The sequence below is a fragment of the Amycolatopsis circi genome (genome assembly GCF_003385235.1).
GTDB classification, from domain to species: Bacteria; Actinomycetota; Actinomycetes; order Mycobacteriales; family Pseudonocardiaceae; genus Amycolatopsis; species Amycolatopsis circi.
Window position 1 is genome coordinate 1 of the sequence record NZ_PQIA01000052.1, and the last position, 56,667, is coordinate 56,667.

The following is a 56,667-nucleotide window of genomic DNA, read 5'->3' on the forward strand; positions in this document are numbered from 1 at the left end:
CCGGGTGGGGTGCTCGAGCGGGCGGGCCACACCGAGGCGACTGTCGACCTCTGCCGGCTCGCCGGCACAGCGCCGACCGGTGTCCTGTGCGAACTCCTGGCGGAAGACGGCTCGATGGCCCGACGGCCGGAACTGCTCGCATTCGCCCGGACACACGGACTGCCGATCATCACTGTCCGCGCGCTCGTCGCTTATCGCCGTCGGCACGAGCTGGCGGCGGCCGCTACGGCTCAACTGCCCACCGCACACGGCACTTTCACCGCACACGCATATCGGAACGCGACCGGAACCGAGCATCTCGCACTGGTGATGGGCGATCTGTCGGACGGCTCCGCACCTCTCGTGCGGCTTCACAGCGAGTGCCTCACCGGCGATGTGTTCGGTTCTCGCCGGTGCGACTGCGGATCCCAGCTCGATCAAGCTCTTCGCACTGTCGCCGCGCACGGGAGCGGCGCGATCGTCTACCTCGGCGGGCACGAGGGACGGGGAATCGGTCTCACCGCGAAGATCGCCGCGTATGCTTTGCAGGAAGACGGTTACGACACCGTGGACGCGAACCACCAGCTCGGGTTGCCCGCGGACCAGCGGGACTACACCGACGCAGCGGCGGTTCTCGACCACCTCGGCGTGCGCCGGTTGCGGCTCCTGACCAACAACCCGGCCAAGCGTGACGCGCTGGTTTCCGAAGGAATCGACGTCGTCGAGTGCGTCGCGATGCCTGCCGCAGTGACCCCGGAGAACATCGACTACCTTCTCGCCAAGAACAGCCGGATGGGCCACCGGATTCCCGGGATCGCCGCGCCTCGCGCCTACGGGACCACGGTCGGCTGAACCTTCAACGCGGGACAGACCGCGTCAGCGGAAGCGTCTCGACCCCGTTCATCGCGGAGAGACCGGCAGCCACCTGAGGTTCGCCTGCGAGAGCCAACAACGGAAACCGTTCGAGGAACACCTGCAATGCTTCAGCCATCTCGGTCCGTGCCAGCAGGTGTCCGAGGCACATCCGCCCGCCCGATCCGAACGTCAGATGCTTGCCCGGGCTTGTTCGCGCAGGGTCGAAAGCATTCGGCTCCGGGAACATCGCCGGATCCCGGTTCGCCGCGAAGGTATTGAGGACCAGCAAGGTTCCGGCGGGAAAGACAAGCCCCCGGTACACGAAATCCTCTCGCACCTGGCGCAGCAGAATGTGCAGCGACGGCTCCAGCCTCAGCGCTTCATCGACCGCACCCGGAATCGCGTCCGCGTCCGCGCGGATCCGTTGCCACCACCCGTGCCGGACCAGCAGGTGCACCACTGTCCCGAACTGGTAGCGAGTGGTGTCGTGACCGGCGAACAGGAGGTTCAGCAGAGCTCCGCACAGCTCGTCGTGGGTCAGCGAACCTGTTTCCCGCTGTGCGGCAACGACCGTCGCGACGAAGTCCTCCCCAGGACGGTCCTCGCTCCGGCCGATGAGTTCGGCGAAATAGCCGCGGAGGCCGCGGATCGCAGCGTCGATCCGCGGCAAATGCGGCTCAAGCGGGAACTTCGCGAGCAGTCCGAGATCGACGGTCCAGCTCCCGAACCGGTCGATGTCCTCGCCCGGCACTCCCATCAGAGCGCACAACACCTCGATGGGATAACGATCGGTGAAGTCCCCGACTACGTCGAACGGGTCCCGGTCCGCCATCTGTTCCACCAGCCGCCGCGCGGCCCGGCGCATGAGCGGGCGCAGCCGTTCCACGCGGGGGCGCGTGAATCCGTACTGCAGCGCCTTGCGAATCCGCGCATGCCGCGGCTCTTCGATCATCGGCAGTGACGCTTGGGTGGCGTACCACATGACCTGCTCGGACGCACCGAGCCGGCGGTAATAGTCGGGTCCGACTCCATCAAGACGCCGGTCCACGCTCAGCTCTCGGCACGCGGCATACTCGATCACCTCGTAGCCGCGCGTTGTGCGAACAAGCCATGGCTGTTGCCGCGCGGCATCGAACGCGGCACCCGTGCCTCCGTTGTCTTGCTGTGGCGGCAGATCGACGAACGGGACCGCATCCTCCGTCAAGAACCGATCTGCCGCCGCGGTCACGACGAAACCTCCCGCGATGCCTCGTAGCGTTGTTGCGCACGGCGGTTGGCCGCTGACAGCGCCTTCTGGAAGTCGCCTTCGGAACCGGAGAAACTTGCCCAGTTCTCCAGTCGCCGTGTCGCGGAGTCCTGGAAATGCGGTGCGACTTCACGGGCGAACAGCTCGTACGAGTCGAGCGTGTCCCGCGGGTGGGCCCAGTCCAGCACCCGGATCAAGTGAGTTCCGTATCCGCCGGACAGTTCCTGCATGTACTCGATGTGCTCGATGACGTCTTCCGGGGTGCCGACGACGCCGAGCTGGGAAGCGCGGAAAACGTCGAGCCACGGCGCGTCCGCCGGAAGCCCTGAGGTTTCGTAGACGGCCTTCAGGAAGGAGGCGTCGCGCAGCGCGTAGCGGGCGGCATGGTCGATCCCATAGGCGACCTGACGCTCCGCCTCTTTCCGGGTCGGCGCCACGTGGACACAGCTGACGAGCCGCCAATCAGCCCGGTCGGGTTCGGCGTATCCGTGCCGGTCCAGCTGCTCGGAGTACATCTCCCAGTGCTTCGCGAGCACCTTGCTCCCGGCGGGGCTCGCTGCTGCCAGCGCGAGCATGGGAAGCCCGAACCGGCCAGCGAGGTTCGCGCCCGCCGGCGACACCACGGCGGTCACCGCCATCGGCGGGTGCGGCCGGGTGTAGGGCAGCAGCTGCAGCTGAGCCTGCCGCAGTTCGAACCAGTCGGTCTTCCGGTCTACTGGACCGGATTCGGTGAACAGCGCGAGAATCGCCTCCAGCGACTCCTCCATCCGCTCGCGGAGCTGGGTGTAGTCCAGTCCCATCATGGCCGCGTCCGACGGCAGCGCACCGGGCCCGGTCCCGACGATCAGCCTGCCCCGCGTGAGGTGATCGAGCAGAGTGATGCGCTCCGCCACCATCAGCGGATGGTGATACGGCAGCGAAATCACCCCGGTGCCGAGCTTGATGTCACGCGTGCGTTGCGCCGCGGCCGCGATGAACACCTCCGGGCTGGAGATGATCTCCCAGCCGCTCGAGTGGTGTTCCCCGATGAACGCCTCGTCGAACCCGAGCCGGTCCAGGTGCTCCACGAGCTGCAGGTCGCGTTCCAGATCCCAAGTCGGGTTGTTCCCCGGCCGGTGCTCCGGCCCGAGGAAAACCCCGAACTTCATCCGGTTCGGCACAATGCTGGTCATCAGATTCCGCTCCCTCAACCCATTACTCGCTTGCGTTCGGACGCGCCCGCGGCGGTGTCCGCGCCGGTTCGCACCTGAAGTACGTCTTTGCGCCGGCCGTGCGGCAGCACGCTCGCCAGCAGGACACTCACGAGCCCGCATCCGGCCGCCACCGCGAAGGCGACCCGGTATCCGCTCTCGCGGTAGAACACTCCGGCACCCGCCTGGACCGCGTTCGCCGTCAACGCCGCGAAAGCGACCTGGATGAGCACCACCGTGCCGATGTTCTGCCCTTCCAGCGCCATGATCGACGCGATCCCCTGCTGCTCGGGCGGGCTTGCCTGCATCACAAGATTCGGCAACCCGCCGTAGGTCGCGCCCATCCCTGCCCCGAACACCACGAGCAGCACCGCGACCTGCCAGGCTTGCGCATGCCACATAGCCAGTCCGGCCGACCCCAGCGTGAGCAGAACCGCGCCGGCGATCATCGGCGTGCGGATACCCCATCGCGACGCTCGGGCGCCGCAGAGGAACCCGGCCACCACCATCGCGGCGCCGAGCGGCGACAGGAAGTACGCGACTCCGATCGCATCGCTGCCGAAACCGTAGCCGCCGCCCACTTCTCGCGGAGTCTGCAGCATGCTGGGCACGATCGACGAAACAATACCTGTCGTGGCATACACGGACGCGCCGAGCAACAGCGTGGTCCACATTGGACGGCTCCGCAACAGAGGCAGGTTGATCAGCGGGTCCGGGAAACTGCGGTCCCACCACAGCCAAGCGCCGAAGCACAGGACGCCGCCCGCGAGAAGACCAAGCACCGCGCCGGATCCCCAGCCCCACTCCGAGCCTTCTCCGAGCCCGAAGACAAGGGCCGCACCGCCGAGCCCGAGCAGTACCGCTCCCGGCCAGTCCAGCCGGGCACGCACCCGCAGCGGCGATTCCGGCAGCAGCGCCCACACCGCCACAATGCACACTGCCTCGTAGATCGCCACGAACCAGAAAATCGACAGCGCGCCGAACGAGTCGATCAGCCATCCCGCCAGGAAGGGCGCGAGGATGAACGTTACGCCGGAACCGGTCAAGGTCACGGCGACCGCGAACGCGATGATGCGTTTCGGGAACACGTCCCGGATCAACGAGTAGGCCAGCGCCGGCGTGATGTAGAGCAGGCCTTGAAGCGCTCTGCCGACGAGGAAAAGCTCGTAGGACGGCGCGACCGCGGACAGGATCGCGCCCGCTGCCGCGATCGCGGTCGCGACCAGCAGCAACAGCCGTTTGCCGCGCAGGTCCGCGAGTTTGCCGATGATCGCCATCACCACCGCCGCGGCGAGGTTGGCGATCGTGATCGTCCACCCCACCTGATCGGTGCGGTAATGCGCCGCGATCCCCGGCAGCGCGGTGGCCACCAGGTTGTAGGAAAACGCGGCGAGTTCGGCGAGAAGGACGATGACGAGCAGGCCGAACACCCGCCGCGCGGTCCAATCACGACCGGACGGGTCGGTGCCGGAAGAGGAAAACGATTCGGTGGCCACTGGACCTCCTGGAGTGCGGCATTGCACGCAGAGACTGCCGTCACAGTACGGAACCAAGCGCTCGCTTGGCAAGGGCTGTTAAGCTCCCGGCTCGACGTTTTCCGTTTCCTGAAGGGTATTCACGATGTCGGACTTCTCCACGAAATCCGGTGCCGCGCTCGTCGCCGGCGGAACCGGCGGGATCGGCGCGGCCATCACCCGGCTCCTCGCCCGCAGGGGCAGCGACGTCGCTTTCACCTACCGAGCCAACGAGGTCGCTGCGAAAGAACTGGGGCGCGAAGTCGAATCCATGGGCCAGCGCCAGAGCGCGTACCAGCTCGATCTTGCGGACGCCGACGCCACCGCGACCGCGGTTTCCCAGGCATCCGAGTCATTCGGCGGTATCCACTCGCTGGTGTACGCCGCCGGCCCGCACGTGCCGATGGTGCACCTGAGCAAGGTTTCCCCGGCCCAGTACCGCGCGCAGCTGGACGCGGACGCTGCGGCGTTCTTCAACCTGGCCCACGCCGCGCTGCCGGAATTGCGCCAGAGCAAGGGAACCGTGACGGTGGTGACGACCGCAGCCACTCGCCGCTTCCCGGTTCGGGACGGGCTGTCTTCCGGCACGAAGGGCGCTGTCGAGGCAGTCGCGCGGGCGTTCGCCGCCGAAGAGGGCCGGTTCGGCGTCCGGGTCAATTGCGTCGGCCCCGGCATGCTCACCGACGGCATGGCGGACCGGCTCATCTCGTCCGGCGAACTCGACGACACGGCGCTCGAGATCACCCGGCGGAACATTCCGCTGCGCCGCTTCGGCAATGCTTTGGACATCGCCGAAGCGGTCGCGTTCCTCGCGTCGGACCGGGCAGGCTTCATCACCGGCCAATGTCTCGACGTCGACGGGGGCTATGGAGTCTGACCGCCGCCTCCGGCGGTGAACCGGCCGAAAACCCCTTCGACTTCCCTGCGGATCCTCCGGCTGATCGCCGCACCGGGCTGCAGCGCGGTGAACGCGTGCGGCACGCCGGGGACCACGTGGAGTTCGACCGGCACGCCTGCAGCCTGCAGCTGCCGCGCGTACTCCACCGCCTCGTCGCGCAGGCAGTCCTCGCCCGCCGCCAAGACGTAAGCGGGCGGCAGCCGACCGAAGTCCCGCGCCGCCGCAGGCGAACCCGTTGCTGGCGGCGCGTCGACGAGGGATCCCAAGTAGTGCTGCCAGCAACGCCGCGCGTCCGCCGCACTGAAGACCGCAGCTGTCGGCAACTCCGTGAGCGAAGCGCCCCGCATAGTCGCGTCCAGGAACGGGCACAGCAGCACCTGGCCGTCGATGGCCGGTCCCCCGTCGTCCCGGGCGCGGATCGCGACCGCCGCCGCCAATCCGGCACCTGCCGACATCCCCGCGACCACCAACGGCACTTCCGCCGCGACATGCTGCAAGGCGGCGTAGCAATCGTCCAAGGCCGCCGGGTAAGGATCTTCCGGAGCGAGCCGGTAGTCGACCGAGACGACCACGACTCCGACATCGGCCGCCAGGCGCGCGCAGAACACCTCGTCCTCGTCCGGGTGGCCGATGCAATATCCGCCGCCGTGCATCCACAGCACGACTGGCGTCGACTCGTCTGCATCGTCCGGCACGTACCGGCGGATCGGCACCGACCGGTCCAGTGCCGCCGGAACCTCGTCGCCGATCCGGGATACTCCAGCCGGCCAGGGCACGAGCGGCCACTCCGCCCGCGCCTTGGCGCTCAGCTCCCGCTGCGCCGCGGGATCGTCGAACTGCAAGGGCGGCATCGCCGCAAGGAATTCCGCGAATTCCGGATCCATGTGTTCCTCCTGTCATCCCGTGCCGGTTGCTCCACCGTCCACGACAAGCTCGGTCCCGGTGAGGTAACTGGAGTCTTCGGACGCCAGGAAGAGCGCCGCTCGCGCGACTTCGTCCGGGCGGCCGGCCCGGCCGATCGGGGTGCCTGCCCAGTGCGCCGGGTCGGCGAGCAGTTCCGGCGGGATGCTTTGCTCAAGCATCGGTCCCTCGATCGCGCCCGGGATGAGGCAGTTGACCCGGATCCCCTGCGGCGCGAGCTCAGCCGCAGCGACCTTGGTCAGCCCCCGCAGCGCCCATTTGCTCATGCCGTAGGCACCGTGCCCGGGGTAGCCGGTCATTCCCGCCGTCGAGGACACATTGATGATCGAGCCACCGTGTTCCATGCGTTTCGCGGCGGCGCGAATCCCGAGAAACGGCCCGCGCAGGTTCACCGCGAGGATGCCGTCCAACGCGGCCACCGATTCCTCCGCGAGGGGCTTGGTCCGATAGCGGGCCGCATTGTTCACGAGCACGTCGAGCCGGCCGTACCGCACGACAACGCCGTCGAGTGCGGCCTCCCAGCCGTCTTCGGCACTGACGTCGAGCCGGACGAAGGTGCCTCCGAACCCGGCCGCTACGGCGCGACCGGCCTCTTCGTCCACATCTGCGACGATCACGCGGGCGCCCTCCCGGGCAAAGAGCGCTCCCTCCGCCGCGCCCTGACCACGGGCGCCGCCGGTGATCACCGCGACCTTTCCCTCGAGCCGCATCAGAACCGTGCTTCTTTGGCCCGGAAATGCGGGATGACGTGCTCGCCCCAGTTCCGGATGGTCTCCAGGCACACCTCGTGCGGCACCGTGCCCATCTGGATCAGGCAGAGCACCTCGTCGACACCGACCCGCTCGAGCTCGGTGACATAGTCGATCGCGGTCTCCACGGTGCCGTAAGCGTGGTCGATGTTGTAGTTCGCCGATGCGAGCGAGCGCTCGGAATACTGCGGCAGTTCGCCCCGGTCGTAAGCCGCAGCACGCGACTCAGCCCGGTCCCGCATGAAGGCGACATTATCCTCGGTGACGGTGTCGCCCGTGGGTGGTTCGGCTCCGCCGAGATGCCAATAGCCGATCGATTCCCCGAAGAACCGCTGGCCGCGGGCACCGATCTCCTTCGCCTGCTTCGCGTCGTCGAGCACGATAGTCGGGCACAGTGCGACGAACTGGTCGTTCGTCACGTCCGAGACCAAGTTCTCCCCACTGCGCGTCTCGCAGCGTTCCCGGTACAGCTTGTGCTGGTGCGCCACGCTGTCGAGACCCGCGAAGCCGAAGATCAGTGCGCCCACCCCGAGATCGGCGGAGTGCACCACGGTGTCGGGCTTGGTGCTCGCCAGGTACAACGGCGGATGCGGACGCTGCACCGGACGCGGCAAGATGCGCAACGGTGCGTTCCCCTTCGGTGCTTCGAGGTCGAGTAGCTTGCCATGCCAGGAGAAGTCTTCCGAGCGCCAAGCGGAACTCACGATCCGCAGCGCTTCCTCCACTTCCGCGGCGGTTCGCTCTGGGTCCACATTGCACAGTGCGGCTTCCTGCAACGTCCCGCCCCGGGCGGCACCAAGGTTCAACCTGCCGTTCGACAGCACGTCCAGGAACGCAGCCTTCTCCGCGACGCGCGTCGGGAAGTTGTAGTTGAACGGCATGCACACCGCGCCGTGCCCGATCCTGATTCGGGATGTTTTCGCGGCCACGGTCGCGAGGAACAGCTCCGGCGCCGACATGTGCGAGTAGTGCTCGAGACCGTGGTGTTCGACTGCCCAGATGCCGTCGAAGCCCATCTGCTCCGCGAACACAGCCTGCTCGACCGAATCGAAGATGAGCTGCCGCTCGGTCTCCGGCGTCGGATCGGCCAGCTGCGCCTCGAAGATCATCGAGAATTTCACACGCTCTCCTTGTCTTGCTCTATCGCTTGCTTGGCTGCTCGAGGCATGCGGGGTCCCCGGCCCGGCAGGTGCGGGAAAGATCAGTGACCGCGGAGGAGCCGCCTGTTCCGGGCGAGCGCTCGCACGCGCCGACCCAGCTGCACCAGCCGGGAGGCGTCAGTGACATCGGCGAAGACGACGTCGTCCTCTCCCGCAATGAGGCCAGCGGCATCGAGGCATATCCCCGCCCCGACCGGGACTCCGCCGCACACTCGCACGGCCTGATGGAGTTCCGCGAGCATGGCGGCGCCGCAGCCGACTTCTTGTGCCACGACGATCAGTCCGACTGCGTTGCCGGACAACCGGAACTCATTCAGGTGAGCCTCGATTCGAGTCGAGACATCCATGCCGGGGCGGCATTCGCAGACGATCAGGACAGCGCCCTGCTCGCCTGAGCCGCGTTCCGGCGCAGGCGACGCAACGGAAAGAACCTGGCGCAGGACAGGCGAATCCCCGAGACAGAGCGAAGCTGTCTCGGGCTGCGCGGGCGCGGTGTTCGCCGGGATATCCATGGTGACGGTCATGGCCATCTCCCACGTCGATGTAGGGGGGCACACCGATGTAACCCCGCTCACGCGCAGAGCGTCAAGAGACTCAGAGTCTCTTTCTTTACTTAACCGATTCAGTCAAGGTCGAGCGCCGCACTCCACATCCGCGCCAGCACGACGGCCGTTTCGTCCCGGTCGAGATCCCACCCGTGCGACGACCAGCGAAGGAACATCTGCTGCAGCTGCCCGAAGAGCAAGGCCGCCCGGACTTTCGCCTGCGGCTCAGTCCAGCGTCCGCCCTTCTGCAAGGCGGCCGCGAGCAGTTCGATGTCGCGCTCGAAGCTCGTCTGCTGGCGTTCGCGGACCGTGTCGTCCAGCAGAGCGGCCTCGGTGACGGCCGCGGACGCCACCCGGGTTCGTTCCCACACCCGCAACGTGTCGTCGAGCCAGCGGGAGATGCGTTCGCGGCTCGGACGCTCCGCGAGCTCGAACAAGGCGAGATAGACCGGCTCGTACTCTTCGTCCAGGTGGCGCAGAACTTCCATCAGCACATCCGCTTTGGACCGGAAATGCCGGTAGAACGTCGCCCGGGTGGTGCCCGCGGCGGCGGTGATGTCTTCGATCGACGTCGCCACGTACCCGGTCAGGGAGAAGCAGTCGACAGCGGCGTCCGCCAAACGAGACCTGGTCTGGTCTCGGCGGTTCTGCCGGGCGGCAGCCCGTGCGTCCTCGGCCATCGAGCCCCCTCGCGTGCGGATGGTTGGTCTGCCGTCCAGGAAACCAAGCGCACGGAGCGAGGCACAAGCCGGGGTGCTCAGCCGTGCTCGATCCAGACGCTCTTGTGCTCGAGCCACTCGTCGAGCGCACGCGGCCCGTTCGAAACCCGGTTGCCGCTTTCCTTCTGCCCGCCGAACGGCAAGGCCCAATGCAGCCTTCGGTAGGTGTTGACCCACACCGTTCCCGCACGCAGGCCGTCCGCCAGCCGGTGGACTCGTGACACGTCGCTGGTCCACACCCCGGCCGCGAGCCCGTAGACGGTGTCGTTCGCCAACTCGAGCGCGTGGGTTTCCGAACTGAACGGAATCGCGACCGCGACCGGGCCGAAGATCTCCTCCTGGCAGACCCGCAGCCGGTTGTCCGGGGTGGCGAACAGCGTCGGCTCCACGAAGTAGCCGCCGGACAGCCGATGCCCCGGTTCGAAGAGATCCTTGCCGCTCCGCCCGCCGAACACCCGCCGCGCACCTTCCGCTTCGGCAAGCTCCAGATAGCCCCGCACCTTGTCGAACTGCGCGTCGAACGCGACCGGCCCCATCGTGGTCTCCGGGTCGAGCGGATCTCCCAGCCGGATCGCCGCGGCGTGTGCCCGCACGCGCTCCAGGAACTCGTCGAAGATCGTGTCTTCGACCAGGATCCGCGATCCCGCGATGCACGCTTGCCCGGCGCTGCCGGTGAAGATTCCGGCCGCCGCACCGGCCGCCGCGGCGTCGAGATCCGCGTCCGCGAACACGACATTCGGCGATTTGCCCCCGAGCTCCAGCCCCAGGACTTTCAGGTTGCTCACCGATCGCTGGGTGATCCGCCGTCCCGTCGCGGTCGACCCAGTGAAACTGATCTTGGCGATGTCTCGGTGGTCTACCAGTGCTTCGCCCGCCGTCGCGCCCTCGCCGCAGACGACGTTCACCGCCCCGGGCGGAATTCCTGCCTCTTCCAAGCGGCGCGCCGCGGCGAGAATCGACACCGATGCGCGCTCCGGCGGTTTCACGACCACCGTGTTGCCAGCGGCCAAGGCTGCGGACGTCTTCGCCAGAAACATGGCCAGCGGCGCGTTCCACGGAATGATGATGCCGACGACGCCGAACGGCTCTCGCACTGAGTACGTATGCGCTGCCGGAGTGATCGCGACGGTTTCCGAGGTGATCGTCTCCGCCAGGCCTGCATGAAACTCGATCTGCGCAGCACCGCCGAGAACCGCGGGGCGCGCCTCGGTGCTGGCGCGACCGTTGTCGGTCGCGTCGAGCCGCCACAGCTCATCGGCGTCTTCGCGGACCAGGTTTGCCCAAGCGCGGAGGATAGCCGCCCGTTCCATCGGCAATTTCCCGCGCCAAGCGGGAAACGCGGCCAGCGCCGCGGCTACCGCGTCGTCCACATCGGACGCCTCGCCGGCCGGGATCCTCGCCCACACCTCCCCGGTCGCCGGGTTGACGCTCTCGAGCCACTTCCCGCTCCGCGCAGGCCTGAACTCGCCGCCGACGTAATGCGGAACATCGGCCGGGCGCGCCTCTGCCATGGTGATTCCCTCCTCTGGTTCACGACGCGACAAGCGCCGCGATCCGATCGAGCTTGTGCAACGTGGCCGGCCCACCGGCCGTGGGCATCCAGAACACGACGCGGGCGATCCCCAGCTCCGCATACCGGGCAAGCGCGTCGGCATGAGGAAAAGCGTTGAAAAGCGTCACCGGCGCCTCGGTCCGCCCGGCATCCGCGGCACGCTTCGCGAGCTCACGAACCCGCCGCCCGAGCCGAGCGCTGAACACTTCCTCCGCGCCGGACGGTTCGTCGCCGATCTGTTCAGTTCCGTCGCGGTAGGGAATCCAGCCGTCCGCCAGTTCCACTACCCGATCTAGCACGCGAGGGCCGCCGCCGCCGAGCAGGACGGGCGGCCTCGGACGCTGGACTGGCTTCGGCCACGACCAAGCCGGGCCGAACTCCACGAAGTCGCCGTGGTACTCCGCTTCGTCCTCGGTCCAGAGCGCCGTCATCGCGGCCAACCGCTCCCGCAGTACCGCGAAGCGGCGCTCGGGGTCGGTTCCGTGGTTGCGGAGCTCCGTTTCGTCCGAGCCGGCACCGACGCCGAAGACGAATCTGCCGCCGGAAAGCTCGTCGATCGTCGCCACCTGCTTGGCGAGAACGAGAGGCTCGCGCTGAGGCACCAGGCAGACCGCGGTGCCGAGTCGGATGCGGCTGGTCGACACGGCAACAGCGGCGAGCGCCACCAGCGGGTCGAGCAAGCGCCGGTAGAACGGCGGGCTGGCGCTGCCCACCGGGACGTGCGTGTGGTCGGGAAAAAAGACCGACTCGAACCCGCGCTCCTCGGCCGCGCGAGCGAACGCGACCGGCGAAATCGACTCCGCGGACGGGAAGAACTGCACGCCCGCGTCCATCAGAGCCGTTCCCAGCTCTGGAGCCGGTTGGAGTCGCCGATTTCCATGGGTTCCAGCAAGTGCTCGCTCAAATCGCCGAAGAGATCGTTGCCGATCCTCCGTTCGGCGAATCGCCATCCGGCATCGGTCTTCGTGAACCGGTCGAGGTAATCGCCCGCGATGATGGGCTGCAACGGAAACGACGCGGCGTGCTGCACCACCAGGATGTACGAATGAGCGCGCGCCCGCCCCGGGCCGTCGTCTTCGACCACCAAGTTGGTCGAGAGGTGGTGGGTTCGCGGCGTCCCGTTCGCATGGATCCGGACGTAGCGGCGCCACAGTGCGGTCACCGCGACCGGGTCACGGCGCGCCACCAGCGCGTCGCCGACGTAAAGGTCCGTGTCCGCGAACAACCGGCCGAGGTCGTCGAACCGGCCGTCGTCGAGGTAGTAGCCGTAGAGGTGGACCAGCCGCTCGATCTCCCGATGGTCCTCTGCGCCGATCATGCGGTGTACCTCGCGGCCGACCCGGCATTGACGTCGATCACCGAGCCCGTCACGTGAGGAGTGCCCGGGCCGATCAGAAACAGCACCGCGGCCGTGATCTCCGCGGCGTCCAGCAGCGTCACCGGCTGCGCGTGGTGCTCGCGCAGCAGCGGCTCGACGTCCTCCCACTCAGGCGCGTCGAGATCAGGACGCAACGCCCGGTACAGCGCGTCGTTGTGCACCATCGGAGTCGACGTGTTCCCTGGCGCGACCGCATTCACCGTAATGCCGAACGCCGCGAGATCGAGCGCCGCTGCCTTCACCAGGCCGACCACGCCCCACTTCGATGCGACGTACGGGACCGAGCCAGGTACAGCCATCCGGCCCTGGTTGGAGGCGGTCGCGACGATGCGGCCGTATCCGCGTTCGATCATGTGCGGCGTCACCGCGCGCATGGACTGGAAAACACCAGTCAGGTTCACGCCAAGGACTTCGTCCCATATCCCCCGGTCAGCGTCTTGGATCGATCCGCCGCCGTGTACTCCGGCGTTGGCGATCAGCGCGTCGATGCGCCCGAATCGGCGCACCGCTTCCGCGACAGCCGAATCCACCTCGGCCGGGTCGCGCACGTCGCCGGTGAGCGCCAAGACCTCGCGCCCATGCGCGCGCACCAGCTCAGCCGTCTGCGCCAGATCCGCTTCGGTGGCAAGAGGGTAAGCGACCGCTGCGGAGTCTTGGCAACGGTCGAAGAGGACGACGTCGGCTCCCTCGCGTGCTGCCGCCTCGGCGTGAGACCGCCCCTGCCCCCGCGCTCCGCCCGTGACGAAGACGACCTGCCCGGCAAGCTGCCCGCTCACGGGCGAGCCGCTTCCAGGAGATGCCCCCAGCGTTCCCGTACCTCGCGACGCAGGAGCTTTCCCTGTCCGCCGGACCCGTCGTTCGCGTGCGGCAGCTCGTCCGCGACCGCTACGAGGTCCGGTCGCGACTCCGGCGGCAGCTTTTCCGCAACCGCCGCCCGAACGACCTCGGGATCCAGCGTGCGGTCCTGCTCCGGCCGGACGACCAGCAGGATCTTCGGTTCCGCACCGCCATCGACACCGACCGCAGCGGCTTCCGCGACCCCGTCCACTGCGGACGCGACGTCTTCGACCTGCGCCGGCAGGGTGAACACTCCGCCGCGCACAATCGCGTCTGCTCGCCGCCCCAGCACGGACACTCGGCCCGCGCCGTCGACTTTTCCGAGGTCTCCCCCGGTGAACCAGCCATCCCGCAGCGCTTGCTCGGTAGCTTCCGGCTGACCGTCGTATCCGGCGGCGACGTGCGGACCCGCGAGCTGGATCTCTCCGATCTCACCGGTGATCCGCCGCCCGGTGCCGTTCACCACCCGCACCGCGCCACCGGTTCGGGCCCAGCCCACGACGTCGTCCGGGACCTGGTCGCGCCGGCCGATTACGCTGTACGGCGCTTCGGTCTGCCCGTAGTAGCCATAAAGCGCCAGCTTCGGCAAACGCTGGTGGATGCGCTGCTGCAGTGAGAACAACAGCGGCTCCCCGCCGAGCATCGCCACCCGGAGCGAGGAGAGGTCCACCGTTTCGTGTGCACGGTCGGACAGCAACTCCACGAAGAAGCTCGGCGTGACGCTCAGGTGGGTGATCCGTTCCCGCGGCACCGCTCCGAGAAAATGGCCGGGCCCGAACCCCTCCTCCAGGACCAGTCGCGCTCCGCCCGCGAGGGCGGGCGCCGCGACCGCCAGGAAACCGATGCCCCAGACGATCGGTCCAGTGCCGACGACGGCGTCCCGGCCGAGCGGCACGTCCAGCCACAGCTTCTCGGCGATCGCCAGGCCGCTGAGGTGCGTGTGAACGACCGCTTTCGGCAGCCCTGTCGTGCCGGACGTGAAGAACAGCGCCAACGGAGCGTCGCTGCCTGCCCGGATGTCCGGCTCGGCGTCGTCCGCCGTCTCGGTGAGCGCGTCGAAATCGAGCGCGTCGTCCGCCGCTCCGCCGAGACGCAACCATTGCCGCACTCCGGGCAGCTCGGGCCGCAGCTGCGCCACGAGATCGTCGAACCGCGCATCGTAGACGAAGGCGGTGACCTGGCTCCGCGTGAGCACTGGCACGAAGACATCCGGTGACCAGAATGGGTTCAGCGCCGCGAGCACAGTCCCGAGCTTGGCCTGTGCCAGGTATACCTCCAGCACGGACAGAGGAGAGTCGAGCAAGGTCGCGACGCGGTCGCCGGGGCTCACCTCTGCCGCGGCCAAGGCGTTCGCCCGGCGGTTGACCCGACGGTTCAGCTCTTCAAAAGTCAGGTGGTCACGACCCGCGAAGGTCACCGCCACCGCGTCCGGGGTCCGATCGCGTTGCGCGGTCAGCACTGCGTGCCCGAAGTTGGCATAGCGCGTCATTGCGTTTCTCCTGCCGGGTAAGCGGTTCAGGCTCCTGGGTAGCCGCCGCCGTCGTAGCGGTCGTCCAGCTCGTCGTAGTCCGGCACGAAGCCGCGACGCGGAATCTCCTCGGCGAGGATCACTTCCTTGGGCTTCTTGTACGAAGCCACCACAGTCCGCACGTGCTCGATGAGCTCGGCTTCGGTGATCTCGGCACACTCAGCGGGCACGACAATCGCAACCACGTTCTGTCCCCATTCCGGATCGGGCCTGCCGATGACGGCGGCCGCCGAAACCCCCGGATGGGAGTTCAGCGCCCGCTCGACTTCGGCCGGGTAGATGTTCTCTCCCCCGGACTTGATCATGCGCAGCTTCGGTCCGAGGAAGCTGATGGTGCCGTCCTTTTCCCGCCGGCCGAGATCTCCGGTGTGGTGCCAGCCGCCGCGCAGCTTCGCCGCTGTCAGCTCCGGACGGTTGAAATAGCCGCTGAACACGTGCGGCCCTCGCGCGACGATTTCCCCGACCTCCCCGTCGGGCAGTTCGCCGTCCACCGGATCGACGATCCGCACCTGCGCGAACAGGCTCGGCCGCCCGCTGGTCCCGGTCCCTTCGAGACCGAGCGCGTGGTAGGTGAGCATGCCGGCGACTTCCGTCTGGCCGTATCCGGCGAAGGAACGTCCCCACGGGCTCTCGTCAATCGTGATCATCGAGTTCCACGGTTCGTCGCCAGCGGCGAACCGAAGACTCGAAAGGTCGAATCGGCCGTCGGCGTTGGCTTCCACCAACTGCGCGATCATCGCCGGGAACAACATCGCCGCTTGGCAGCGCTCCCGCTCGATGAGTCGGCACGCCAACTCCGGTTCAAATGTCGGCAGCACGACGTTGGTTCCCCCGAAAGTCAACGTCGCGAGCGCGAACATCATCGTGCCGACGTGGAACAACGGCCCGGAATCGAGGCACACGAAGCCTTCCTCGATCTGCCGCACGACGCCGAGCATCATGCTGTGCGCGATGAGCGCCCGCTGGGCGAGCATCGCCCCGTGCGGGCGCCCGTCGAAGGCAGCGGTGTAGAGCACGAGGACCGGCGATTCCTCGGAAACCTCGCAGCCTGGATCCGAGTCCGGGTGCGAGGACAGCCAATCCTCGTAGCCGTCGTCCGCGTTGTGGCATACCCATTTCCCGGTTGTCGCATCGCGGAGTGGCTCGAGCGCGGCGTCCAGCGGCCCGGCCTCCCAGACGACCACCGCCGGCCGGAGATCGTCGAGCACGAAACGCAACTCGTCGCTGCTCTGCCGCCAGTTGGCCGGGCACAGCATCGCGCCGACCTTCGCGCAGGCGACGAGAAGCTCGATGATCCGGAAAGAATTGACGCCCAGCCATAGAACTCGCTCCCCAGGGCCAGCGCCCGCGTCGAGAAGCGCATGCGCGAGCCGGTTGGTTCGCTGATCCAGTTCGGCGTACGTCAGCCGGCGGTCCCCGTCGACAAGTGCGGTGACATGTCCCCGGCTGCGCCGGTGCTCTCGGACCACGTCCCCGATCGTGAACTCGTGCATGCTGCGCCTCTCAGCGGAAAGCCGGGATGACTTCCTTGGCAAAGAACGTGATCGCCCGCTTCATGTCCTCGAACGGCAGGTGCCGGGTGCTGCCGAAGTCGCACATGAGGTGTCCGAAGCCGAACTCCTGCAGCATCGCGACCTGCCCGATGACGCGCTCCGGGTCGCCGATCACTTCGAGCTGTTCCCACCGGAAGTCGGTGCCCACGCTCCCGCCCTTGAGGTAGCGGCCTTCCCAGAACTCGAAGCCCTTGGCGATCTCGCCGGTCTTCGAGTCGATCGGTGCGCTCTTCTCATTGAAGATGCGCGCCCGGTCGAAGGCTTTCTCGAAAGACTCTTGGTCGGCACGCGCCTGTTCGACGGTCGGAGCGAGCCAGACCGAGCGCGAAACGACGAGTTCGGCTTCGTCAGCGGCGTGACCAGCTTCGGCCGCGACCGTCCGCCAGGTCTCGGCTGCCTTGTGCACCTTGCGGAAAGGAGCAGCCGGATCGGCGAGGATCGGCAGGCCGCGCTGGGCATAGCGTTCGACTGTTTCCGGGCTCACCGCGGCCACATACACGGGCGGGTGCGGCCGCTGCAACGGCCTCGGCGTCAGGTCGACCTCACCCGTGCGGTAGAACCGCCCCTCGTGGCGGAACGTGTCCTGCGTCCACAGCCCGGTGATCACTTCCAACGCCTCGTCGAACCGGTCGCGCGCCTCGGCCAGGTCCAGGCCGAAGCCGTCGAACTCGATGCTCTGGTAGCCGCGGCCGACGCCGAGGTCGAGCCTGCCGTTCGACAGCAGGTCCACCTGCGCTGCTTCTTCGGCTACGTGCACGGGGTTGTGCAGCGGCAGCACAACGACGCCCGTGCCGAGGCGGATCCGCTCGGTCCGGGCCGCGAGGTGGCTGAGCATAGTGAACGTGTTCGGCACGGTTCCGTAATCGCGGAAGTGGTGCTCGGACGCCCACAGGCCGTCGAAGCCGAGTTCTTCGAGCAACTCGGCGACCCTGATGTTGTAGTCGTAGACCTCCTTCATGCTGCGCTGCCGGTCGGGCCGGTGGAACAGCAGGAACGCGGAGAACTTCATCGGACGGTGCACGGAGTCGGGCACAGCATCCACCTTTCCGTTGTCAGGACTGCGCCGGTGCCAGCACCGAGCCGGGGAACGGGGCGAGCAGGGTTTCCCGCCAGGGCCCGTCGAGGTACTGCCGCGCCGACTTGCGCCAGTCGAGCAACCGTGGGTCAGCTTGCGCCTCGGCGTCGAGACCGACCGCGGCGTCGTAAGCACGCTGCGTGCGCAGGTGCGAATCCCTGTCGGTGCCCCAGAACGTCACGACCTCCGAATCGGACATCAGCACCTCGTACAACCCGACGAGACGGTGACCGTGATCGGCGAGAATGGGTGCGCGTTCCTCCCGGACGGCAGCGAGGTAGTCGAGTGCCGCACCGGGACGGACGTGCGCGACCTCGTGCAGGAAGAACGGCGCGGTGTAGTGCTCGGCACGCAGCGCCTGCAAGTCCGGAGTCCCCTGGACGCCGCCCATCGGGCGCGAGAACGCCTTGTGGCGCAAGTCGTCGATGGACGACAGGAACAGCTCGGGCTTGACGTTGTCGTAGATGTCGAGCATCTGCCGCCAGCCGCCCTCCCAGCCGCCGTGACAGTCCCACAGCGTCACCGCCTTGAACTGCTCGTGGCCGGTGATGCCGATCGCGTAGAAGGCGCCGACCAAGTCGATCGCCCGCGAGCGCACGGACAGGCCACTGGTCAGTTCGGCACCGGAGTCGTCCCGCTGCTCGTCTTCCTTCTTGTAGTTCACCAGCCACTGCAGGTATTCGCGCGGGTTGCGCGAGTTCATCGGGTGGAAGTACACCTCTTCGAGCAGATAGATCCCGCGCGCCACAGTTTCTCCTCTTCGAGCCGACTTGAGCAATCGCTTGGTTAAGAACCGTACGACGCGCTCGGCCCGCCGTCAACTTCCCTTCGTTGACACGATCTCGGCAGCGTTCGTAGTATTTGAGCAAGTGCTCGCTTGGGATGAGGAGGTGTCGTGAGTCCGCTCCGCGATCGCGCCGCTGTCGCCGGCCTGGGATGGACGCCGTATTCGAAGAACTCCGGCGTGAGCACTCTCGAACTCGCTCTCCGCGCCATCTCCTCCGCACTCGACGACTGCGGCCTCTCTCCCGGCGACGTCGACGGCTTGGTGACGCATTCGGTCGGCGACGCGACCCCCGCCGCCGTCGTCGCCGCGTCGCTCGGGGTCTCCGACCCGCACGTCTTGCTTGACTTTTGGGGCGGTGGCAGCGTTTCCGCGGCGACGATCGGAACAGCCGCGATGGCGGTCGCGAGCGGGCAAGCGTCGACGGTCGTCTGCTGGCGCGCGCTCAACGCCCGCTCGGAGTTCCGTATGGGCGGCACGGGACGGGCAGCGCCCACTCTCGTCGAGTTCCAGTACCAGGTGCCGTACGGCCTCCTTGCCCCGCCGCAGCAGTACGCCTTGGTCGGCCAGGCTTACCTGGCCGCCTCAGGCGCCTCCGAAGAGGACCTCGGCCGGGTGGCGATCACCCAGCGACAGAACGCCATGCGCAACCCGCGGGCGATGATGCGCAAGCCACTGTCCATGGAGGACTACCTGGCAGCGCCCTGGATCGCCGAACCGTTGCGGCTCTTCGACTGCTGCCTGGAGACCGACGCGGCGATCGCCGTGGTCGTCACGTCCGCGGAACGCGCGCGCGATCTGAGGCAACCGCCGGTTCTGATCAGCGCCGCCGCATCAGGCGGCGGGCACAGCCTGTTCTCCGCCGCGCGGCCCGATCTGTCGATCAGCGCGGCTGCGGATCTCGCCCCTCGCCTCTACCGGGCCGCCGGCATCGGCCCGGAGGAAATCCAGATCGCCGAACTCTACGACGCTTTCACCCCGCTGGTCCTGATGCAATTGGAGGATTACGGTTTGACGCCCCGGCATACGGCCGCGGAGTTCGTCGCATCCGGCGCGACCGCGCTGGACGGACGGCTCCCCGTCAACACTCACGGCGGGCACCTCTCCGAGGGCTACCTGCACGGCCTCAACCACGTCGGCGAAGCTGTGCAGCAGCTGCGCGGACAGGCCGGCGAACGGCAGGTCCCCGGAGTCGAGGTAGCGCTGACGACCGGCCAGCCGGGCTACGTGTCCGGCACGACCTCCGCGCTGATCCTGCGAGCAGACCGATGACCCGCCCGCTCGCCGACCGCGACTCCGCCGAGTGGTGGGCCGCTCTCGCCGACCACCGCCTGCAAATCCAGACGTGCCAGTCCTGTCGCACTCATCGGCTGGTGGCCAGGGCGATGTGCGCTGCGTGCCGGTCGTTCGACTGGGAATGGACTGAAGCCAGCGGCGAAGGCACCATCGTCAGCTGGACGGTGTCCCACCGGGCCTACCAACCGGAGCGCACCGCTCCGTACACCGTGGTTTTCGTTCGGCTGGCGGAAGGTGAAGGACTCCTGCTGCCGGGAGGATGGAGCAGCGACGCCGCGCCGTCGGTGGGCATGCCAGTCCGGGCGGAGTTCGAGGATGTGCCCGGAGAACCACCGGCGGCGCTGCTGCGGTGGGAGCCGGTCACCGATTGACGAACCGCCGGATCAGCTCCTGCGCTTCGTCGGTGGTCACCGCTGAAGCAATGGTGCGCGCTTCGTCAGCCGCGCTTTGTTCGCGGGTCGCCGAGAACGACGACCGGATCAGCCGCTTCGCCTGGCCGAACGCAGCCGCCGATCCGTTCGCCAGCGCAGCGGCTATGTCAGCCGCAGCAGCAGACAGCGCATCGTCCTCGACCACCTGCGTGACAAGACCCCAATCGCGCGCTTCGTCCGCGGTCAGCGTGCGCCCGGCGAGTGCCAGCTCGAGCGCTCGCTGTATGCCGACTGCACGGGGCAAGAGGTACGACACTCCGCAATCCGGGGTAAGGCCGATGCCGGAATAGGCCATCCGGAACTTCGTAGAGTGCGCCGCCACCACGATGTCCGCGTTCAGAACGAAGGCGAGGCCAGCACCCGCGACCGCACCCTGCACCGCAGCCACGACCGGCTTGGGCAGCTCCGAAAGCCGCCGCAGCGCGGCTTCCAGTTCGGTGGCGAGCTGGTGGAGGTACTTCGGAGGTTCTGCTGCCGCGACGAACGACTGCACGTCTCCGCCCGCGCAGAACCGGGCACCCTCGCCGGTGAGCAGAACAGCCCGCACCGCAGTTGCCTCGGCCGCCTCCACCGCCTCGGCGAGGCCCCGTGCAGCAGCCAGGTCGACCGCGTTCGACACCTGAGGCCGGTCGAGGACGATCCGGCAAACACCCTCGTGCACTTCCCTCCGCACACCAGTCATTACGCGACCCTCCGCAGCAGGGCGGCGAGCGCCTGTCCCCCGCCGATGCACATTGTCACGATGCCGAGTTCTTTGTCGGTGCGCGCGAGGTGTTTAGCTGCGCGGAGCGTGAGAATCGCTCCAGTCGCACCGACCGGGTGTCCCAGCGCGATCGCGCCGCCGTAAGGATTAGTGCGCTCCGGATCGAGGCCGGCGTCGCGAACGACCGCGACAGCCTGCGCCGCGAACGCCTCATTCAGCTCGACAATGTCGATGTCGCTCGGCGTGGTACCGGTCTTCTCGAACAGCTTCCGAAGCGCGGGAACGGGTGCGTAGCCCATCAATTCCGGCTCCAACGCAGCCGTGGCGACCGCCTCGATCCGCACCAAGCCGGACAGCCCGCGCTCGGCCGCCGCAGATTCGCGGGCGAGAACCACCGCAGCCGCACCGTCGTTGATGCCAGACGAATTGCCCGCGGTGACAGTGCCGCCTTCTTGGAAGGCCGGCCGCAAGCCAGACAGCGCTTCGACAGTCGTGCCCGGCTTCGGGTGCTCGTCGTCAGTGACCGTCACCGATCGGCGACCGCCCGTCTCGACTGGAGTGATCTCTTCGGCGAACGCCGCCTTCGCACCCGGCGAGGCAGCGCGCCGCTGCGATTCCGCAGCGAACTCGTCCTGTTCCTGCCGCGAGACGCCGTACTTCTGGGCGACGTTCTCCGCGGTCACTCCCATGTGGACACCGTGGAACGGGTCGGTCAACATCATGACCGTCCCGTCTGCGAGCGTGCGGTCGCCGAGCCGGTATCCGGAACGTGCCCCGAAGTCGTAGAACGGCATCCGGCTCATCGACTCGTCGCCGCCTGCGAGCGCGAAGTCGAGACCGTCCCAGCGCATTTGCGATGCTGCGGACCAAATCGCCTGAAGTCCCGAGCCGCAAAGGCGGTTCACGGTGTACGCAGGGGTGGTAACCGGAAGTCCGGCCGCAAGCGCGACGCGGCGGGCGTTGTAGGCGTCCGGGCCGACCTGCCCGATGCAGCCCATCACCACTTCGCCGATGTCCTCTGGCGCGACCCGCGCCCGGTCGAGCGCGGTCCGCGCCGCGGCTGCGCCCAGTTCGAACCCCGGCACCTCCCGGAATGCCCCGCCGAAGCTCCCGACCGGGGTCCGCGCCCCGTCCAGCACCAGAATCCCGTCGTCGCCCATGGTCCACCTCACCCGTCGTCAGCCTGCCTGAATAGTAGGACGTCCTACTATCTTGTGCGGTGATAACTGGGTCACAGCAAGGTCAGGCACCGTACTTCTGGGTCGCCTGCTCGATTGCCTGCGTCATCCGCCCGACGAACCGTTGGCTGTTGTCTCCCGCCCAGGCGATGCTGGCCTCCCGGTTTCGGTTCGCCTGCCGGAAATGCGGAATCACGTACTCCGCGAACAGTTCGTAGCTGCGTTTGGTCGCGTGCCATGGCGCGCAGCTGTGGACGTTGAGCAGGTACGTTCCGAAGCCGCCGGTTTCCCGTTGGAGACTTTCGATGGCGGCGATCGCGTCGTCCGGCGTACCGACGATGCCGACTCCCCAGCTCGGCAAGCCTTCGGTCGTCCATTGGTCCACTGCCGTCCCGGGCGACGATCGCCACGGCATTTTCTCGCCTGTCAATCCCTCGAAATACGCCGTCGAGCCCAGCACTCCCCACTCGACTTCACGCCGCGCCTGCTCGCGGGATTCCGCGAGGTGCATCATCCCCACCACCCGCCACCGGCCGCGCCGGGCGGTTCGGCCGTGATCGGCCGAGACTTGTTCGTGCACCGCCCAGTTCCCGGCCAGCCGGCCGCGTGCCCGCAGATCCGACGCCGCCACCGACAACACGCTGAGCCCATGACGCCCGGCGAGGGTCACCCCGGTCGGGGAATACACGGACGCGATCGCGACCTCGATATCCCGTCCTCCGTAAGGCAGCAGCTGCACGGCTGCTTCACGCAAGTCGAACCATTCCGTCTGCTTGGTGACCTTCTCGCCCCGCAGCAGCGGCAGGAGGGCTTCGACGGCTTCGGCCATCATGTCGCGTTGGCGCAGCGGGTCGATCCCGAGCATGAACGCGTCGGAAGGCAACTGCCCTGGACCGATGCCCATCATGACCCGCCCCCGGGTGAGATGGTCCAACTGCACGATCCGGTCGGCGAGAATCAGCGGATTGTGGTAACTGACCGAGTTCACCCCGGTGCCCAGCATGATCCGGCTGGTCCGCTCCCCCGCCGCGGCGATCATGAGCTCGGGCGAACCGATCGTCTCGAAGCCGGCGGAATGGTGTTCGCCGAACCAGACCTCGTCGAAGCCGAGTTCGTCGGCGAGCACAGCCAGCTCCAGGTCCCGCCGGAGCTGCAGAGTCGGGTCTCCGTCCAGCGGATGGAACGGAGCGATGAACAGGCCGAATCGGTTGTCGGGCAAGGCGACTGCATCATCCACTGTGGATCCTTTCGCCGTGTTGCCGCCTCAGCGCCGGGATTCGAGGAAGGCGGAGCGCAGACGGGAGATCGCCTGCGGGGTCAGGCCGAGCCCGCGGGTGGCGTACTCGTACATGGTTCCGAATCGGGCGGTCACCTCGTCGAACCCGGCTTGGAGGTAGCTGGGGTCGGCGCGGACAAAAGCCTCGGTGACCGCCCGGTCGCCGGGGCTCAGCGTCGCCAGGTATGCCTGCGTGCCAGGACTTTCGAGGACGTATCGATCGGATAGCCGGTAGTCCTGCATGACTGTGTCCTGGTCGACGCCGAGCAGAGTCAGCACCACCGCAGCCGCCCAACCGGTCCGGTCCTTGCCGCCGGTGCAGTGGAACAGCTGCGCGCCATCGCGCGTCGCGAGGTCTGCGAGCACGGCGCCGAACTCGGCCCGCGAGGCAGGATCGTCCACGAAGACCCGTTCCATCGCACGCATGGTGTCGGCAGCCTGCAAGGGTGTCGTGGGCGCAGGGCCCTGAACTCCGGCACCCATGACGTCATGGAGTTCACGAGTCGCGCCAGCAGGCACCACGTCCGGTGCCTGGCCCGCTTCAGCTGCCGTACGAAGGTCGTAGACGTACCGGAGCCCGAGAGAATCAGCGGTCGTCTTGTCCGCGGCCGACAAGGTCAGCGCGTTCGACCGGTAGAGCAGCCCCATCCGGACCCACTCGCCCGTCGCTGTCCGGTAGCCGCCCAGATCGCGCAGGTTCGGAACGCTGGGCAAGGCGAGCGATCGGGCCGCCACGACCACCGTGCTGCCGCCGGACCGCAGTCGAAACCACGGACGCGGCACCGCGGGGTCGGCGGGGACTGCAAGGTGGTGCCCGGCGACCTGCGCGACGCGGTCCCAGGTCCGTCCGCGATCAGAGGAAACGGCGACCGACACTGGCCCCCGGTTCCGGACTTCCCAATCGAGAGACCACGCGTCTCCCTCGCCGACGACCTGCGCAGCGAGAAACCGCGAACCCGCGGAAAAGCCGCGATCGAGAACCGGGTGCGGGTCGCCGCCAGCCGCAGCCATCGCCGCGCTCGGGCCGAGCAAGAGCGCGCAGCAAGCGACCGCACCGGCTCCGATTCCGCGCAGACCTCGGGACATTGCCGCCTCCGACCGGTTGGGCTACCGTTCAGCCTCACGCCATTCGATCGAGTGATCCAATCACATGATTTGTAATCTGAGAACCCTACGGTCCCGGGACGTCGCTCCCTTCACCCGGATGGCCCGCGTCGCTCCAGACGCACGCCGCCGATCCGCAGCGACGTCCACCGTCGACCGGGCAGCAGCGCCCCGGCCAGAGGAAGGCAACCATGAACCTCAAGCGCCGATCGTTCATTTCCGGCAGTGCGGCCGTCGGGCTCACCGGCGCGTTCGCCGGAAAGGCACAAGCAACGCCGCCCGCCGCCGGGACCGCAGACGGCGACGGGAAGGACTCGGCAATGCTCTGGAAGCGCTCATCCGCCGCAGGCGCACCGACTGTGACGGGGCTGCACCTGCAGTTCGGCGCCGACGCCTCGCGCGAAGTGGTGGTCTCGTGGTTCACCCCGCAGCCGGTCGCCCGGCCGCTGGTGCGGTTCGGCCCTGTGACGCAAGGAATCGGCCGCACGGTCGAGGCTGAAACGAAGTACTACAAGGACGGACTTTCCGGGAGAGCGGTGTATGCCCACCACGCGAGGCTGACGGACCTTCGACCGGACGAGGAGTACGGCTACTTCGCCGGCCACGAGGGCGCACCGCCGGACAGCGGGGTCTTCCGGACCGCGCCGAGTGGCCGGTTCCCGTTCACCTTCACGAGCTTCGGCGACCAGGGCACCTCCAATCTGCGCAAGGTCGTGCACCTCCCGCCGGGCACCGCCTCGCCGACCGGCCCGTACCCGCTCTACAGCAGCGATCAGGTCGGCAGCCCGGCGTCGTCGGACATCGCGATAGCCGTCGAACGCGTGGCGCCGCTGTTCAACCTGGTCAACGGCGATCTCTGCTACGCCGCGATCACCGCCTACAGCGGCGGCGAACGCACCGACACGTGGACCGACTGGTTCGTGAGCAACAGCCGATCAGCGCGGTTCCGGCCGTGGATGCCCTGCGTCGGAAACCATGAGAACGAAAAGGACAACGGTCCGCTCGGTTACGCGGCTTACCAGACTTACTTCCAGACGCCAGCGTCGGACGCCGACGAAAACCCCGACACGCGGGGACTTTGGTATTCGTTCACCGCCGGGTCGGTCCGCGTCATCAGTCTCAGCAACGATGACGTGGCGTTCCAGGACGGCGCCGACAGCTACGTGCGGGGCTACTCCGCGGGCGCACAACAGCGCTGGCTCGAGAAGGAACTGCGGAATGCGCGCGCCGACCGGCGCATCGACTGGATCGTCGTGACCATGCACCAGCCCTACATCTCCAGCGCGGCGCACGGCAACGGCAGCGACCTCGGAGTGCGCGAGGCGTGGGGCCCGCTCTTCGACAAGTACGGCGTCGACCTCGTTGTCAGCGGCCATGACCACCACTACGAACGCTCGCACCCGCTCCGCGGCTGGCTGCCGAACGACACTCGCACCCCCACGCCGGCCTCCACCCGGAAAGACGTCATCGACACCTCGCGCGGAACGATGCACATGGTGATCGGCGGCGGCGGAAACTTCGCCACCAGCAACGGCGACCTGTTCGAGCGGCCGCAAGGCCGGGTGATCATCGCCAAGAGCGACAAGCCGAGCCCGGTTCTGCCGGGCCACTACGACTCGGTCTGGCTGACCGAGGACGCGCCGTGGGCGTCGGTGCAGGACCGCGCCAACACCCACGGTTTCGCGGCCTTCGACGTCGACCCGGGCCGCGGTCCTGGCGACAAGACGCGGATGAAGGTCACCTACTACACATTCGGCAGCGCCGCCGCGGACCTGGTCCCGGTCGATCGATTCGTGCTCGAGCGCCCACGCCGAGACGCTCCGCCAAAGTAGCGTCAACCCCGCGTTTCCGCTGCCCAGGGCCTGTTTATCCCGCTAAGCACCTTCACCGGTCCGCCCGTCGCGCGTATACTGAGCAACCGCTTGGTACAGGCGGGCGGGGTCCCTCCGCCTCCTGCGCCTCGGCGGGTCTACCGAGCGCTTGCCCAAGGACAGGGGATACTGGTGCACATGGCAGCCACGAAACGCCAAGCAGGCAGCTCCGCGACCCGAACCGAAGCGCGAGCGACCGAATCGAAGCAGAGCAGCTCGCAACGCCGTCAGGCGCTCGTCGAGGTCGCGGCGGAACTTTTCGCCGAAAGCGGGTTCAGGGCCACGACAGTCCGCCAGATCGGCGAGGCAGCGGGCGTCTTCTCCGGCAGCCTCTACCACCACTTCGATTCGAAGGAGGCGATCGCCGACGAGATCCTCTCCACCTACCTCGACGGCATCGTCAGGGAATACAAGTCGATCGTGAAAGAGCACACCGATCCGGGCGCCGCGCTCCGCGAACTGGTCCGCGCCGCGTTCGCCTCGCTCGAGCCGCACCGCGCGGCGATCACGATCCTGCAGAACGAGCGGAGCTATCTCGCCGAACTGCCGCGGTTCGCGTACCTCACCAAAGTGGAGAACGAAGTCCGCCGAATCTGGGTGAAGGTGCTCGACACCGGCATCGCGCAGGGATCCTTCCACAAAGATCTCGACACGAAACTGACGTATCAATTCCTTCGCGACGCCATCTGGGTCGCCGTCCGATGGTTCGCACCCTCCGGGCGGCTCAGCGTTGACCAGCTCGCCGACCAGTACCTGAAACTGGTCATGCGAGGCATCGAACTCGAGTCAGACGAAGCTCCGAGGCTGTGGTGAAGCAGGGCTTCAGCCCGCTTCAGCGGGCTCCGCGGGCCCGTCGCCTTCGGGCGCACCAGTCATGTTCTTTTCCAGTAAAAGTCCCGAAATGGTCGATGCCGCCTGCTTGACGGCGAGCACTGCGTGCTCAACGTCGACGTCGCGCCGCCAGCCACAACCGGTCTGCGGGCTCATCACGGACCGGACCGTTAACCTGTCGCCGCAGCACCGCGTTCTGGTGTCGGAGAACGAGCAGCTCGGCGTCCTCGCCGGCATTTCGGCTCAGCAGGATCGCCGGCACGGACAGCAACGCACGAGTTGTCCGGTACAGCAACGAAATGATCATCCGGGCAGCATCTCAGCCGCCGAAGAGAAGCTGCGGACAAGGGCTCCCACCAGCGGCGACGACTTCCCGAGCCCCACAGGCGCGAACTAGCTCCGTAGCCGACACCGTCGCAGGCTTGCGAGGATCCGTAAATCTGTCACCGTGGCCGGGTAGCCCTTACCCGGTATGGCGGCATAGGCCAGCCAGGCAGGGCGCTGTAGCGGACCTGGCTGCGCAGCCGCAGCGACTCCTACGTCTGCCGCCACGCGCCGCCCGGATCGGGCTGCGCGTCCAGGACGATGAAGCCCGGTCCGGCGCGGTTGTTCGCCCCTGACTTTGTCGACGCGGTCGACGAGCGCTACAAGGACCGCCGCACCGTCGAACGCCGCATCGACAAGCTCAGGTTGCGGCCCGGTACGACAAGCTCGACATCATCTACCAGAGCACTGTCGATGTCGCCTCGATCAAGTTCTGGCTCCGCGACCCCGTCCCATGATCGAAGAAACACGCCCTAGTACTTCCACTGGATGAGCTCGCCGCACTCGGTGAAACCGCTCTTGCTCGCCGCCTCGTTGAGTGCGCCCTTCGCCTCGTCCGCGCTCTTCTTGGCATCCCCCAGCCGCAACATGAAGTACATGTCGCTAGCCCCGGGCCGGCTCTTGTTGTCCCACCCCTTCCAGGCCGTGACGCTCTCCTGGAGGGCCTTGATCATGCGCTCCCATGAGCCTCGGAAGTCGGCGTCGGCGTCCTCGAACGCCCGCTGAGCTGTCTGGGCGGCCTCGATCTGCTTGGTGAGCGCGGGAACGGTGACCCCGGCGTGGGTCGGGTCGCCGAACTTCGGCACGGCATTCACCACGTCCTTGACGTCCGAGCACGCGTCATTGACCGTGTCCTGCGCGGAAGAGCAGCCGCTGAGCAGCAGCAACACGGCACCGGCGACGATCATTCTGCGCATGTGAACGCCCTTCCGTTCGCGGTCTGACCCGTCGCCGCAAGCTAGCCGCGAGGCTCGGGACCGGTCCCCGGTTCGACGGCCGCACCGGCGAGACCGCGGTCTGCCGCTGCTAAAGCCCCTGCCGCGCCGCGCTGGCGCGGGTCGCCGCACGGCTCCGGACCATCGAGGAATCCTCCAGGCAGGCAAGGAACTCACCGGCCTGGACCAGCACCAGGTCCGCACCTGGACCTCCTGGTATCGCTGGACCACGCTGGCAATGCTCGCCCACGCCTTCTTCGCCGACGCTCGCAGCCAGGCCACGCCAGCGCCCGAGTACCTGATCCCTTTGAATGCAACGAAATCAAGCACCTCTACGTCGCCCTCGCCTTTGAAACCAGTGTCACCTCTTCAGAGTTGCCAGGCAGCCATTCGCTCCTCGAACTCAGGTCGAACTATCCTGACGAGTCGACGAGACCGAGCGGTGCCTACACCGAGCCGGACCCGCAATGCGTCAGCGGATATCGGCTTCTGGCGAACCGCGCGATGAGTCGCGTCTTCTCTCCGCGCCTGGATCAAGAGCGCATCGAACGTGTGATTATCAACTGCCTGCTCGTTCGGCGGCACGGGCGACGGCGATGTCCTGCGCGCGGCGGGCAATGCCCAGCCACCGCGTGCAGTGCGTCATCCGCGCCGGGCCGAGCCGCGCCTGCGCATACCGGAATCCCGCGTCCACCTCGCCGAGCACCGCGTCGTCACCGACCACGCAATCGTCGAAGACGACCTCGGCGTGTCCGCCGTAGAGGCTCTCGTCCAGCGTCTCGATGTGCCGGACTGTCGACATGCCGGGGTTGTCGGCGTCCACCAGGAACATCGTTGCCCCGGCGGTCTCGCCGGGAGCCCCGGAGGTGCGGGCCATGCAGATCGTGAAACCCGCACTGTCGGCACCGGTGATGAACCACTTCCGCCCCTCGATCCGCCAGCCGCCGCGCACCCGGACCGCGCGGGTGGTCAGCGCCGCAGGATCCGATCCGGCTCCCGGAGCGGGTTCGGTCATCGCGAAACACGACCGGATCTCCCCGGCGGCCAGCGGACGGAGATAACGCTCCCGTTGGGCAGGGGTGGCCGCGGCCTCGAGCAGATGCATGTTCCCCTCGTCCGGCGCGGCGATGTTCAGCGCCAGCGGCCCCAGCAGCGAATACCCGGCCTCCTCGAACACGACTGCGCGGCCGAGCATGCGCAGGCCGTGGCCGCCGTACTCGGCGCCGACGTGCGGCGCGAACAACCCCCGCTCTTTCGCCGCACGCTGCAGCCCGGACCGGACCGACTCGGAAGAGACGACACCTCCGTGTTCGGCTTCGACAGGCACGACGACGTCGCGAACGAATGCAGCGGTGCGCTGCGCCAGGTCCGCCGCGAGCGGGTCTGGTGTGAGATCGACAGGCACGGCGACTCCCAAAGATGGCTGATGACTGGGCCGCGAGGCGCAGATCGGAGTGGTTCGCGTTTCCGCGGCAATCGGCAAAGGGGTTTTCGGTTTGTGGCGAGCGGCGGGGCTGTCCGAAACACGGGGCCGCTGCAGGCCGGGAAGCTCGTGGGGATTTACGCTGGCGCGGCCGGGTCGTGCTCGTTGTGCGATCCGGTGGCGTCGTTGGGTGTGTCCTGTTCGTGGACCAGCGATGTGCGGTGGGTTTCGGGGAGCCTGATCGCGACGGCGCAGACGATCGCCGCGAGCGCTGTCATGTACCACGCCGGGGCGAGAAGGCTGCCGGTGGCGTCGACCAGCCAGGTGCTGAACAACGGCGCTGTGCCGCCGAACACGACGAACGCCATGTTGTAGGCCAACGATGATCCGGAGTACCGCACCCTTGTCGGGAACAGTTCGAGGTACACGGTGCCCACGGTCCCGAAGAACACGCCGAATGCCAGGGACAACATGCATTGCCCGGCCACCGCCGTGGCGAGGCTGCCGGCGCTGGCCAGCAGGTAGGCCGGCAGCGACAGGAGCGCGGTCGCCGCCGCGGACGCGATCACCACGGGCCGGCGGCCCCAGCGGTCGGACGCCCGTCCCGCGAGGGGCATGACGACGAACGCGAGCGTGAGCGCGACGCAGTTCGAGATCAACGAGGCCCTGCCGGTCAGGCCTACCGATTCGGCAAGATAGGTGGTGAAGTAGCCGGTGAGAGTGTAGAAGCCGAGCCCGGACAGCGAAGCCAACGCGAACGCGTACCCGAGGGCGCGGCGGTGCTCGCGCAGCACGACGAGGATCGGCGCCTTCGCGGTGCGCCGGGTGGTTTTGAGAGCACGGAATGCCGGGGATTCGTCCACGCGGGAGCGAATGTAGAGCCCGACCAGGCACAGCACGCCGCCGACCAGGAACGGGATCCGCCAACCCCAGGTTTGCCAAGCCTGGCTGGGCATTACGGTCGTCAGCAGCAGCACGAACAGCGCGGCGAACACCCCGGGCAGGATCGCGAACGCGTAGGTGAACGCCACGTACCGGCCGCGGTCCCGGGACGGGGCGTGCTCGGCCACCAGCGCGTTGGAGCCCATCGCTTCGCCGCCGGCGGACAACCCTTGCACCAGGCGGCAGAGCACCAGCAACAGTGGTGCCAGCACGCCGATTCGGCTGTGCGGCGGGATCAGGCCGATGCCGGCCGTGGCCGCGCCCATCAGGAGGATGACGGCGGCCAGCACGCCGCGGCGGCCGAACCGGTCGCCGAGGTGCCCGAAGACGATCCCGCCGAGCGGGCGCATCACGAAGGCCACTCCGTAAACGGCGAAGGTGGCCAGGAGAGAGGTGACCCGGTTGCCGGCCGGGAAGAAGAGGGTGGCCAGAACGGATGCGGTGTAGGAATAGACGACGAAGTCGTACCACTCCACGAACTGGCCGATGGCCGCGGAGACGATCGCGCGGCGCAAACCCGCGTGAACGGCGTCGTTGTCGCTCACCGGTTCCCCTTTCGGTCGGGCTCGCTTCGTTGCGAGCCGAGATGGGTCCGGCGCGTGACGCCGGGCCGAACGCAGAGGATGTCGAGGCCGGGATGGCCGACTGGACGCACCGTCCGAGCCGGCCGTTCCGTGGCTGGACGATGCCTCGTCGCGCGACGCGCGGGGACAAGCTGATCGGCTTCCCCGGCGAGTGCGCGACCGGTCGTAGTCGGAACACGTTAACGAGAACTGGGGTCAGATCGGATACTGGCTCGTGGCTGTTTCGGCGTCATTCTGTTCGGTGTATGCCGAATCCGGTATGGCCTGGCTCGAAGCCGTCGCGGAGTTCGAGCGCGGGGATGGTGTAGTCGCCGCCGTTCTGCGGCCGGTAGGGAATCGGCGGGGTCGTGAAGAGGTTTTCCAGTCGCCGGTTCAGCCTGTGCGAGAGGTCGTCGAAGCATTCGGCGTCGACTTTCGAGGTGCGGTGCACGAGGAACGGCGGAAGGACGTCGAATCCGGTGTAGAACAGCAGCCCGTGGTGGATCGGGAAGAGGAGGTCCTCGATGGGGCCGTTGACTCCTCGTCCGCTGTAGTGGGATTCCCAGCCTCCTGTCGTGACGACGGTCATGGCGCGTTTGCCGGACATGGCGCCTTCGCCGAAGCGGTCGCCCCAGTGGGTGTCGGAGTGCTCGCCGACGCCGTAGGCGAAACCGTAGGCGTAGATGCGTTCGAACCAGCCTTTCATGATCGCCGGCATCGAATACCACCAGAGCGGAAATTGGAGGACGAGCGCGTCGCATTGGACGAGTTTCCGCTGTTCGGTTTCGATGTCAGCGGATTGCCAGCCGCTGAGGAATGCTTCCCGGGAGGTTTTTTCCGGGTGGAATGCGGTGGCGGAGTCCGGGACGTCGAAGTCGTCTTGATCGAGCTGCGGCTTCCATTTCATGCGGTAGAGGTCCGAGGTGTCGACCTGATGGCCGAGATCGGTCAGGGTTTTCTGGATCGCGGTGGCGATGGACCCGTTCAGAGACCGGGGCTCCGGGTGCGCCCACACATGCAGAATCCGCACTGTGGTTTTCCTTTTCGGTGTATGCGGTCGGCTAGTTCCCGGCGGCCGCGCCGGGACGGGGCCGTGCGGCGTCGTCGCTGGGGCGGAGATGCTCGGCGAACCACTGCCGCGCCGCGGCGCTGGTTTCCTCGAAATGCGCCGTGTAGGTCTGGAAATGGCCTCCCTGGTGGACAACGACCTTCTTCGGTTGCGCGGCGCTTTCGAAGGCTTCGAGCTGCAGTTCGGGAAAGGTGCACGTATCCCGGTGCCCGACGATCATGAGCCACGGTTTGGGGGCCAGGAAAGGGAACCATCCCGCGGGCTCGAACTGCATCATGTGCCCGAGGGAGCGAAGGGTCACTTCGTTCTTCCAGTTCGGCGCCCCCTCGACGCTGAGTTCGATGAAACGGGGGTGCACTGCGGGAGGGAGTGCGCTGAGTTCGGCGGGGTCGGTGCTGAACACGGGGATCATGGCGGGCGGCTCGCCGGCCAGGCGTGCCGCCCGGTCGGCCGTCAGGCGTTTTTCCAGTTCTTTGCGCTGTGTGACGGTGAACATGATGCGGGAGTTGCGGTGTCCGCTGACGTTCGGGATTTGCGACACCACGCACGCGACCCGGCTGTCGTCGGCGGCGACCACGGCTGCCAGCCCTCCCGCGTAGCTCGACCCCCAGACGCCGAAACCAGCGGCGTCGTCCACCTGTGGCAGGGCACCGGCCCAAGTCAGCACATCGCGCCAATCAGCGATCTGCCGATACGGATCGACCTCGAGCCTGGGCGTGCCCTCCGAACTCCCGAAACCGCGGTGGTCGAAAACCAGTGCGGTGAAACCCGCCTCGCAGAAGGCTGCGGCGTAATGGTCGATCTGCTCTTTCACCCCCGAAAACCCGTGAGCGAGCACGATGCACGGCCGGGGTTCGTCCCCGGCATGGTGCAAAAACCCGCTCAGGGTCGTTCCGTCCTCAACGCGAATCGCGACTTCACTGCGCATGGCTTCTCTCCAAAATGAGTGCTGGTGCTGATGTCCGGCTGTCCCGCTCCTGCGGTGTCCGCCGGGCAACGTCGTCGGCCTGGGCTGACCGGCGGCTCAGTGCATGCCTTGGGCGGGCAGGAGTTTTCGCACCTCGGCGGCCGCGATCTTGCCCGCGGCGTTGCGGGGAAGCCGCTCTACGAGGTGCAGCACGGACGGGATCGCGTACGGGCTGAGCAGACCGGCCAGGAAGTCGCGCAGCTGCGCGACGTCGATTTCGGCGGTCGCCTCTGCCACGCACGCCACGACTTCGCCGAACGTCTCGTCGGGGAGCCCGAACACGACGGCGTCCGCGACCGCCGGATGCTGAGCGACCGCCGCGGCCACGGAGACCGGGTCGATCTTCTCGCCGCCGCGGTTGATGAAGTTCTTCAGCCGTCCCTTCAGTACCACGGTTCCCGACGGGCCGCGCTCGAACAGGTCGCCGGTGCGCAGCCAGCCGTCGTCGGTGAGGGCCGCGGCGGTCGCGGCGGAGTCGTCGAGGTACCCGGCCATGACCGACGGCCCGCCGACCTCGAGTTCGGCGTGGTCGCCGTAGGACGCTCCCGGCCTGACCAGGATTCCTTTGCCCGGCGCGCCGACGTCGCCGGCCGGCTGGGACTGCGTCTGCAACGGCGGCGCGCTGACGAAGGAGGTCGCCTCGGTCGCTCCGTAGCCGTTGAGAACCGGCCGGCCGGTGAGCGCCCGGAATCGCTCCGAAAGGTCCTGGGCCGAGGGAGCGCCGCCGACGATGCAGAAGCGAAGACGCGACCAGTCCATTTGCCTTGCGGCCGGCGACCGCAGAACGACCTCGACCGCGGCCGGAACAGTCGGCCACGCTGTCGGGGCGGAGCGATGCCGCGCCAGCGCGGACGCCGACAACCGACCGAACGCCTCGACCGAGGCTCCGGCCAGCAGCGGTGCCAGCACCGTCCAGTTGATGCCGTAGCAGTGAAACAACGGCAAGGTGGCCAAGACCAGGTCGTCCGCGTCGTACTGGGCCCAGGCCCCGACAGCCTCGACATTGGCCACGAGGCCGCGGTGTGTCTGCAGGACCGCTTTCGGCGTTCCGGTAGTGCCGCCGGTAAAGAGGATCTGGCCCACCTCCGGCGGCAGCGCCGCCGGTGGACGGTCGTGATCGAGAGCGTGCACGGCACGGCCGTCGCAGACCACCGAGGCCCGGACGAGAGCATGACGGCGAGTCTCGTCCTCCGGCGCGAGGCCCCGTTCCATGGGAACCAGCACCGCGCCGAGCACGCCCGCGGCCAGGTAGTTGACCGCGAACGACAGCGGAGAGCTCTCCCGGATGACCGCGACTTTTCCCGCGCGGACACCGAGTTCGCGCAACTCGTCGGCCCTCGCGCGCACTCGCTCGCGCAACGAGCCGCCGGCCAGGACCTCATTCTCGGCGCGGTCGTACCAGTGCCCGACCCGTAGTTTCGCGAGCGCCGGACCGAAGAGCCCGGCGATGAACGGCGTATCCACGACAGCCTGCCGGCCCGGCACTAGAAAACGGGGTTTTCGGTGACGATGACCCAGTTCTTGTCGACCGCGAACTTCTCCTCGTCCGCGACCAGCTCGTCGTTGAGCGGGCCCGAGAACGACCGCTTGATCGACTCCATGTCGTCGAACCACAGCTCCGAAATGCCGTCGTACGGCCACGACCTGCTCCGCACGGGCACCGAGACGTTCTGCACGTACTTCCGGCATTCCGGCAGGCACCGCCGAACGACGTCGTTGTGGGTGTCGTTCCAGTACGCCTGCGCCTCTTCGCGGGACAGGTCAGGCCGGAACTTGAACGTGGCGATGATTTTCAGCATCGGGTGCTCCGAAGATCGAGGAAATTTCTGAAACTGGCGTCAGTTTTAAGCTAAGCTGGGATCGCTGTCAAGCACGAAGCGGGACGAAGGCACCCGGCGAGGGCGAGGGGCTTGCGCCAGAATTGAGTTTGGTGTCAACTTCGGAAGGTGAGTTTGTGACGACGCAGGACACGCACGCAGGACGCGACGGCGCGGCCAAGCCGCAGCTCACGCGCAAGGGGGCCGCGACGCGTGCCCGGTTGATCCGGTCAGCGCACGAGGTGTTCGCGCGGTCGGGATTCCTCGACACGAAGATCACCGACATCACGGCGGCGGCCGGTTCCGCCAACGGGACCTTCTACGTCTATTTCGACTCGAAAGAGACGATCTTCAAAGCCGTCGTGGACGAGGTCATCGGAGACTTCCTCGCGACCTTGCGCGCCGGCCGGCCGCGGGAAGCCGACCCGGTCGCCGTCATCGCGCACGACAACCGCCGGTACGTGCAGGCTTACCGCAAGCACGCCGACATCATGCGGGTCATCGAACAGGTCGCGACTTTCAACGAGGAGTTCGCGTCCCTGCGCCGCTCGATCCGCGAGCGCTTCGTCGCGCGTGCCGCGCGGGGGATCCAGACGTGGCAGGAACAAGGGCATTGCACACCCGAGTTTTCGGCGCGCACCATCGCGGGCCTTCTTGTTTCGATGGTCGACAATTTCACGTACAACTGGCTTTCGCTCGGGCACGAGTACAGCGAAGCCGAGGCGGACGCGGCCATGACCGACATCTGGGTGCGCGCCCTCGGCCTCGAGCGTCCGAGCTGATTATCGGTTCATGCCGAACGTGCCCAGGAGCCCCGGAAGGTTCGCCGGGGTCGCGAGGGACGGACGCCGGCAAGCGGGCGGCGCTGGGCACCGACACCGGACAGCGCCATGGGGCGCCCTCCCAAGCGCGCGGCGAGCGTCGCACGCTTGGGAGTTGTTCGGCGCCGGGACTGTCGGCCGGTCGGGATCCCCGTCCCTTCGCCAGGCCCCAGGTTCACGCGCGGGCGGATCGCTGCGGCGACGTCGGGCCCTGGGCGATGAGGTCGTGGGCGAGGAAACCGGCGAGGTGCTCGGCGACCTGGTCTGGCTGTTCGGCATGGGGCCAGTGGCCCGCGTCCGGGATCGTCAGCGATCGCGCGGACTGGAAGCGTGCTGCGATGCCGTCGGCGTAGCCGCGGGAGAAGCTGTCGTCGGCTCCGGTCATGATCAGGACCGGGCCGGTGAACGTCGAGGGGCGTGCGCCCGCGGGATGTCCGTTGTTCCAGCAGTCGGCGTAGGCGGCCGCGACCTCGGGTCGGACGTCGCGGCCCGCGGTGACGACGCGGTCGAGCTCGGCCGGGGGAAAGGACGTGGCCAGCTGGCGGCGCGCGGCGTGCTGCGCTGCGGGGCCGAGCGCGGCGAGCTCGCGGAACTGTGCGATGGCTTCGTCCGGGAGCCGCGTGCCCGCGAGCGGGATGGCGGCCACGAGGACGAGCCCGCGGGCCTGGTCCGGACGGGCGGCGGCGGCGAGTTCGGCGACGGCGCTGCCCATGCTCTGCCCCACGACCACGAAGGGTTTGCCGACGGTGTCGACGAGGGCGGTGAAGTCGGCTGCGATCCGGTCGTAGGTGAACGGCCCGCCGGAGGCGGCGCGAGCCCCGAATCCGGGGATGTCGGCCTGTACGGTCTCGACGGCGGCGGGGTCGAGACGGGCGACGAGCGGGTCCCACAGGCGGAGGTCGTCGAGGAAGCCGTGGACGAAGACAAGGGCGAGCGGGCCGTGGCCGGTGCGGCGCAGGGCGATGTCGCTGTGCGGGACGGTGTGCGCGGGTGCCATGGAGTGTCCTTGCCGGTGGGTCGCGGGGCGGTCAAGAGAGCAGGCCGAGGGCGCTGTACCAGAGGGGGCCGGGATTGACGCGGTCCGGGTGCCGGGCGCTCATCTCGTCGAAGAACGCGCGCGGGCTCGGCTTCGCGGCCAGCAGTTCGCGGACGTCGAGCAGGTAGCGGCGGGTCTGCTCGACGATGGCCGGGGCGTCGTCCAGGCCCTTGTTCTTGTGTCCGGCCACGACCGCGCGGGGCCGGAGGGCTTCGACGATGTCGAGCGCGTCGAGCCAGGACTGCAGGCCGGTCTCGCCGATCTCGAGCAGCATCTGGTGCACGCCGTTGTAGGCGACGTCGCCGGCGACGACGAGGCCGAGATCGGGCACGTGCAGCACGGTGGTGTCGTCGGTGTCGGTGTGGCCGACCTCGACCGGCAGCAGGCGGTGCCCTTCAAGCTCGAATCCCTCGCGCGGGACCGGTTGCGCGAGGACGGGCGTGTCGCCGATCAGGCCGGGGAACAGCGTGTCCCAGAACTGCGGGCGGGCCGCGATCTGCTGGTGCATCAGGGCGATGGTGCCCTCGGTGGCATACACGGTGGTGCCGGGAAACCGATCGAGGAGCTGCGCCGTGCCGAACCAGTGGTCGCCGTGGCCGTGGGTGATGTAGACGGCCCGCAGCCGTTTTCCGGTGGCGCGAATCCAGTCGCCGAGGAGGGCGGTCTGATCGACTGTCCACGAGGGATCGACCAGCACGGCGTCTTCCCGGCCCTGGACGAGCGTGGAGGACATGGGCGACGAGATGACGGGGCCGCCGTCGGGCAGCCGCAGGTCGGTGTGGCGGGGGACGCCGTCGGAGACGAAGACTTCGTAGGACAGCGGGCTGGTATCGGTCATGGCGGTGCTCCGGGTAGTGGTTCAGGGTTGGTGGCCGGCGCGTTTGCGGGCGCGGTGCGCTCGCAGGTTGGCCGGGTTGCCGCAGACGCGGACGTCGTGCCAGACGGCGCTGTTGTTGCGGGATCGGTCGTAGAACGCGGCCTGGCAGCGCGGGTTCCGGCAGGCCTTGAGGCGCTGCCAGGTGCCGGCGCCCTGGGCGTGGACGATCGCGATGAGGGTCAGCGAGGCGATCGCCCGCCAGCCGGTGCCGCGTGCTTCGAGCCGGACGTAGCCGTCGCTGCCGAGTTCCACAGCCGCGGCGGCGCGGTGCACGGGTGCGGGAGCGGAGGCGTCCGCGGGGTCGGCGGTGTGGCCGGCCACGACGGTGTGCAGGTCTGCGCGGAAGTTGCGCAGGGCCTCCAGGTCCCCGTCCTCGAGCGTCACCGGCGGCACCGGAGTGCCGGTGTGCGCTGCCCAGTCCTCGAGCGCCGCGTCGGCCCACTCCTGCGCCGCGCCGAGCTCGGCGAGCAGATCCGGCTGGCGGGGCCTGCCAGCGGGCTCGGTGTTGAGCAGGTTGTGCACGAAGCCGAGAGCCTGCGGCGCAGGGTGCAGCCCGTAACGGGTGATCGCGGTCCAGGTCATGCGAAAGCTCGATTCAGGTCAGGTGGCTGCCGAACCAGTCCAGCGCCGCGCGGCTGGAGCGGTCGAACCCGGCGACGTAGGGGTCGAAGTGCCCGCCGGTGATCAGCTCCAGCCGTTTGGGCTCCAGGGCCTGTTCGTAGGCCGCCAACGCGGTGTCGGTCAGCGTGATCGTGTCGTGCTCGGCCACCACCAGCAGCAACGGGGTCGGCGACACCCGCCGGATCCACGCACCCGGCTCGTACATGCGGGCCTTGCGCGTCGAGCGCACCGTGACCTTGTTCTCCCAGGCGACGCCCTCGGGCAGCGGCTGCAGGTAGAAGGCGGTCGCGTCCGGGGCCCGGTAGGACGCCGGTACCGACGGGTCCTCGCTGACCAGCGCCTGATAGCGCGGTGCCTCGCCGCGGAACCGGGCACGCTCGTCCTCGTCCAGGACGCGTTCGAGCGCGGCGACGTTCTCCGGCGCGACGCGCCGCAGCCCCTGCTCGTAGCCGTTGATGATCGGCACCTGCGCGACGACGCAGCGCAGGCGCCGGTCGGTGGCGCCGAGCACGATGGCGTGCCCGCCGGCGTAGCTGGTGCCCCAGATCCCGATCCGGTCCGCGTCGACCTCCGGCTGTGCTTCCAGGAACGAGATCACCCGTCGCCAGTCCTCGACCTGCTGCCACGGGTCGACGTCATGGCGAGGCTCGCCGCCGCTGGCGCCCAGGCCGCGATGGTCGTGCAACAGCGCGACGAACCCCGCGTCGGCGAACGCTTCGGCGTAGCGGAGCAGACCGTGCTCTTTGACGCCGCCGTACCCGTGCGCCAGCGTGATCGCCGGATGCGGCCCCGAGCCCCGGGGCCGGTACAGCAGGCCGCGCAGCGCGATCCCGCCCTCGGCCGGAATCTCCACTTCGACGCTGTCGATGGCGGCGTCCTCACTCATCAGCGACCTCCTTGGTTCTGCGTGGGCGACCGGGGCGCGGCTGCCGCGCGGTCAGCGGTCGCTCTGCGGCGCTCCACGCTTCTCCGCTGCGCAGCCAGCCGAGCCCAAGAAAGAAGTTAAATGCTTTTGACTATGTCGTCAACTGGTCGAATGAGCTTGGTTGCCTGGATCACCAGACTGGCTCCAATGTTGGACAGAAAGACTCTAAGTGTGTTTGGCTATTTCGCATGAGTGTTGCGACGATGCGAGCCGTCAGCCAGGACGACCTGGGCGGGCCGGACGTCCTCAAGGTCGTCACCCTGCCCGTCCCCGAGCCCCGCATGGGCGAGGTTCTCGTCCGGGTGCACGCCGCGAGCGTGAACCCGGTCGACGTGCACAACCGGCAGACCGGCGTGTTCGTGGGCGCGCCCCCGTTCGTGCTCGGCTGGGACGTCTCGGGAACCGTGGAGGCGGTCGGTGCGGGCGTCACCCTCTACCGGCCCGGGGACGCGGTGTTCGGCATGCTGCCCTTCCCACACGGGCACGGCGCGTACGCCGAATACGCCGTCGGCCCGGCCCGCGCGTTCGTCCCGAAACCGCCGGAACTCGACCATGTGCACGCCGCGGCCATGCCGCTGGCCGGGCTGACCGCGTGGCAGGCCCTGGTCGAGACCGCCCGTATCGGCGAAGGCTCCAGGGTCATGGTCACCGGTGCTTCCGGCGGCGTCGGGCATCTCGCGGTGCAGATCGCCGCCTCCCGCGGCGCCACGGTGATCGGGGTCGCCTCCACCGCGAACCTGGACTTCGTCCGCGCGCTCGGCGCCGACGGCGTGATCGACTACACCGCTGCCGACCTCTCCGACGCTGCCGGCGATCTCGACGCGGTCTTCGACGCCTCCGCCCGTCACGCCGCCCAGGCGCTGGACGTGCTCAAGCCCGGCGGCATTCTCGTGTCCACCCTGCCGCACACGCTCGCCCCTGTAGAAGAGGACGCCGCCGCCCGCCGCGTCCGAGCGGTCGGGCTGTTCGTCGAAGCCGACCGGCTCGGCATGACCGCACTGGCCGACCTTGCCGCCGAAGGCCGACTCGTCCCGACGGTGGCGGCGACCTTCCCGCTCGAACAGGCCGCCGCGGCGCAGTCCGCCGTCGCCGGGCCGGGCAAAACCGTCCTCACCCTCGCCTGAAGGAGGCAGAACCTGATGACACTCGGATACGACGTCCTGGTGGCCCTTCCGCCGAAGGCCGTGCTGGCCGACGGCACCTCGGTACGGCCGGTCCCCGCCTGGTCGCCGATCTCCTCCACCCTGATCCACGGAGAGCGCGACGCGATCCTCGTCGACGCCCCGCACACCGCCGAGAAGGCCCGCGAAGTGGCCGGATGGGTGGCGGATTCGGGCAAGAACCTGGTCGCCATGTACGCCACCCACGGTCACGGCGACCACTGGTTCGGCTTCGCCGAAGTGGCCAAGCGTTTCCCCGGCACCCCCGTCCTCGGCACCGCGGGGACCGTCGCGCTCGCCGAATACCAGGCCACTGCTCGCATGGACTTCTGGAAGAGCCAGTTCCCCGGCCAGATCGTCGAAAACGTCGTCGTGCCAAGCGTGATCGACGACCACGCCTTCGCCCTCGAAGGCCACGAGGTCCGCTTCGTCGAAGCCGGGGACAGCGACACCCAGGACACCACCTTCGTGCACGTCCCGGATCTCGGCCTCGTCGTCGCCGGCGACATCGTCTACAACGGCGTCCATCCGTTCCTCGCCGGCGGGGACGAACAACGACGACGCGACTGGATAGCCGCGATCGACCAGATCGCGGCGCTGAAGCCAACCGCTGTGGTCGCCGGGCACAAAGCGCCGGGCGGCGACGACGACCCCCGCCACCTCGACCGCACCCGCGAGTACCTGCGCGACGCCGAAGAACTCCGCGCAATCGCGCGCAACGCCAAGGAATTCGCCGATCTGATGACCCTGCGCCATCTCGGCCGCATCAACCCCGCCATCCTGGCCCAGTCCGCGGAACACCTCTTCCCCGGGACCACCGCGGCTTGACCTCGCGAGCCCGTTCTCTGTCCACACCGGACCATTCGCGCCATCCGCCGCAAAGGAGCAGCAGATGACCACCCAGCCCACCGTCGACCAGATCTGGACAGCCGCCTTCGCCTCCGGCGACGCCGCGGATTTCGCCCGCGCGTTCGCCGCCGACGTGGTCCTCGAAGCACCCGCACTGCGCAAACCCATCATCGGACGCGACCTGGTCAAAGAAAGCTTCGCCGCCGCAGCATCGATCTACGAGACACTCGCGTTCACCGGCACCATCTCCACGGGCAACCGCGCCTGCATGACCTGGGAAGGCACCACGTTCGACGGAACTTCCTTCAGCGGCAGCACCCTCCTCACTACCGACGAGAACGGCAAGATCAACCACGTTGTCGTCCAGCACCGGCCGTTGGACTTCCTGCTGACCTTCTCCCGCGAACTCGGCAACCGACTCCACGGGATCATCGACGCCGACTGGTTCCACACTCCCTGACCCGCAGAGACGAAAACGGCCGCCGCGGCGGAAGTCCCAGAGGCACACTGTTGATCCGCGAACGCGTCGACGGTCGCGATCAGCCGTCGACTCTGACGTTGACGGCAGCGGATCGCCTGTCCTAGAGCGGAACTTGTCCGGCCCTGCCCGAGCGGAACCGGGGCGGGCAGGGCCGGACGCCGGGGATGGATCAGTCGCGGCCCGCCTCGATGAATTTGCGCGCGGTGGACGCCGGGTCGGTCAGCAGGACTTCGTGGCTGCCTGGCATGCCGACGAGCCGGAAGACGCCGAGCCGGTTTGACAAGCGCGGGTGGCGGCCCCAGTCGCCCTGGGTGATGTCGTTGTCCTCGTACGGCGCGAGGTAGCTGAACCGCGGGGGCACGTTCTCCCAGCCCGTCATGTCGGCCGGGTCGGTGAAGGCCCCGTAGGGCTGGGGGCGCAGCGCGTCGTAGACCTGCTGGGCGTGCTCCGCGGTGCCGTCGTTGAAGAAGGCGTCCCGCCACACGGGGAACGGCAGGACGACCGAACCGTCCCCGCGCTCGCGGGCGCTGGCTTCCAGGGCAGTCCGCAGGTGAGGCGGGATTTCGTCGACGAGCGCCCGCCCGTGTTCGGGGACGAACGCGGCGAAGTAGACCAGGCGGCGGACGCGGTCGGGGAGTTCGATCGCGGCGCGGGAGATCAGGTATCCGCCCCAGCTGTGTCCAATGAGGACGAAGTCCCGCAGGTCGTGTTCGCGGATGTAGTCGACGATCGGCCGCGCGGCGCCGCGGAGATCGACGTGCTTGTCGTCGGCCGGTCCCAGGCCGCCCGCGGTCGGCGTGTGCACCTCATGGCCGGCGGCCTCCAGGTGCTCCCGTACCGGATTCCAGAGTTCGCCGTAGTGCCAGGCGCCGTGCACGAGAACGAATTTCATCGGTGCTCTCCGCTCGTGGTCGAGGAGGTTTCGGCCAGAGTGTCGGCGGCGCCCCGGAGCGCCGGCTATCGCGATCGCGCGAGCCGGCTGGCGGATTCACGCACGGCGCTCGGCCAGCACCGCCGACGGCGGGCGGCCGAACCTGGCCTTGAAATGCCTGGCGAACTCCCCGAGGTGGAGGAACCCGACGGCGTACGCCACGTCCGTCACCGTGGTGGTGCCGGGGGCGGCGGAGGACAACATGGCGTGCGCCCGGTCCAGCCGAGCCGCCCGCAGCCACTGGACCGGGGTGGTGCCCAGCTCGCGGCGGAACGCCTCCTGAAGACTGCGGACGCTCACCCCGCAGTGGCGGGCCACCCCGGCGACCGTGAACGGTTCGGCCAGATGATCGCGCAGGTAGTCCAGTGCCTGGTTGAGCCGGGCCGAGGGCATCCGGCTCCCGGGACGCGCGAGCGCCTCGCTGCGGTTGTGCGGTTGCGTCAGCAGCAGCGACTCGATGACCAGCTGCTCGATCTGCCACGCCATCCGCGGCCGGACGAGGGCGTCGGCCATTTCGACCGCGCTCTGCAGCAAGCCCGCCAGGCGTCGCACGTCCTGATGGACCTCGAGGTCGAAGTGGATCGGCGCGACCTCTCCCAGCAACGCGGCCGCGGCAGACTCCACGCGGCGGCGGTCGAGCCGGACGATCACCTGGTCGAACCGCGGGTGGATGCGGAACTCGAAGTCCAGGTGCGGACCGACGAGCACCTCGCGGCCGGGTTCCGCGATCGCCTCCGCGCCGCCGTAGGAGAACGCGGCCCGCCCGGCTACCGGCAGGACCAGGAGGTAGTCCTCCCTCGACGGGCCGGCCGGAGACACCCTCACCTCGGCCCCGTAACAGAGGCGGTTCACCGACAGGTCTCCCAGGCTCACCCGGTCCAGCCGGGCGTTCACCCGCGCGCCGCGGCCGAGTCCCAGCTGGTGCGGCCGCAGGGCCGACGTGCACACGTCCCGCGCCTCGTCGGGATCCGCCGACGCCAGCACCCGCGACCCGCATTCGGTGACCCGACGGGCAAGCAGCGACGTACTCATGGCAGATCCCCACATGACGACGAATCGTGGGAGGGATCGTAGTCGCGCGCCGTCGACGAGGCATCCTATCGGCGCGTCACGATCTCGCAGGCCGATCCGCACGACGCGGTAACCACTCCCACGGCTCCGACTTAGCCCGGAGGCCCGGTGCTGTCGAAGGCACGCAACGACACCGCCCTCCCAGTCGGTCCCGAATGCCGAATCGGTTGTCCGTTCGAAACGCTCAGAGCATCGCCAACGAATCTCGATCGTAGTTTGCCATCGGAGCGGCTGTTCGTACGAACGCGCGGCGTCAAGACGAACGCTGTTCCAGACCTGGTGCTGCGAGCGACGACGCAGTCACCAAGCAGGAATTCACCACGTTCGTACATGTCGGCCTACCAATACCTGGCCAAGGCCGCCTGGACGGCACGCTCGGCGGGCTGCTGCTCGTCGCGCACGACCCGGCCACCGGAAACCTGGTCTACATCGGCGACGTCGGCACCGGCTGGTCCGACGCCGCCCGCGCCGCCCTCGCACAGCGCCTGGCCTCCCTGGAACAGGACCACAGCCCGTTCACCCGGCCGATTCCCCGCGCCGACGCCGCCCGCGCGCGATGGGTGCGGCCCGTGCTCGTAGGCGATGTCGTGTATCGACAGTTCATCGCTGACGGACGGCTGCGCCACACGGCCTGGCGGGGAGAACGGCCCGACCGCGACGCCGCCGACGTCCAGACCCCCGAACCCACCCGCGGCAGGTGACGCCATGGCAGGCCGGACGATCACCGTCCAGGTGGGACAACGCCGACTTGCACTGTCCAACCTGGTCAAGTGCCTCTACGGCGACGGATGCACGAAAGGCGAAGTCGTTCGGTACTACACGAACATCGCGCCGGTGCTCCTGCCTCACCTCCACGGCAGACCGACCGCATTCGTGCGCTGGCCCGACGGCACCGCAGGCGACGCCTTCTTCGAGAAGGACTGCCCGCCGGTGCCCCGGACTGGATCCGGACCGTCGAGCTGCCGCGCTCGAGTTCGCGGGTCTGCACTACGGTCACCTCTGCCGTGATCGTGCGCGCGACAGGGCCGCCGACGAGGCTGCGGCCGAGCTGGGATTTCGCGGTGTCAGTTCGGGCTGCAAGGACACTCAAGAGGAGGGGCAACCGATGATGCGACCGGCGCACCCCAGTGGAGGCTTGAGATGGCGCTAATGGATCCGATGCTCGCCCTCCGGAGGAACACGCCATGCGAAAGGGAAGTCGCCACCTCGTGCGCGTTCGCCTTGCTCTTGGGCGAAACGCTTTCGACAGGTAGCGCGGTGTCGCGGTGAACAAGAATCCGCTGCTGCCCGCGGGTGAGTATTCGCTTGAGTGGCGACTCGCCGACGGCTCTTCGGTGTCCGGCGTGCTGACTCTGGCAGGCGAGGAGAACGTCACCGGCATGGCCTACGACTTGCCGGCCGAGCCGCCTTCGGCGGACATCACAGCGAAGATCGATCCGTCGTGGACCGCATGGGAGCCCGGCATCAAGCCGTACGGGGTGGTCCGCGGGCAACTACGCAACAACCTCGACGTCGTATTCCCCGAGGCTTACGTCTCCCATCAGCTGCCGGGGCAGTCCATGCTGCTGGCCGAACTCGCCATCGTCGGGCCGAGACTGAGTGAGAATACCGAACTGGTCTTCGACGAGATCACCTTCCAGGCAGGCGGCCTGACCGAGCTGTCTGGTGTGACTCCGCTCAAGACCTACCGGTACATCACACGATTCGACGACGGTGAGCCCTTTGGCGGGACGTGGAACGCTGATTCCACCCAGGAGTGGACTCGCGCAGACGGCGACACGATGAGGCTGCACTACCTGGCGTCGTTCACCGCGCCGCAGTTGCACAAGCTCTCGTTCACCACGGTGCCAGTAGTCACGGTGACAGGCAGGGCTCGGTCGCTTCGGGATTGGATGAGTACCTACGTCCGCCCCGTCGCCGAACTGACGTCCTTCGCCACCGGCAAGCCTCAGCCCGTGACGTTCGCCAGTGTCAGGATCGGCGGCCGCGACGAGTCCTCCGTTTACGGACGGGAGTTGACCCAACAGCGCTACGAAGCCGAACGCCCTCCACCCGGTGCGCTGCAGGCACTGGTGCACTGCGGACCCGGCGGTGCCTCATTGACCGAACTGCTCGCCGGATGGGGCGATCTGAAAGACCGCTATGTCACCTTCGCCGACTACTTCACCTCGATCAGCACCACTCCTCTGCCCGTGACGTCCCGGTTCATCGCACTGGTCGCCGCGCTGGAGAGCTTCCACGGTGCCGATGACACCGGCAGCACTAAACTCGATCTGCGGCAACGGCTCCAAGCCCTCGCCGACCGGCTGCCCGACGAGATTCGGGGACGAATCGCGAACGCGGTGAACCCGCTTCCCGATGTGCTGCAGGGGATTCTCCAGCAGCCGATGAATGTCTGGCACATCATGGGCAAAGCGCGCAACAACCTCGCTCACGGCAACATTCGCCAGACTGACGAGCAGCTGACGATGTTGACCCGCCTTGGACACACCCTCGCTGTCGCGCTGGTGCTGCACACCTTCGGCGTTCCCCCGCGCGCCTGGCAATCGCGATCGATCGCGGCGACTGGCCTTTTCTGTAACAAAAAGCCCTAAAGCACCGTGGCCTCCCGTCGCGTGCGACTAGGTAAGGGGTGTGCTCAGCAGTTCGGACATCCGCGCACTCGACTTCGGGCATTGACAACCGGCCCGTTACTGAGATCAGAACTGTGTAGCGCCATGGGGTCAACCGGTCAACGCGAAAGCCTGTCTACAACAGGCCTTCGTAGCCGGCGGCGGCCGTGCGCTGGAGCCATGCGGCGGTGAAGCGTCAGCTCATCATCGCGGGAACACCCGGTCGGCCGGACGAGTACTACCGCCTCGTGCACGTCCACTGCCAACGCCGCTTACAACCGGCACCGGAATGAGCACAGTCAGCATCTGCAAGGCCAGTACGCCCCAGCGGCCTGCTTGAGCCGTGGTGCGGGGAAATCCGCTCGCCCGGTTCTGAGGGTAGCGGGGACGCAGCAATGCGTCCCCGCTACCCGACACAGATAGAGCGCACAGTCACAACGGTGTGACTGACCGCGCTATCTGTACACCGGCAGCGGGAGCCGACCTGCATCGGCCGGACGACTTGGACGCTGTAGTTGTCACCAGTTAGCCCTCGTGGTTGCCACAACGCGCGCGCGGTTGCCTGAGCGTCGCGAAACCTGTCGGCGGCGGGCATGTGGTGGTCCGCTGCCTCGGTCCGGTTGTCGTCCTGGACACAACGATCTCGCCGGTGAAGGTCCGCGAGTGCGTCTTCGGTGATCCGGTGTCAGCGCACCTGCCCCTGGCTTCTGCACGATTGGACGGTGAACGGGACTCCGCTCGCAGCCGGGTGGCCGGAAGGTCGCTGGAGGTTGCCAGGTCGTGTGGGTCAACGAAGTCAGCGATTGGTCGTGCCGGGTGCTAGATGATGTTGGTGTTGGCCTTTTGGGCCAGAGCCCAGACGTAGTACCAGGTGTCCTGGCGAAGTGCTCGGGTGTCGTTCTCTGCTGCGGCGTGGATGATGCCCCACACGCCGCCGGTCGCGCCGAGGGCCGCGATCGCGGCTTGTAACGCCGGCCCGTACACGGCCGCCAGCGTCGCCCCGACCGATCCGATCACAGCGCCGGTGACGCCGACGGCCTTCTTCCTCCGCGCTGTCTCCATTTCGGAACGTGTCGACCGAACGTGGTCTTTGATCTCCAAACCCAGCTTGAGGAGTTCGCGGTCCGATTGGACAGCGTTGAGCGCCGTGTCCATGTCCAGGAGGCTCTGGCGCAGGAAATCTCGGAAGCTCGAGTACGAAGTGAATTCCTCAATGGTGATTTCGCTGAAGCTGCGGAGGTCAACCCCTGCGACGAAGGGCAGATCGATTCGCAGCACCGGGCGGACAAGTTGACTTTTGATCGGCTCCGCGCCGGACGCGTCTATCGCCCGGCCGTCGCTGATCAAGTAATCGATGGCGCCGACCGGAGCGCGTTCCGTGTGGCCTTCGCTGGGAAAGCTGTAGCTTTCGTAGACTGAACTCGAGTAGCGGGGCAGGTACCACGCCAGTCCCGCTTTGAGCAGCGGTTCGGCGTCAAGGATCCATCGTCCCAACTCGGCAAGGTCGGGACAGTTCATCCCGTACCGCGTGGTCCTGAGCGAAAACCCACCGTCATTGTGGCTCGACTCGCCCAGGTGATGGTACTCATCCGTCCGGTCGTGCGAGAGAAGAAGAGTGTCCGACACGAGCGCAACGCGCTTGGTGAGTTCGGCGAACGAAATGCCGCCTGCTGTCGACAGGCCGATGTAGAAGCGAGACCTCCGCTGCCGTTTGTCGTCCACGAGCTTGGATGTCGCCGGGTTCCACAGAGACCGGCCGTATTCTTTCGCGATGGCCTCCGGTTTTGATCGGTCATTGCCACCTGCACTGTTCTCGAGGTGCTTGAAGAACTTCCTCATGCTGCGGGCGACCGTGTCGTTCTGGACTACTCCCTGCCTGCGGCGGAACATGTGATGACGATAGCCGCTGCACGCTCGACAGGATCCCTCTGGAGCCAGCCCCCAGAACCTGCGATTGCGCGATGGGACTGTCCGGCGCCCCAGTTCGCCCGCGGCCATCCGCTTGCCTCAGCAGAACACTTGTCCTCCCACTGCCCTCGCGACCGGGCCTGGCTGCGCCGCTGCCATGTCCGATGGCAGCGGCGCAGCGAGAATTCACGGCAAGGCGGCGGACGAATCACCGCGAAGAAGCCACAAGCGGGCCGATGGTAGATCGCGTAGTCAATCAGACCAGGGTTCTGGGAGGGAACAGTTGTCGTCTGCGCGCACGGCCGGACGCCGCAGTGACGGATTGCGTGGTCAAGTGACAGATAGCGTGGTCAGTCACAGCGATCCCGCACCAACCCCTGGATTTTCCCGGCGCGCATGGTCGTTCAGCACCCCGCCCAATGCCGAGTGGAAGCGCCCGCCTCCGGCCCCGGGACAGCATCCCGAACCTGCGGTCATCGCCTCGACGACGAACCCGGCCCGCCGGACAGGACAGCTACAGCGCAGCTGTCGTATTTGCTGGAATTCCAGGACGGGCTGCTGGCCCGGCTGCATCTCGACCACGGCGCAGCAACCGCAGACCCGCACGCCGGAAGCCGGTACTTCTACGACCTGCACCTGATCATGCGGCTCGTCCGCGGGTCCTGGCCCTTCGCGGCGCAGTTCGCGCCGCCGCACATCGACCTCGACACGATCGACGACCACGTCGGCCGCCTCCGGCACGAGACGACGACGAACCGCGCGGCCGGGGAACCCGCCCGCAACCAGGCGCTGAGGGGCGGACCGCCGCACGACCCGCACACATGCGCCCACCTGCTGGCATTCGCCGGGCACCTGCGCGCGCAGAGCGACGCGCTGGGCGCGCTGGTGTCCTCAGTGGACGGCGGAACCCCCTGGACCCGGCATCTGGAGACGTTCCTGCGCCGCTGCTCGGCAGCGGTGCAGACCGTCGCCGGCTCCGTCGTGCAGGAACAGCTGCCGAACAATCACACCGGCCGACGCGGCACCGCCCGCCCTCGCCGCGCACAGCCGCGTGGCCCGGGCTGAAACGACCCCTGGCCATCGATCCCCGCCTGGTCTCGCACTACCTGGCCGAACAGCACATCCAGCCGCTCACCACACTCGTCCCCGAAGCGGAGCTCGCAGCGCGCATCGTGCATCGATTCGCCGCGGTCACGGCCGTCCGGTCCGCCACGAGACTGTCCCACCCCGCAGCGGCAGCAGCACTGAACTTGCCACCCAGCTGGGCCCGCTACGCGAACGTGCTCGTCCGCCGATGGAGCACTCAGAACGGGGCCGAAGCCGAACTCGCGGCAACGATGCAGGCTGTCATCGACCGGCTCAACGACGCACCTCCCGACATCGACTACCGACGCCGCCGGGTCGCCCTCCACGGCTGGCTGATCCCCGAACACATCTGGACAGCCGCAACCGAGCCACTCCGAAACCTGCCCCGGCCGGCGACCGACTTCGGCCCCTGCAAACGCCACGCCGCCTCGCTGCTGCTCTGGACGGTCATCACCAACGGCGACTACCAGGCCGCCCACCTCTACCGCCATCGGAGATGGACCGCACCGCAAGATCACCAGTTCCTCCGGCTAGCGCAGCGACTGATGTGCGAATTCACCAACCTCACCAGGCACTCGAGACACGTCATGAACCTGCTCGACGCGCTAACCCCGTACCGGATCCGTCTCGAACGCTCCATCGACACCAAGACCACGACTCGTCAGTGACAGAAACCGTGATCAGGTAACAGATAACTTGATCCGTCACAAGCGTCCGTTCGGCGCCTTCCAGGTGCGAGAGTGTCTGGTGTCCGGTTCATACGTCGAGGATCGTGTCCTTCCTGCCGCCGCACAACGCCAGGCCATCGCGGGTGCGCCACACGCGGTAGGCGCGGGCAATGCCCCTGTAGGAGGTATAGACCTGAGCGCACATCCCGTTATCGAGCACAACCACGTGGTGGCCGTCGTAGCGGGCTACGGTCGCGTCGCGTTGCAGATTGCGCCGGAGAACGTCGCTGATCTGCGCAACGGAGCCGCGAGCTAGGCCCATCTTGTTGCCCCACGATTGTTTGAGCGTCCAGTGCTCGGCTCGCAGCGTTGCCTCATCGATGATGAGCGTCTTCGGGACCGCCACCTCAATGAAGACATCCAGCGCTTGGTCCACGCTCAAGTGTTCTTGCGAGCTATAGATCTCGCCCTCACGCGTTGGCTGCGAAAGCCTGTACCTGCGGCGTGATGAGACAGGGTCGTTACCTCGTGGTTCATGTCGGGTCTCGCCACGAACTGGTGGGCTCATGCCCAGCCTGCGCTCGATCTCCTTGACGAGCGGCGTCGCGCCCCAGGCGGGCCACATCCGGGCCACGTCCGTCGCGACTTTGTACGCCTCGTGGAGCAGTCGTTCCTCATCCCAGCCGGTCAGCTTGAGCGCGACGGCTTCGGTCGTCGCGCCGGTGACGGTGGGGTCGCACTTGTCGCAGCCGTCGGCGTCCTCAGGGAACACCATCCAGTTGATGATGTAGAGCGCTCCGCAGGCTGGGCAGAGCCACAGATTCCGGCCGACCTCGGCAGCGAGGCCGTCTTCGTCGTTGTTCGCGGTGCCGTCGGACCGCAGTTCCCCACCGCGCGCGTCGGCCACTTCCACGCCGCGGCCGCTGAGCCTCGCTACAGCCCGATCGCCACGCAACAACCGGGCGAGACGCGATCGCATTCCCGTCATGGGGCTTTATTTACCGCGAGGCAGTCGGGACCGGTCCCAGGGCTTACGGAACACCTGACGCGAAGGCCAACAGCCGCGCGGCTCGGACCGACACAGATCCGGCCGCTTGAAACAGCGTGTCGCCCACCCAGACCTCCGGCTAGTCGTTCAGCGACTTCCGCCAGCGGCCCCGGCATGCTCGCCCACACCGTCGCCACCAGGGCTCTGGTCTCGGCTAGCCGGAGGCGTGCTTGGGATCTTCCAAACACGCTCGCGCCTGCCGAACGCACCTCTGATGCATCGACGCCCGGAACTTCAGATCGTGCGGTGACAGATGCCGTGATCAAGTGACAGATAGCGTGATCCGTCACAGCGCCAGACGAGACCGGACGGAGAAAACTCGTGGCCGAGACTGTCGAGGCATCCCCGACCGCGGCGGCAGCCGGCGGCGGCACTGCGCTCGCGCACTACCGCGAAACCACCGGCTCCTCCGTCGTCTACGCGGTTCACTCCGACGGAATAGTCACGTACCACAACGGTGACGTCGTTCGCGCCTCGACGATCATCACGGCTGACACGCTCCGCAACATGACTGAGACCGGATCGGTCGAACCCTCGTCCCCGCCCCTGCGATCGTCGAGCGACCCTTCACAGGCCTAGGTCGTCGCCCGCGTCGCGAACGCGGCGGCTGCCCTGGTCGAATCTTGCGCTCAAGCACGCCGCGCGGGCCAACTCCCTTGCCGGTAACTGACCGCGCCCGCGCCGGCGGAGTGACGACCGTGACGTGGCGGACACGAGACGACGCCACTCGGCCGGAGAGTCGGACGGTCCGGCGAAGAAGGAGCTGCTGCTTCAGACCTGTCTCGCGGTCAGCGCTGTTCGGTGCCGCGGTAATGGGCTAGGGGTCGCGAGGGTCGTGGCTGGCGAGAGCCTGGATTGCGTCGGCGAACTGCTGCTGCTCGGAGCCCTCCGGGTATCGACGTCCCGGAGCGTCGATCTGGTCGCGGGTGTCCGACGGCGGCGCGGGCCAGAACTGGATGAGGAACCGCTCCGCGCCGCGCAAAGGCCCCGTTGCCGCGCCTTCGTCGACGCGGCGAGACCTGGCGGCTTCCGCGTCCTGCCGGATCCGGTCGCGGTCGCCGGTGTGGGCGCGGACGCGGTAGAACCCCGGTCCGCCGAGGTCGAAGCGGGCGAGCGGGTACTCGCGGATGGTGCGCCAGAGGCAGAGCCTGCCGGTCGAGAACCAGGTCAGGGCTTCGCTGGCGGTGGCCCAGTCCGCGGCGGGCGGCGGCTCGCCGTCCCAGTACTCGAGCAGTGCTTCCGGGGCGTTCCACACCCCGGAGGCACTGCTCAGGCTCACCTGCTGCTCGGTGGCGTGCAGCCACCCGTCCGTCTCCGGCGGCACGATGTCGCGGTCCACCGCGTCGTCTTCGATGAACAGCGTGGAGTAGTCCAGTTCGAACTCGCCGGCGAAGCGGCGCAGCAGCGTGGCCATCAGACCTTCAATCAGCCGATGATGTTGACGTAGAACGTGTCCTGAAGCTTGTACAGGATCCTGCTGGACTGGTAAAGCGCTTGCAGGTCGTTGCCGCCCCGCCCGTTCTGCCGTCCGTCGATGTACTTCACGGAGAAGTCCCACACTGGGCTCGCCGCGCCCTCCATCGTCGACGCGAACGGGTACTCGTCGCACTGTTCGTCCGGGTCGTGCGGTGTGGGGATTTTGGGGCAGGCCTTGTCTTTCTCAGCCCGGTTCGGTCCGGTCTCGCCCTCGGGGATCCGGTGCAGGCCAGGTTTGGTCGAGTCGCCGTAGAAGTACTTGCCCGGGATCAGCTTGGGGTGCGGCTCGGGCGGGAAGGTCGTGTCCGGTGCGTCCAGCGCCTGGCGAAGGTGTGCGGCGTACTCGGGAAGCAAACCGGAGTACACCGGCAGCCAGGGAATCACGTCGGAACTGATGCACGACTTGGGGTCGTAACGGAAGTAGGGTGCGGAGTCGCACCGCATCCCGTTGTCCGGGCTGTCGGCGGTCCACTCGTTGCCCGGTTCCGGCGTGTGCACGCCGGTGGTGATGTGCCACTTGTGGTTCGACACCTTGTCGAGCGCGGTGCTCTTGGTCTCGTCGGAGTCGATGTTCCAGCTGGTCCACTGCCCGATGCCGACGTGGCGCTGCCAGTCCTCCAACGGCAGCGTGAGCGGGCCGTAGTTGGTGCTGCAGCCCGGATCGCCGATGGCAGCGCAGACTGGGCCGACCGTCAGCTGCGTGGTCAGGGCGTTGCCGTAGTCGCCCCAGTTGTCGCCGGCGAACGTCGGCTGCAGCCAGAAGGTGTTCGTGCGGATCTTGTAGTTGCCGACCGCCGCCGCGATCCATTTCAACGTCACTTCGCCGCTGAGCGTGGTGCCACGGTACGCGCGCGCCTTCAAGCCGAAGCGCTGACACCAGAATAGACGGTGGAATACGTGCCCGGCAGCGGATTCCGAACGCGGATCGTTCTTGCACAGGTTCAGCAAGAATTCAGGAAGTTCCCCGGCCAGCATCGGTTTGCCGGCCGGGCGGTCCGCCAGTTCGGCAACGGCTTTCCGGAACTCCGGCGTGGCCTGCTCAGGCGACGGCTCGTTGCCCTTCGCCGCAGCAGCCGCGAGAGCGCCCTCTGCTGTCGCCGGGTACGCCGGACCTGGTTGCAGCGGTTTCCCGTCGAGATCGGTGATCTCCACCCGGATCTGCGAGCCGGGCGGCAACGCCGTTTGCGCAGCGGCCGCGTGGTTCACGCTGAGCGCGACGGTTCCCGCGAGCGCGGTCACCGCGATGAGCGCACGTCTGAGTCTTCGCCGTTTCATATGCACAAAAATCACACCCCTCTGGGATCAGGCATCACAGCGCGACCGTGGCGCGAATGCAGGTTGCCCAGATCCCCTCGTATGCGAATGAGCGACACCTGTCTACCGGTATCGGACACGGGCGTCAAGAACGGTCCGCGACCCGATTAACCAGGCTCGAAATCTGCTGGGGCTAATGCGCTGCGAGACGACAATCGGACTATCGCGTTCGTGCGTTCGCGAACAATCGGAAACATGCGGAAAATAGTCGGCAACGTCGGGCAGCGACAGCAACTTCGCATGCTTAGCGGCAGCTGAGGTCCGCACAAGGCACTGGATACCGACATCTGCCGCTCCCAGCAGCGGCAGGCAGACTTGCACCGGCGGCGAACTCCATACGCGCCTGATCGCTGCGGTACGCCCGCTCGAGGCCGGCCGCCAGAAGTCGCTCAGCCGGAGCCGCGACAAGGAAAAGTGGTGCGGCCGTGCGCGACAGAACAAGAACAGGCGCCAATTGCCGGCGTCCGCTGCGATATTCGTCTCTGACAGTGACTGCCTGAAGCGGAACAGGCGCGGATCTGGTCCCGAATCCAGGCAGGCGCAGGCCTGATGAGCGGCCAGGTCGATCGCCACGGTCAACTCAGCGGCGTCGATCTCACCGCACGACTGCCGCAGCAGCGCGAGCCCGTCGCCGTGGGCAGCCCTCTCGCGACGGAAGTCGCGCGCCGGCGCGGATTCGCGACAACCCGGCGTCGGGTCAGACCGGTTCGCAGACGACGGTGCGGGCGTAGTCGTTTCTCGCCAGCGCGGACGCGGCCGTCACAGAGCACAACCCGGGCGACCAAGCTCACGCGTTCGGACGAAGCGTCGCTCGGCGGCTGCGAGCGCCCCGGACGCGAAGAGTCCGGCAGGTGACGCGGACTGACACGGCGAGGCAAGGACGAAGCCTCGTTGCACTGCAGACCATCGGCGACTTTGCGGTGTGCGCCAATCAGAGTGCCTAGGCCGACGCTCAACGATCGGGAGACTGCAAGCACGACCGGCGGCGAACAGTGGCGGCTGGGGCATGTCACCGAACCGCACCGTTAGACACGTTGTCCGCGGACAAACCCTGCCTGTTACAAGAGAAGGCGTCCCCTCCGCGATCGGGGACGCGTCTCGGCGAGAGACGACCCGGCCCCTGCGCCTGGCGAGCTGAGCTCACCGTCCGCACGGGCGGATCGGTCGCCTGCGAGCAGCAGGTGCCGCCAGACCTCCTTTCTCGGCCTTCCGCCCCTGCCACCCGTCGGCCAACCTCAAACGAGTGCTCCATCTCGAGCCCCGACCTGGCAGGAAAGATCGCACTGCCGCCTAGCCCCTTGCACGTGCGCTGACCGCGTGGGTTCTCAGCGGTTCCGCCGCCCTTGCTGTCCAGGCGGAACCGAACGATCTCGGCGTCGTGCCCAACCTCGACCCGGCGAATCCGGGCTGCCAGCCCTTCACCGGCAGCGTGATCGGACCGTTGGCGGCGCTGCAGCTCGGACCGCAGGAAACCGGAGCCGGAGCTCGACCGGCGTGATTCTCCCGCGGCCTGCTCGCCATACCGCCCGGCCACTTACAGTTACCCGTCGGCTGCAGCAGATGCTTCCGTACACCACGCGAGTGAATGCGGCCGCCTCGCCATGATCGGCGTGTAATCGTTCGCCAGACTCGCAATTTGCACACCAGTCGAGCCCCGGAATGCGAGTTCCCAGGATACGAGAAGAACGATGCTGCCCCCGGCTGGAGTGTTTCAAGTCAGAAATATGACAAATACTCGACACCGTTCAGCAGTCCTCGAAGAGTCCGCTGGTCGATACGCAGCCATATTGGCATCATTGCTGGTTGACACCTTGCCGACAAGCCGGTCATGGATCGAAGTCAACACGCTGAACGCGCGACCTGCACTGCAGATGCACGTGCAGCCGCAATGCACGGTTCGCGGGAATTCCCGGTCGAGTGCAGTGTTACCAGCTGCAGACAAATTGAGATTTTCCGCTGCTACATTCCCAAGGAAATGGAGCACGACCCGCCTGGACGGCGCTGACGTGAGCGAGGTTGCCATTTCCGTATCCGACGACGCAGTCGAACCGGCCGGCCAGCAAGGGCGGCCGGTCCGAGTGTTCGTCTCCTACTCCCACGACTCCGCCGAGCACAAGCAGCAGGTCCTGTCCTTGTGTCGGCTGCTCAGGCATCTGGGTGTCGACATCCGTGTCGACGAGTGGGACACCGACCGTCGGCGCGACTGGTACACGTGGATGACCGAGCAGATCGAGTTCGCCGACTTCATCGTCGTCATCGCCTCCCCCGGCTACCGGGAAGCAGCCGACGGCCTGGGGCCGCCCGAACGGCACCGCGGAGTCCAGACCGAAGCCGCTCTGCTGCGCGATCACCTGCACAGCGACCGTGTCGGCTGGCTGCCGAAGATGCTGCCGGTGATCCTCCCCGGCAGGTCGATCGCCGAGATCCCGCTGTTCCTCCAGCCGTTCTGCGCGGACTTCTACACGATCGGCCAGATCAACCTGCACGGCAGCGAAGAACTGCTGCGCGTCCTGACCGGACAGCCCGGCTACGTCTGCCCACCGCTCGGGCCCATCCCCGCCCTGCCGACC

General features: G+C 67.7%; 55 protein-coding genes and 1 pseudogene. 19 read left to right on the forward strand and 37 right to left on the reverse strand.

Translation table 11 applies throughout. From position 1 onward, the window contains the following. On the forward strand, positions 1 to 831 hold an 831-nt coding region (ribA, locus tag D0D37_RS22290), incomplete at its 5' end, for a GTP cyclohydrolase II (protein WP_116202553.1). A 4-nt stretch (positions 832 to 835) separates the two neighbouring features. On the opposite strand, the gene D0D37_RS22295 is transcribed toward ribA, so the two are convergent. Genes D0D37_RS22295 through D0D37_RS22305 form a run of 3 tightly spaced genes read right to left on the reverse strand, consistent with a single transcriptional unit; the run spans position 836 to position 4,766 of the window. Further along, the gene (locus D0D37_RS22295; RefSeq protein ID WP_116202506.1) at positions 836 to 2,062 is read right to left on the reverse strand and encodes a cytochrome P450; all 1,227 of its coding nucleotides are present in this window, start codon (positions 2,060 to 2,062) and stop codon (positions 836 to 838) included. Next, entirely contained in the window at positions 2,059 to 3,252 is a 1,194-nt protein-coding gene (locus D0D37_RS22300; RefSeq protein ID WP_116202507.1) for an LLM class flavin-dependent oxidoreductase, read from the reverse strand. Before D0D37_RS22300 ends, D0D37_RS22295 begins: the two co-directional genes overlap by 4 nt. A gap of 14 nt (positions 3,253 to 3,266) precedes the next feature. Further along, the gene (locus D0D37_RS22305; protein WP_162834389.1) at positions 3,267 to 4,766 is read right to left on the reverse strand and encodes an MFS transporter; all 1,500 of its coding nucleotides are present in this window, start codon (positions 4,764 to 4,766) and stop codon (positions 3,267 to 3,269) included. A 124-nt stretch (positions 4,767 to 4,890) separates the two neighbouring features. Here D0D37_RS22305 and D0D37_RS22310 point away from each other — a divergent pair, with 124 nt between their 5' ends. Continuing rightward, positions 4,891 to 5,661, forward strand: a complete 771-nt coding sequence (locus D0D37_RS22310) for an SDR family NAD(P)-dependent oxidoreductase (protein WP_116202509.1) — start codon at positions 4,891 to 4,893, stop codon at positions 5,659 to 5,661. Here the strand turns inward: D0D37_RS22310 and D0D37_RS22315 are convergent. The 3 genes from D0D37_RS22315 to D0D37_RS22325 are packed head-to-tail and all read right to left on the reverse strand — an operon-like array spanning position 5,649 to position 8,473. Continuing rightward, positions 5,649 to 6,566: an alpha/beta hydrolase gene (locus tag D0D37_RS22315; RefSeq protein WP_116202510.1), complete on the reverse strand. Its 918-nt coding sequence runs from the start codon at positions 6,564 to 6,566 to the stop codon at positions 5,649 to 5,651. The two genes, D0D37_RS22310 and D0D37_RS22315, sit on opposite strands and share 13 nt — an antisense overlap. A 12-nt stretch (positions 6,567 to 6,578) precedes the next feature. Further along, positions 6,579 to 7,313, reverse strand: coding sequence for an SDR family NAD(P)-dependent oxidoreductase (locus tag D0D37_RS22320; protein WP_116202511.1), 735 nt, complete (start codon positions 7,311 to 7,313; stop codon positions 6,579 to 6,581). Beyond that, positions 7,313 to 8,473 carry an LLM class flavin-dependent oxidoreductase gene (locus D0D37_RS22325; RefSeq protein ID WP_116202512.1) on the reverse strand — a complete coding sequence of 387 codons (1,161 nt, stop codon included), beginning with the start codon at positions 8,471 to 8,473 and terminating at the stop codon, positions 7,313 to 7,315. The genes D0D37_RS22320 and D0D37_RS22325 overlap by 1 nt, the downstream gene beginning before the upstream one ends. An 83-nt stretch (positions 8,474 to 8,556) precedes the next feature. Here D0D37_RS22325 and D0D37_RS22330 point away from each other — a divergent pair, with 83 nt between their 5' ends. Beyond that, complete coding sequence (locus D0D37_RS22330) at positions 8,557 to 8,907, forward strand: hypothetical protein (protein WP_116202513.1); 351 nt, start codon at positions 8,557 to 8,559, stop codon at positions 8,905 to 8,907. 227 nt (positions 8,908 to 9,134) lie between these two features. Here D0D37_RS22330 and D0D37_RS22335 read toward each other — a convergent pair whose 3' ends face one another. The 9 genes from D0D37_RS22335 to D0D37_RS22375 all read right to left on the reverse strand — a co-directional run bounded on the left by D0D37_RS22335 (position 9,135) and on the right by D0D37_RS22375 (position 18,447). Continuing rightward, entirely contained in the window at positions 9,135 to 9,737 is a 603-nt protein-coding gene (locus tag D0D37_RS22335; protein WP_116202514.1) for a TetR/AcrR family transcriptional regulator, read from the reverse strand. Positions 9,738 to 9,814: 77 nt separating this feature from the next. Continuing rightward, positions 9,815 to 11,287 carry an aldehyde dehydrogenase family protein gene (locus D0D37_RS22340; protein ID WP_116202515.1) on the reverse strand — a complete coding sequence of 491 codons (1,473 nt, stop codon included), beginning with the start codon at positions 11,285 to 11,287 and terminating at the stop codon, positions 9,815 to 9,817. A gap of 19 nt (positions 11,288 to 11,306) precedes the next feature. Then, a complete protein-coding gene (locus D0D37_RS22345; RefSeq protein ID WP_116202516.1) occupies positions 11,307 to 12,161 on the reverse strand; it encodes an LLM class F420-dependent oxidoreductase in 855 nt (284 codons plus the stop codon). Then, a complete protein-coding gene (locus D0D37_RS22350; protein WP_116202517.1) occupies positions 12,161 to 12,646 on the reverse strand; it encodes a nuclear transport factor 2 family protein in 486 nt (161 codons plus the stop codon). Before D0D37_RS22350 ends, D0D37_RS22345 begins: the two co-directional genes overlap by 1 nt. Beyond that, positions 12,643 to 13,482 (reverse strand): mycofactocin-coupled SDR family oxidoreductase, encoded by an 840-nt coding sequence (locus D0D37_RS22355; protein WP_116202518.1) that lies wholly within the window; start codon positions 13,480 to 13,482, stop codon positions 12,643 to 12,645. The genes D0D37_RS22350 and D0D37_RS22355 overlap by 4 nt, the downstream gene beginning before the upstream one ends. After that, positions 13,479 to 15,032: a class I adenylate-forming enzyme family protein gene (locus tag D0D37_RS22360; RefSeq protein WP_116202519.1), complete on the reverse strand. Its 1,554-nt coding sequence runs from the start codon at positions 15,030 to 15,032 to the stop codon at positions 13,479 to 13,481. The genes D0D37_RS22355 and D0D37_RS22360 overlap by 4 nt, the downstream gene beginning before the upstream one ends. A 26-nt stretch (positions 15,033 to 15,058) precedes the next feature. After that, positions 15,059 to 16,564 (reverse strand): AMP-binding protein, encoded by a 1,506-nt coding sequence (locus D0D37_RS22365; RefSeq protein ID WP_116202520.1) that lies wholly within the window; start codon positions 16,562 to 16,564, stop codon positions 15,059 to 15,061. Between the two features lie 10 nt (positions 16,565 to 16,574). Next, positions 16,575 to 17,657: an LLM class flavin-dependent oxidoreductase gene (locus D0D37_RS22370; protein ID WP_244223623.1), complete on the reverse strand. Its 1,083-nt coding sequence runs from the start codon at positions 17,655 to 17,657 to the stop codon at positions 16,575 to 16,577. A gap of 19 nt (positions 17,658 to 17,676) precedes the next feature. After that, a complete protein-coding gene (locus D0D37_RS22375) occupies positions 17,677 to 18,447 on the reverse strand; it encodes a hypothetical protein (protein WP_116202521.1) in 771 nt (256 codons plus the stop codon). A 147-nt stretch (positions 18,448 to 18,594) separates the two neighbouring features. Between D0D37_RS22375 and D0D37_RS22380 the strand changes: the two genes are divergently transcribed. After that, positions 18,595 to 19,755 (forward strand): thiolase C-terminal domain-containing protein, encoded by a 1,161-nt coding sequence (locus D0D37_RS22380; protein ID WP_116202522.1) that lies wholly within the window; start codon positions 18,595 to 18,597, stop codon positions 19,753 to 19,755. Then, positions 19,752 to 20,150, forward strand: a complete 399-nt coding sequence (locus D0D37_RS22385; RefSeq protein ID WP_116202523.1) for a Zn-ribbon domain-containing OB-fold protein — start codon at positions 19,752 to 19,754, stop codon at positions 20,148 to 20,150. Before D0D37_RS22380 ends, D0D37_RS22385 begins: the two co-directional genes overlap by 4 nt. Here D0D37_RS22385 and D0D37_RS22390 read toward each other — a convergent pair. The 4 genes from D0D37_RS22390 to D0D37_RS22405 form a co-directional block, all read right to left on the reverse strand. Next, complete coding sequence (locus D0D37_RS22390) at positions 20,140 to 20,892, reverse strand: enoyl-CoA hydratase/isomerase family protein (RefSeq protein ID WP_116202524.1); 753 nt, start codon at positions 20,890 to 20,892, stop codon at positions 20,140 to 20,142. The genes D0D37_RS22385 and D0D37_RS22390 overlap by 11 nt on opposite strands. Next, complete coding sequence (locus D0D37_RS22395) at positions 20,892 to 22,085, reverse strand: thiolase family protein (protein ID WP_244223624.1); 1,194 nt, start codon at positions 22,083 to 22,085, stop codon at positions 20,892 to 20,894. Before D0D37_RS22395 ends, D0D37_RS22390 begins: the two co-directional genes overlap by 1 nt. A gap of 70 nt (positions 22,086 to 22,155) precedes the next feature. Further along, a complete protein-coding gene (locus D0D37_RS22400) occupies positions 22,156 to 23,328 on the reverse strand; it encodes an LLM class flavin-dependent oxidoreductase (protein WP_116202526.1) in 1,173 nt (390 codons plus the stop codon). A gap of 27 nt (positions 23,329 to 23,355) precedes the next feature. After that, positions 23,356 to 24,453, reverse strand: coding sequence for a tyrosine-protein phosphatase (locus D0D37_RS22405; protein ID WP_116202527.1), 1,098 nt, complete (start codon positions 24,451 to 24,453; stop codon positions 23,356 to 23,358). A 209-nt stretch (positions 24,454 to 24,662) separates the two neighbouring features. On the opposite strand from D0D37_RS22405, the gene D0D37_RS22410 reads away from it, so the two are divergent. After that, the gene (locus D0D37_RS22410) at positions 24,663 to 26,303 is read left to right on the forward strand and encodes a purple acid phosphatase family protein (protein ID WP_116202528.1); all 1,641 of its coding nucleotides are present in this window, start codon (positions 24,663 to 24,665) and stop codon (positions 26,301 to 26,303) included. Positions 26,304 to 26,480: 177 nt separating this feature from the next. Next, the gene (locus D0D37_RS22415) at positions 26,481 to 27,155 is read left to right on the forward strand and encodes a TetR/AcrR family transcriptional regulator (RefSeq protein WP_116202529.1); all 675 of its coding nucleotides are present in this window, start codon (positions 26,481 to 26,483) and stop codon (positions 27,153 to 27,155) included. A gap of 127 nt (positions 27,156 to 27,282) precedes the next feature. Here the strand turns inward: D0D37_RS22415 and D0D37_RS22420 are convergent, their stop codons facing one another. Next, entirely contained in the window at positions 27,283 to 27,480 is a 198-nt protein-coding gene (locus D0D37_RS22420) for a hypothetical protein (protein ID WP_208720091.1), read from the reverse strand. 490 nt (positions 27,481 to 27,970) lie between these two features. Then, a complete protein-coding gene (locus D0D37_RS22425; RefSeq protein WP_162834390.1) occupies positions 27,971 to 28,405 on the reverse strand; it encodes a hypothetical protein in 435 nt (144 codons plus the stop codon). A gap of 77 nt (positions 28,406 to 28,482) precedes the next feature. On the opposite strand from D0D37_RS22425, the pseudogene D0D37_RS48870 reads away from it, so the two are divergent. Beyond that, positions 28,483 to 28,804 (forward strand): annotated as a pseudogene (locus D0D37_RS48870) (IS701 family transposase); the annotation flags it as partial. Positions 28,805 to 28,991: 187 nt separating this feature from the next. Here D0D37_RS48870 and D0D37_RS22440 read toward each other — a convergent pair. From D0D37_RS22440 to D0D37_RS22465, 6 genes are all read right to left on the reverse strand, one after another. Further along, the gene (locus D0D37_RS22440; RefSeq protein WP_244223625.1) at positions 28,992 to 29,837 is read right to left on the reverse strand and encodes an acyl-CoA dehydrogenase family protein; all 846 of its coding nucleotides are present in this window, start codon (positions 29,835 to 29,837) and stop codon (positions 28,992 to 28,994) included. A 155-nt stretch (positions 29,838 to 29,992) separates the two neighbouring features. Next, positions 29,993 to 31,342: an MFS transporter gene (locus tag D0D37_RS22445; RefSeq protein WP_162834391.1), complete on the reverse strand. Its 1,350-nt coding sequence runs from the start codon at positions 31,340 to 31,342 to the stop codon at positions 29,993 to 29,995. A 268-nt stretch (positions 31,343 to 31,610) separates the two neighbouring features. Then, positions 31,611 to 32,390: an NAD(P)H-dependent oxidoreductase gene (locus tag D0D37_RS22450; protein ID WP_116202532.1), complete on the reverse strand. Its 780-nt coding sequence runs from the start codon at positions 32,388 to 32,390 to the stop codon at positions 31,611 to 31,613. A gap of 31 nt (positions 32,391 to 32,421) precedes the next feature. Continuing rightward, positions 32,422 to 33,357: an alpha/beta hydrolase gene (locus D0D37_RS22455; protein ID WP_116202533.1), complete on the reverse strand. Its 936-nt coding sequence runs from the start codon at positions 33,355 to 33,357 to the stop codon at positions 32,422 to 32,424. A gap of 96 nt (positions 33,358 to 33,453) precedes the next feature. Continuing rightward, on the reverse strand, positions 33,454 to 34,860 hold the full coding sequence (locus D0D37_RS22460; RefSeq protein ID WP_162834392.1) for a class I adenylate-forming enzyme family protein: 1,407 nt from the start codon (positions 34,858 to 34,860) through the stop codon (positions 33,454 to 33,456). 20 nt (positions 34,861 to 34,880) lie between these two features. Then, a complete protein-coding gene (locus D0D37_RS22465) occupies positions 34,881 to 35,195 on the reverse strand; it encodes an EthD domain-containing protein (protein ID WP_116202535.1) in 315 nt (104 codons plus the stop codon). Positions 35,196 to 35,350: 155 nt separating this feature from the next. Here D0D37_RS22465 and D0D37_RS22470 point away from each other — a divergent pair, with 155 nt between their 5' ends. Next, positions 35,351 to 35,995, forward strand: a complete 645-nt coding sequence (locus D0D37_RS22470) for a TetR/AcrR family transcriptional regulator (RefSeq protein ID WP_162834393.1) — start codon at positions 35,351 to 35,353, stop codon at positions 35,993 to 35,995. 214 nt (positions 35,996 to 36,209) lie between these two features. Here the strand turns inward: D0D37_RS22470 and D0D37_RS22475 are convergent, their stop codons facing one another. From D0D37_RS22475 to D0D37_RS22490, 4 genes are read right to left on the reverse strand one after another with little or no spacing between them, the layout of a single operon-like run. Then, entirely contained in the window at positions 36,210 to 37,031 is an 822-nt protein-coding gene (locus tag D0D37_RS22475; RefSeq protein ID WP_116202537.1) for an alpha/beta fold hydrolase, read from the reverse strand. A 31-nt stretch (positions 37,032 to 37,062) separates the two neighbouring features. After that, entirely contained in the window at positions 37,063 to 37,908 is an 846-nt protein-coding gene (locus tag D0D37_RS22480; protein ID WP_116202538.1) for an MBL fold metallo-hydrolase, read from the reverse strand. Between the two features lie 21 nt (positions 37,909 to 37,929). Further along, the gene (locus D0D37_RS22485) at positions 37,930 to 38,529 is read right to left on the reverse strand and encodes a CGNR zinc finger domain-containing protein (protein ID WP_116202539.1); all 600 of its coding nucleotides are present in this window, start codon (positions 38,527 to 38,529) and stop codon (positions 37,930 to 37,932) included. A gap of 13 nt (positions 38,530 to 38,542) precedes the next feature. After that, a complete protein-coding gene (locus tag D0D37_RS22490) occupies positions 38,543 to 39,454 on the reverse strand; it encodes an alpha/beta hydrolase (protein WP_116202540.1) in 912 nt (303 codons plus the stop codon). Between the two features lie 227 nt (positions 39,455 to 39,681). Here D0D37_RS22490 and D0D37_RS22495 point away from each other — a divergent pair, with 227 nt between their 5' ends. From D0D37_RS22495 to D0D37_RS22505, 3 genes are all read left to right on the forward strand, one after another. Next, a complete protein-coding gene (locus tag D0D37_RS22495) occupies positions 39,682 to 40,617 on the forward strand; it encodes an NADP-dependent oxidoreductase (protein WP_244223626.1) in 936 nt (311 codons plus the stop codon). A gap of 15 nt (positions 40,618 to 40,632) precedes the next feature. Further along, the gene (locus tag D0D37_RS22500) at positions 40,633 to 41,481 is read left to right on the forward strand and encodes an MBL fold metallo-hydrolase (RefSeq protein WP_208720092.1); all 849 of its coding nucleotides are present in this window, start codon (positions 40,633 to 40,635) and stop codon (positions 41,479 to 41,481) included. 64 nt (positions 41,482 to 41,545) lie between these two features. Beyond that, positions 41,546 to 41,962, forward strand: a complete 417-nt coding sequence (locus D0D37_RS22505; RefSeq protein WP_116202541.1) for a nuclear transport factor 2 family protein — start codon at positions 41,546 to 41,548, stop codon at positions 41,960 to 41,962. 190 nt (positions 41,963 to 42,152) lie between these two features. Here the strand turns inward: D0D37_RS22505 and D0D37_RS22510 are convergent, their stop codons facing one another. Next, on the reverse strand, positions 42,153 to 42,875 hold the full coding sequence (locus D0D37_RS22510) for an alpha/beta fold hydrolase (protein ID WP_116202542.1): 723 nt from the start codon (positions 42,873 to 42,875) through the stop codon (positions 42,153 to 42,155). Between the two features lie 96 nt (positions 42,876 to 42,971). Continuing rightward, a complete protein-coding gene (locus D0D37_RS22515) occupies positions 42,972 to 43,946 on the reverse strand; it encodes an AraC family transcriptional regulator (RefSeq protein ID WP_162834394.1) in 975 nt (324 codons plus the stop codon). A 467-nt stretch (positions 43,947 to 44,413) separates the two neighbouring features. On the opposite strand from D0D37_RS22515, the gene D0D37_RS48050 reads away from it, so the two are divergent. From D0D37_RS48050 to D0D37_RS22525, 3 genes are all read left to right on the forward strand, one after another. Then, entirely contained in the window at positions 44,414 to 44,686 is a 273-nt protein-coding gene (locus D0D37_RS48050) for an ATP dependent DNA ligase (RefSeq protein ID WP_244223627.1), read from the forward strand. A 4-nt stretch (positions 44,687 to 44,690) separates the two neighbouring features. Next, positions 44,691 to 44,993, forward strand: a complete 303-nt coding sequence (gene ligD, locus D0D37_RS48650; protein ID WP_341867992.1) for a non-homologous end-joining DNA ligase LigD — start codon at positions 44,691 to 44,693, stop codon at positions 44,991 to 44,993. Positions 44,994 to 45,250: 257 nt separating this feature from the next. After that, positions 45,251 to 46,579, forward strand: a complete 1,329-nt coding sequence (locus D0D37_RS22525; RefSeq protein WP_116202544.1) for an ApeA N-terminal domain 1-containing protein — start codon at positions 45,251 to 45,253, stop codon at positions 46,577 to 46,579. Between the two features lie 837 nt (positions 46,580 to 47,416). Here D0D37_RS22525 and D0D37_RS22530 read toward each other — a convergent pair. Next, positions 47,417 to 48,487, reverse strand: coding sequence for a hypothetical protein (locus tag D0D37_RS22530; protein ID WP_116202545.1), 1,071 nt, complete (start codon positions 48,485 to 48,487; stop codon positions 47,417 to 47,419). A 552-nt stretch (positions 48,488 to 49,039) separates the two neighbouring features. On the opposite strand from D0D37_RS22530, the gene D0D37_RS22535 reads away from it, so the two are divergent. Both D0D37_RS22535 and D0D37_RS22540 read left to right on the forward strand, forming a co-directional pair. Then, positions 49,040 to 49,570, forward strand: a complete 531-nt coding sequence (locus D0D37_RS22535) for a hypothetical protein (protein ID WP_116202546.1) — start codon at positions 49,040 to 49,042, stop codon at positions 49,568 to 49,570. Between the two features lie 185 nt (positions 49,571 to 49,755). After that, on the forward strand, positions 49,756 to 50,259 hold the full coding sequence (locus D0D37_RS22540) for a hypothetical protein (RefSeq protein WP_162834395.1): 504 nt from the start codon (positions 49,756 to 49,758) through the stop codon (positions 50,257 to 50,259). An 88-nt stretch (positions 50,260 to 50,347) separates the two neighbouring features. On the opposite strand, the gene D0D37_RS22545 is transcribed toward D0D37_RS22540, so the two are convergent. Continuing rightward, positions 50,348 to 51,172: a hypothetical protein gene (locus D0D37_RS22545; RefSeq protein WP_162834396.1), complete on the reverse strand. Its 825-nt coding sequence runs from the start codon at positions 51,170 to 51,172 to the stop codon at positions 50,348 to 50,350. A gap of 456 nt (positions 51,173 to 51,628) precedes the next feature. Here D0D37_RS22545 and D0D37_RS22550 point away from each other — a divergent pair, with 456 nt between their 5' ends. Further along, positions 51,629 to 51,886 (forward strand): hypothetical protein, encoded by a 258-nt coding sequence (locus D0D37_RS22550; protein WP_116202549.1) that lies wholly within the window; start codon positions 51,629 to 51,631, stop codon positions 51,884 to 51,886. Positions 51,887 to 52,124: 238 nt separating this feature from the next. Here the strand turns inward: D0D37_RS22550 and D0D37_RS22555 are convergent, their stop codons facing one another. Further along, positions 52,125 to 52,721 carry a hypothetical protein gene (locus D0D37_RS22555; protein WP_116202550.1) on the reverse strand — a complete coding sequence of 199 codons (597 nt, stop codon included), beginning with the start codon at positions 52,719 to 52,721 and terminating at the stop codon, positions 52,125 to 52,127. Positions 52,722 to 52,732: 11 nt separating this feature from the next. After that, entirely contained in the window at positions 52,733 to 54,022 is a 1,290-nt protein-coding gene (locus tag D0D37_RS22560) for a NucA/NucB deoxyribonuclease domain-containing protein (RefSeq protein WP_162834397.1), read from the reverse strand. Positions 54,023 to 56,103: 2,081 nt separating this feature from the next. On the opposite strand from D0D37_RS22560, the gene D0D37_RS22565 reads away from it, so the two are divergent. Then, a partial coding sequence (locus tag D0D37_RS22565) for a toll/interleukin-1 receptor domain-containing protein (RefSeq protein ID WP_116202552.1) occupies positions 56,104 to 56,667 on the forward strand: 564 nt, incomplete at its 3' end.

Excerpts from the sequence above, each read along its gene's own strand:
- D0D37_RS22300 (WP_116202507.1), bottom strand. The coding sequence starts at position 3,252 with ATGACCAGCATTGTGCCGAACCGGATGAAGTTCGGGGTTTTCCTCGGG.
- D0D37_RS22310 (WP_116202509.1), top strand. The coding sequence starts at position 4,891 with ATGTCGGACTTCTCCACGAAATCCGGTGCCGCGCTCGTCGCCGGCGGA.
- D0D37_RS22315 (WP_116202510.1), bottom strand. The coding sequence starts at position 6,566 with ATGGATCCGGAATTCGCGGAATTCCTTGCGGCGATGCCGCCCTTGCAG.
- D0D37_RS22320 (WP_116202511.1), bottom strand. The coding sequence starts at position 7,313 with ATGCGGCTCGAGGGAAAGGTCGCGGTGATCACCGGCGGCGCCCGTGGT.
- D0D37_RS22335 (WP_116202514.1), bottom strand. The coding sequence starts at position 9,737 with ATGGCCGAGGACGCACGGGCTGCCGCCCGGCAGAACCGCCGAGACCAG.
- D0D37_RS22340 (WP_116202515.1), bottom strand. The coding sequence starts at position 11,287 with ATGGCAGAGGCGCGCCCGGCCGATGTTCCGCATTACGTCGGCGGCGAG.
- D0D37_RS22345 (WP_116202516.1), bottom strand. The coding sequence starts at position 12,161 with ATGGACGCGGGCGTGCAGTTCTTCCCGTCCGCGGAGTCGATTTCGCCG.
- D0D37_RS22350 (WP_116202517.1), bottom strand. The coding sequence starts at position 12,646 with ATGATCGGCGCAGAGGACCATCGGGAGATCGAGCGGCTGGTCCACCTC.
- D0D37_RS22360 (WP_116202519.1), bottom strand. The coding sequence starts at position 15,032 with ATGACGCGCTATGCCAACTTCGGGCACGCAGTGCTGACCGCGCAACGC.
- D0D37_RS22365 (WP_116202520.1), bottom strand. The coding sequence starts at position 16,564 with ATGCACGAGTTCACGATCGGGGACGTGGTCCGAGAGCACCGGCGCAGC.
- D0D37_RS22385 (WP_116202523.1), top strand. The coding sequence starts at position 19,752 with ATGACCCGCCCGCTCGCCGACCGCGACTCCGCCGAGTGGTGGGCCGCT.
- D0D37_RS22390 (WP_116202524.1), bottom strand. The coding sequence starts at position 20,892 with ATGACTGGTGTGCGGAGGGAAGTGCACGAGGGTGTTTGCCGGATCGTC.
- D0D37_RS22405 (WP_116202527.1), bottom strand. The coding sequence starts at position 24,453 with ATGTCCCGAGGTCTGCGCGGAATCGGAGCCGGTGCGGTCGCTTGCTGC.
- D0D37_RS22410 (WP_116202528.1), top strand. The coding sequence starts at position 24,663 with ATGAACCTCAAGCGCCGATCGTTCATTTCCGGCAGTGCGGCCGTCGGG.
- D0D37_RS22415 (WP_116202529.1), top strand. The coding sequence starts at position 26,481 with ATGGCAGCCACGAAACGCCAAGCAGGCAGCTCCGCGACCCGAACCGAA.
- D0D37_RS22420 (WP_208720091.1), bottom strand. The coding sequence starts at position 27,480 with ATGATCATTTCGTTGCTGTACCGGACAACTCGTGCGTTGCTGTCCGTG.
- D0D37_RS22425 (WP_162834390.1), bottom strand. The coding sequence starts at position 28,405 with ATGATCGTCGCCGGTGCCGTGTTGCTGCTGCTCAGCGGCTGCTCTTCC.
- D0D37_RS22455 (WP_116202533.1), bottom strand. The coding sequence starts at position 33,357 with ATGCGCAGTGAAGTCGCGATTCGCGTTGAGGACGGAACGACCCTGAGC.
- D0D37_RS22465 (WP_116202535.1), bottom strand. The coding sequence starts at position 35,195 with ATGCTGAAAATCATCGCCACGTTCAAGTTCCGGCCTGACCTGTCCCGC.
- D0D37_RS22475 (WP_116202537.1), bottom strand. The coding sequence starts at position 37,031 with ATGGCACCCGCGCACACCGTCCCGCACAGCGACATCGCCCTGCGCCGC.
- D0D37_RS22480 (WP_116202538.1), bottom strand. The coding sequence starts at position 37,908 with ATGACCGATACCAGCCCGCTGTCCTACGAAGTCTTCGTCTCCGACGGC.
- D0D37_RS22485 (WP_116202539.1), bottom strand. The coding sequence starts at position 38,529 with ATGACCTGGACCGCGATCACCCGTTACGGGCTGCACCCTGCGCCGCAG.
- D0D37_RS22490 (WP_116202540.1), bottom strand. The coding sequence starts at position 39,454 with ATGAGTGAGGACGCCGCCATCGACAGCGTCGAAGTGGAGATTCCGGCC.
- D0D37_RS22495 (WP_244223626.1), top strand. The coding sequence starts at position 39,682 with ATGAGTGTTGCGACGATGCGAGCCGTCAGCCAGGACGACCTGGGCGGG.
- D0D37_RS22500 (WP_208720092.1), top strand. The coding sequence starts at position 40,633 with ATGACACTCGGATACGACGTCCTGGTGGCCCTTCCGCCGAAGGCCGTG.
- D0D37_RS22505 (WP_116202541.1), top strand. The coding sequence starts at position 41,546 with ATGACCACCCAGCCCACCGTCGACCAGATCTGGACAGCCGCCTTCGCC.
- D0D37_RS22510 (WP_116202542.1), bottom strand. The coding sequence starts at position 42,875 with ATGAAATTCGTTCTCGTGCACGGCGCCTGGCACTACGGCGAACTCTGG.
- D0D37_RS22515 (WP_162834394.1), bottom strand. The coding sequence starts at position 43,946 with ATGAGTACGTCGCTGCTTGCCCGTCGGGTCACCGAATGCGGGTCGCGG.
- ligD (WP_341867992.1), top strand. The coding sequence starts at position 44,691 with ATGGCAGGCCGGACGATCACCGTCCAGGTGGGACAACGCCGACTTGCA.
- D0D37_RS22530 (WP_116202545.1), bottom strand. The coding sequence starts at position 48,487 with ATGTTCCGCCGCAGGCAGGGAGTAGTCCAGAACGACACGGTCGCCCGC.
- D0D37_RS22555 (WP_116202550.1), bottom strand. The coding sequence starts at position 52,721 with ATGGCCACGCTGCTGCGCCGCTTCGCCGGCGAGTTCGAACTGGACTAC.